This is a genomic window from Rhodococcus sp. FH8 (assembly GCF_019266085.1).
Classification (GTDB): Bacteria; Actinomycetota; Actinomycetes; order Mycobacteriales; family Mycobacteriaceae; genus Rhodococcus_F; species Rhodococcus_F qingshengii.
The window spans coordinates 629861-685417 of the sequence record NZ_LPNQ01000057.1 but is presented as its reverse complement, the minus strand read 5'-3'; the positions used below and the strand labels follow the sequence as shown (position 1 = coordinate 685417).

Below are 55557 nucleotides of genomic sequence, written 5' to 3'. Positions count from 1 at the left end.
CATGATCAGTTTGACGGCGATGTAGGCGACCGGGGTCAGGGGAGTCAGCCGAAGTTGTCGGCTCCACCCGGACGCTCGTTCGATCGAGACCATCGCGCCGCCGCTGGTGGTGGCCAGCATCGCGCCGTACAGGGCCATGCTGATCATGATGTACGCGGCGACATTGCCGTGCCCGATCCCGTGGTCGTCGTCGCCTTGACCGAGACCGAAGACGAGGAAGAAGACAACCGGCATGACGAGCGTGAAGATCATCGTGCGCCGGTTGCGAGTCAGGCGATGAAATTCCAGTCGCAGTAGCGTCGTGTTGAATCCGCCGAGAGGTACGACGGTTCGCTCGGCTCCGTAGGTATTCGCTTCGGTTGCAGTGGTCATCACTTCTGTCCTTCGGAGTTGTTCGACGTGAGTGCGATGAATGCGTCTTCGAGGCCACGCGAGACGATTTCGAGATCGCGAGCCTGGGTATTGGTCAACAGGAACCGTGCAACGGCATCGGTGTCACCCGAGTGCACGAGCAGTGACTCACCGCGCACCTCGACGGCGTCGGAGTTCGGTATGGCTCGCAGGAGTTCGTCGGTGATGCCTGGAACAGTCGCGCGCAGGGTGCGTCCGGACGCCATCGCCTTGACCTCGGCGGTGGTCCCGTCTGCGACCACGGTGCCTTGCCTGACCAGGATGATGCGGTCGGCGTAGACATCGGCCTCTTCGAGGTAGTGCGTCGCAAAAAGCACAGTGCGACCGTGATCTGCGTCGGCGCGGATGGCGGACCAAAAGTCCCGACGCCCTTCGACGTCCATGCCGGTGGTGGGCTCGTCGAGAATGAGCAATTGCGGGTTCGACAGCAACGCCATCGCAAATCGCAACCGCTGTTGTTGTCCGCCTGAGCATTTGCTGACCAGGCGATCGGAGATGTCGAGGATTCCGGCTCTCCCCAGCACTTCGTCGACCGGACGGGATTGGGAGTACAGGCTGGCGGTCAGCTGCACAGTCTCGGCAACCGTCAGCTCTTTCAGTAGTCCGCCGGTCTGCATGACTGCCGAGACGAGTCCGCGGGCAATCGCCGATCGAGGTGACATTCCGAAGACGCTCACCTCGCCTGACGTCGGCCGGGACAGGCCGAGGATCATGTCGATGGTTGTCGTCTTGCCTGCGCCGTTCGGGCCGAGGAACGCGACGATCTCGCCGGGGCGGATGCTCAGGTCGATACCTTTGACGGCGTCGACGGTTCCGAAACTCTTGCGAAGTCCGGTCAACCGGACGGCGTCGTGTGCCGATCCTTCAGTGAGTGTGTGCAGTGCCTGTGGTGAATGCCGTGCCTGTGTTGAGGTCATACATAGAATCTGCTCGCTTCGAGGTCGTGATCCCTCGTCCGTCCGTCATTCTTCTGCCATGACATTTGTCATCGGGTCGGCCGGTATCTGTTTCGGTGCAACCTGACCGAGGCGCGCGAGGACCAACCCCGCGATGATTGCTGCGCCACCTACAGCTTGGAGTGCGGTGACGGATTCCCCGACCAGGATCCACGCGGCGACGACCGCGCACAGCACTTCGGTCAGCGCTACCAGAGACCCGATTGTCGGCCCCAGCAGCGTGATCGCGGCGATGCCGGTGAGATAGGCAATGACAGTGCTGACCAGGACCAGGACCACCACCGGCAGCCACACGTTCACCGAATGGTCTGCCACGACGGCGTTCGAGGCCGAGAACTGGAGGGGGAGGACGCCTACGAGTCCGAGCGCGCCGATGACCACTGCACTGACCGTGAGCCCCGATGCCGCGAGAACAACAGGATGGAGATCACCGTCCGCACGTTCGGAAATGACGAAATAGACTGCAAGGCATGCCGCGGCGGCCAGTCCCCAGGCGACTCCGACGGCACTGATCTCTGCCGATCCGAAGACGTCGATCACCACGGCGGCGCCGATCAAGGCCACCGCCGCACCGAGAAGCGTCTGCACGCTCGGACGTGCGCCCTTGGTTATCCACACCCACCCGATGACGATGATCGGTGCAAGGTACTCGAGAAGCAATGCGACGCCGACCGAAAGATGTTGCACGGCATTGAAGAAGCACAGTTGAACGCCCGAGATCGCGAACACCCCGTACAGCAGTACCGTTCGCGTGTGGGTGCTCACCTGTCGTAGGCGAGGCCATTGGGTGGCTACGGCGATCACCATCATCACCAGTGCGCCGCCGGCAACGCGCGCGAACACTGCGCCGCCGGGGGACCACCCTGATTCGATGAGAGATTTCGCGAACGGGCCCGATACGCCGAACGTTGCCGCGGACAGCAGAGCGAAGATCAAGCCGTTGCGAGAGTTCACGTCGTCACCCGTCAGGAGTAAAAGCGATTACGATGCTGACATTAGGTTGATACGGCTCAGGAGTCAAAGTGCATTTTGCTGGTGACACGGAATCGGCGCTCGTCTTCGCCGCGTCGTTGGTCAACACGGCCCGCGGCGGGGCCGAACTGCTTCCGGATCAAGAGGAGCTGACACGGTTTCTCGACGCGGATCGCTGGACCGGCAGGCGGGACGGCACACCGGAGGAATTGACGGCGGTTCGTGCGCTGCGTCCACGACTGCGAAAGTTCTGGGAAGCCGCGGGAGTGGACGACGCCGTCGAGGTGGTGAACACACTGCTACTCGAATCGGGCGCGAGGCCGCGGCTCACCAGGCACGACGACCTCGGCTGGCACCTGCACGTCACCGCTGACGATTCGCCACTGGTGGACCGGATGGCCGCAGAAGCGGCGATGGGTGTGCTCGATCTGATCCGAACCGACGAATTCTCGAGGTTGCGATGGTGTGAGGCCCCGGACTGCGAAGCGGTCTTCGTGGATTTGTCGCGCAATCGTTCGAAGCGATACTGCGACACCGGAAACTGTGGGAACAGGGCGCACGTCGCCGCCTATCGTGCCCGTAAATCCGGGGCGTGACCAAGCGGCGTTCGGAGGGATAGAACCAGGCTGAGTGAATACCTTGTCGGGAGCCAGGATCGGTCTAGCGTTGTGAATTCGGAACAGATTTCGCGAAGCCAGGAGGATGGTCGGTGGCCGATCGTAGGCGTCCACTCAAGACGGTGACCGGTGTCAGCGGGGCGGTGAGTATCTACGACGCAGCGATCGATCCGACGACGTCGACGGTCGCGTCCGCGATCGACGTCGCAAAGACGGCCGAGGCGAACAAGATCGACGGACTGTTTGCCGCCGACCTGCTGAGTTTCGGCGCGCAGGGCGCGATCGGTGCGCAGGAGCCGTTGATCTTCCTTGCCGCGCTGAGTGCGGTCACCACCCATGTGGGGCTCATCGCCACCGTCACGACGACGTTTCATCACCCATTCAACCTGGCACGGTTGTTCGGCACCCTGGACCACGTCAGCAATGGTCGAGCCGCATGGAATGCCGTCACTTCCTCACTCGGAGAAGAGAACTACAGCGACCTGGACCTGCCGAGTCCGGAGGAGCGGTACGCCCGAGCGGCCGAATCGCTCGAGGTGGTCAACGCGCTCTTCGACAGCTGGAAGCCCGGCGCCTTGATCCGGGGAGAGGGCTCTGCGGTGCTAGATCCGTCGAGGGTGGTCCCCATCGAGCACCGAGGCAAGTACTTCACCGTACAGGGGCCGTTGAACATTCCATCCCTGCCGCAGCGTCGTCCGGTCCAATTCCAGGCAGGCCAATCTGCCGGGGGTATCGAACTGGGTGCTCGCTTCGCGGAGGTCGTATTCACTTCTCTCGCAACCTTCGAGGACGCGGTCACCTACACGAAGACGATCCGCGCCAGGGCGGCAGAGTTGGGGCGTGGGGACGAACTGCCACTGATTTTCAGCTCGTTCCACGCAACGTACGGCGCTACCGAAGCCGAAGTCGAACGATTGGTCAGAGAAGCCGAGGAATCGACGGACTTCGACGCCGGACGCACCAGGCTTGCCGATATGTTCGGCGGCGGCGTGGATTTCTCGGAATTGCCGCTGGATCGGCCGATCCCGGAGTCGTTGTTGCCGGACCCGTCGTCGGTGAATCGACGGCGGGGCCGGGTCGAGATCTTCGGCAAGCTCGCATCACAAGGAAAGACTCTGCGTGAGTTGATCATCGCGTCCAAGGACACCGGCCACTGGGCAGCGGCGGGCACCCCGGAACAGCTCGCGGACGCGATCGAGGAACGATACGACGCGGGCGTACTCGACGTCATCACGCTCGGTGACCTTGCGGATCCGCGTACACGCGATTTCGTCACGAACGGGCTGCTGCCGGAGCTGCGCAAGCGCGGAATCGTGGGATCCGACTACGTCGGCGATACCTTTCGCGAGAACCTCGAGTTGCCACCGCTGCCACCGGTTTCCGGTGTCTAGTTGTTGGAAGCGAGTGAGCGCATGAAGAACATGAGGTTGGCCGGTCTTTCCGCGAGGCGACGCATGAAGTAGCCGTACCACTGGCTGCCGTAGGGAACGTAGACCCGCAGGTGATTGCCTTCGGCTACCAATCTGCGTTGTTCGCCGTCGCGGATGCCGAAGAGCATCTGGAACTCGAAATCCGCGGCTGTCCGCTCGGTCAGTGTGGCGAGTCCGAGGGCGGCGTCGATCATGGTGGGATCGTGGGAGGCCACCATCGGGTATCCGTCACCTTCCATCAAGACCTTCAGGCAACGCACGTACGACGCGTCGACTTCGGCGGCCTTTTGGAACGCGACGCCGGCCGGTTCCTTGTATGCACCCTTGCACAGCCGAATTCGTGAACCTGATCCGGAGAAGTGCCGGCAGTCGGCCTCGGTGCGGTGTAGGTACGCCTGCAGGACCGTGCCGAGCGTCGGGAAGTCGCGGCGCAACTCTTCGACGATGGACAGTGTCGAGTCGGTGGTGGTGTGATCCTCCGCATCGACGGTGACCCACGCGCCCACTTCGTCTGCCGCTGTGACGATTCGGTGAGCGTTCGCCAGGGCGATCTTCTCGCCGTCACCGGGAAGTGACTGCCCCAACGCGGAGAGCTTGAGCGAAACCTCCAGGGAGTGTTGCGTCCCGGCAATCTCGGAAAGCGTTGCGTACGAGCGGAGAAGGGAGAGATAGGCGTCGACGGTAGCTGTTGCCTGAGCCGGATCGGTGGTGTCCTCGCCGAGGTAGTCGACCGTCACGAACCGGCCACTGGTGAGGATGTTGCGCACCGCTGACATCGCTGCGGGTTCCGCGTCCCCGGCGACGAACCTGTCTACAAGCTTGCGGGTCAAGGTCATCCCGGAGACTGTCTTCTCCAGTCGCGACGAGCGTGCCGCCGCGAGGAGTACCGGGCGCAGTGGGTTGCTCAGCGAGACGGCACTCATCAACGGTTCTCGCTCTCGGCTGGATCGACGTCCTGGTGGGGGTAACGATGATCGGTGGGAGGAACGAAGGTTTCCTTGACGGTGCGTGTCGACGCCCAACGGAGCAGATTCTGCGGCGAACCGGCCTTGTCGTTGGTACCGGAAGCCCGCGCACCTCCGAAGGGTTGTTGTCCGACTACCGCTCCCGTCGGCTTGTCGTTGACGTAGAAGTTTCCGGCGGCGAACCGCAGACCATGATGAGCTTGATCGACGGCCGCACGGTCGGTGGCGATCACGGCGCCGGTCAGGGCGTAAGCGGATCCGCTGTCGACGCGCGCGAGGATGTCGGCGTAGGCATTCGGTGCGGAGTCGTCGTAGACGTGAAGCGAAAGGATGGGACCGAAGTACTCGGTGCTGAAGGCTTCGTCGCTCGGGTCGTCACCGAGTAGGACCGTCGGTGAGATGAAGAATCCTTCACGGTCGTCGTAGTCGCCGCCTGCTGCGATGGTGAGGCTGCTGGTCGACTTGGCGCGGACGATCGCGGCGGCGTTTCGGTCGAACGAACGTTGGTCGATGACGGCGCCGCCGAAGTTCGTCAGGTCGGTGACGTCTCCGTACTTCAGCGACGACACAGTGTCGATGAACGTGTCGCCCATCTTGGCCCACACCGACTTCGGGATGAACGCCCGTGATGCGGCCGAACATTTCTGGCCCTGGTAGTCGAAGGCCCCGCGAATCAATGCCGTCGTGAGTACGTCCGGGTCAGCGGAACTGTGTGCGAGTACAAAATCCTTGCCGCCGGTTTCGCCGACGAGACGCGGATACGTCCGGTAGTTCGAGATGTTGGCTCCGACCTCACGCCACAAACGCTGGAACGTTGCGGTGGATCCGGTGAAGTGGATACCCGCCAGTCGGGGGTCGGCAAGCGCGACCTCGGACACCAAGGGGCCGTCGCCGAGAACAAGATTGATCACCCCGGGCGGGAGGCCGGCAGCTTCGAGTAGTTGCATTGTCAGGTACGCCGCGACGGCCTGCGTGGGTGACGGCTTCCAGATCACGGTGTTGCCCATCAGGGCCGGTGCTGTGGGGAGATTTCCGGCGATGGCGGTGAAATTGAAGGGAGTGATCGCGTAGACGAAACCTTCGAGTGGACGATATTCGACGCGATTCCACACTCCCGGAGCGGAAACGGGTTGGTCGGCGAGTATCTGACGTGCGAACGCGACGTTGAAACGCCAGAAGTCGATCAGTTCGCAGGGCGCGTCGATCTCGGCCTGGTATGCGGTCTTCGACTGGCCGAGCATTGTTGCGGCGGCGATGGTTTCGCGCCACGGGCCGGAAAGTAGATCGGCGGCGCGGAGGAAGACCGCAGCGCGGTCGTCGAACGAGAGGTCGCGCCAGGCCGGGGCGGCGAGTGCGGCGGCGTCGATGGCATCACGAACGTCCGAGTGGGTTGCGCCCGCATACGATCCGAGCACCGAACTGTGACGGTGTGGTTGAACAACGCTCTCTCGCTTACCTTCCGCAGTTCGGTGGATGCCGCCGATGACCTGCCTGATGTCGGTCGGCGATTCGGCCAGTTCGGTCAGTTTCGTACGGAGGCGCGATCGTTCCGGGCTTCCCGGCGCGTAATTGTTCACCGGTTCGTTGGCTGGGTGGGGGACATTGGTAACGGCGTCCATGACGATCCTTCGGCAGACTCAGGAGTGGGCAGTTGTCGTGTCGTGAACCAGTCAAGTCGAAAGACGTCGGCGAGTAATCCGCTGAGCGGCCAAACATCGGTGTCCGTGTTTGTCCGATCGGCTGAACCGTTTTCGCAGGAAAATGCACTATTCTCGAAGTTGAGGCGTTGCGACGGTCCGGGGAGTGGGTGGTACGTGTCTATCCGTGGGGTCAGGCTCGACGCGGTCCTTCGGGCGCTGGGCGGAGCTTTTGTCGAGCTCGTCCTCGCGCCGTCGGGTGATGACGTCTTCGTCGACTCCGTGGTGTTCGCAGAGGTCGGGGACCTCACGCGCCCCAGAACCGCGGCCGTCGAATCCTCTGAGTTCTGGCTCGCTGTCGGTATCGGCGCAGCCGAATTGGCGGCCTGGCTGAACCGCCTCGATCAGAAGGGATCAGCGCCTCGGGCCGTCATGTCGAAGGAGGCCTCGGACACGTCGGTGCGTGCGGCGGCACAGCGCGCCGGGATCGCCTTGATAGCGGTCCATCCGGATGCTCGTTGGGATCGATTGTTCACGACCATCCGGGGCGTGCTCGATCATTCGGTGTCCCGACAGGATTCGGACGACATCGTATTCGGTAGTGACACAGACTTGTTCGAGCTGGCGCAGAACGTCGCCGCAATCACGCGGGGGATGGTCAGCATCGAGGACGAGCATTCCCACGTCTTGGCCTATTCGGCATCGGGAGATGCTGCGGACGAGCTACGTCGGCAATCAATCCTCGGCCGCGAAGGACCTCGCGAATACCTCAGAAAGCTACAGGAGTGGGGCGTCTTCGAGAGCCTGCGGCGAAGCGACGACGTAGTGGAGGTGCCCGCTCACGACGACCTTGCGATCAGGCGACGGTTGGTGGTTCCGATTCGGAGAATATCCGACAATGTCAAGGGGGAGAGCGGTTTCAGCTCTGATCTTCTCGGCACGATCTGGGTGCAGGAAGGCCCGGTTCCCATTGCCGGCGATGCCGACAGCGTGCTCCGCGGTGCCGCGGCCGTTGCTGCTCGGCTGATTTCGCGCTTCCGAGACGCGCCGAGTAACGAGGCGATACAGATTCAGCGGTTGCTCGGGGTTCGCGGCGGCGGTGTCGACGTTCCTTCGCTCGCGGCCTCGTTGACCATCCCGATGTCCGGACCGGCGATGGTGGTCGGAGTGGCGAGTATCGGAAACGGTGGGCTGCCGTCTTCGGGCGAACTCGTGTCGTCTTTGCGACTGCACGCCAGCGCCTTTCAGCGTGAATCGCTGGTGAGTGCCGTCGGCACCCGGATCTATGTGCTGTTTCCGCGAACCCAATCCGTGAAATCCACAGTCTCGTGGACCCGCGAAGTTGTCGCGCGTTTGGACAAGGTGTCGCCTTCGGGGCTACGGGCCGCGGTCTCGTCGCCGGTTTCGACGCTTGCGGAGGTGGCCCAGGCTCGGGCCGAAGTGGATCGGGTCTTGGACGGAACGTCGGGGGATGTTCGTGTGACCACCCTCGCGGACTCGCGCACACCGGTGCTGCTGGGCGAAATCATGGACACCATTGCGGCCGACGAGCAACTGCACGATCCGAGAGTCGACGCCCTGGACGTCTACGACAGACGCAACGGGTCGAACATGCGCGAAAGCATCTCCGTTTACCTCGCACATTCGGGCGATGTCCGACGTGCATCCGAGCAGCTTCGGATTCACCCGAACACCCTCAGGTATCGGATCAAGAGGGTCGAGGAGATCACGGATACCGACCTCTCCGAGCCGTCGGCCAGGCTGTTGATGGAGATTCAGTTGGCGGCGTCTGCTCGGGCAGTGAGTTCGCCGAACCTGTCGGACCCCAGCAGTACTCTTCGCGAATGATCGACTCAGCGAAGGTGCCAGGCGCAGCGCGCGCGTATTTCGACGGCGGCGACGTCCGCGGCGTTTTCACCGAAGACGCAGTGGTTCGTGACGACGGCCGGACGTATGTCGGGATCGAAGAAATCGTGGCGTGGAAGTCCGCCGTGTCGACGGCGTTCACCTTCACCCAGAAGATCGAGTCGGTCAACACCCCAGGCTCGGCCGTTGTCGTGTCGGTGAAGGTCGAGGGTGATTTTCCCGGAAGCCCCGTCCAGTTACATCACCATTTCACTCTCGACGGTGATCGGATTTCCGCTCTCACGGTGTGCCCCTGATGCCCACCGCTGACGAACTGCTCGGGAAATCCGTCGTCGCCGATCTGGCAGGCTGTCTAGAGCGAGCCTCCGGTCACACACGCCTCGCCCTCGTTCGGGGTAGTACATCCGAATTCGACGGTATGAGTCTCGGCGAACGTACGCGCGTTGTGCGGGACGCGATGACTGCCGAACTGCCTCAGGATCTTCCGGCCTTCGCCGAGATCATCCGCCGTGCGCTTTCAGAAGAGACCTTCACCGGTTGGATGATCTGGCCGGTGACCGAAGCCGTCGCCGTCACGGCGACACGAAGTGGCTCCGAGTCGGATTTCGACGAGGGAATGGCTCTGCTTGCCGAGTTGACGTCGCGTCTGACGGCCGAATTCGCAATTCGCTCATTTCTCGAAACGAACCTTGACCGTTCGCTGGCGATCGCACTCACCTGGACCGGCCATGAAGACGAACACGTCCGGCGCTTGGCGACCGAAGGCACTCGTACTCGTTTGCCCTGGGGAAGACGAGTGAAAGAATTGACGGCGCGTCCCGAGTCGACAATCGTCATTCTCGACGAGCTGTATCGGGATGATTCGGAATATGTACGACGTTCGGTCGCAAACCATCTCAACGATCTCAGTCGTGCTGACGCTGCGCTCGCAGTATCGACTGCGAAGCGTTGGCTGCAGACACCGGATGCCAACACACTGAAAATCGTCAAACATGCATTGCGGACGTTGATCAAGGCCGGCGATCCAGATGCTCTGTCCCTCTTGGGGTTCTCGCCGCCCACCGACGTCGTGGTCGAGGGGTTCGTCATCGACCGCGAAACAGTTGATGCGGGTGGAGAACTCACCTTCGACTTCGCCGTCACGAACAATGGCAGCGAGTCCGTCACCGTCGTGATCGATTACATCGTCCACCACGTGAAGGCCAACGGGCAGACGACGCCCAAGGTCTTCAAACTGACAACACGAACGCTGGATCCCGGGGTGCCGGCCCGTATCGCGAAGAGGCATTCCTTCAAACCGATCAGCACCCGGAAGTACTACGCCGGCGAACATGCCGTCGAGGTGCAGATCAACGGCGTACGCCAGGTGCGAGGTGTATTCCGTTTGGACGCGTGAGGAGATCCGGCCTAGATGCGGAGACTGGCAAATATCGGGATCGGGGCTATGCGGACCGTCGTCCAGATCAACACGAGTGTCAAGATCACAGCCGGTGACCAGCGCAACTGATGCCAGAGCACGACGGGTCTTCCACGGGTGCGGGCGGTCGTCCACGAGACGTACGTGAACGCCAGTGCAAGCAGCATCACGAGGCCAAACGCATTGAAACGCATCGCTGCACCGAAATCGCCGTGGATGAGGCTGTACACCATCCGAGTGCTACCGCAACCGGGACAATTGACGTTGAACAGCGCTTTGGTCGGACAAACGGGAATGACCCCACCAGGTGTGGTGGGGTCACTCCAGGAGATGAAGGCGCACAGCGCAATTGCCGTGAACGCAACTGCCGCTGGCGCCTTCAGTGCGGCGAGTCGTGATATGTCATCGTTCTCGGTGTCACCACAATTCGGTGTCATTGCAGTTCGGTGTTTGGCCGCTAATCAGTGTCGCCGGTCGGCGTCGGCGGTCACAGGGAACTCGATCCGGCAAGGACGACGACAAAAAGGAAGTACAGAACAGCGACGGCAACACCTGCGCCGACTGACCACAAGGCGAACTTCTTGGCATCGTCAGCTGATTTTTGCGCAGCGTCGAACTGACCTTGCGCCCACAAAGTGTTGACCTGGCTTGATTTGACGATCGAGACGATGCCGAGCGGGAGGCAGCAGAACCCTGTCACGAGAATCGCCCAGACCAGATTGTTGTCCGGCGGAGGGCCGACCGGTTGTTGCTGGCCGTAGTACGGGTTCTGCGTCATTGGTCACCTAGCGTTCGGAGAAACAGGGCGTTCGGAGAAACACCCTCTGACGTGCGAAGAGCACGGGCAGGTGACAAGATAATCCGTTTCCGAGTGAGTCAGTATCGACTGTTCGTATGACAGAGAATCCGGTTGATTTCTGATTCGGAAGGCGATCCCGAAGACGTCAGCGCATGACCTGTACCTGCTCGGCGATGTCAGCGGCCAGGGCCATCGCAGTCAGAGCGAGGCCGTTGTTGAGGTCGTATCGCAGATGCCCGACATGGCCGTCCTGGACAGCGCGGACTCGTTTCCACGTGGGCGACTCGGCTTCCACAGCGTCGGGGTTCTGTAGCAAGACGAAGTCGGCCTGGTCGAAGATCGCAAGCTCCTCGAGGCTGTAGAAAGTCGAATCCTTCCGATCAGGTGCGGCATGGGCAGCGTCGGTCAAGACGTTCAAGCCGAGGTCCTGCGCAACCGAGACGGCGAACGTGTTGTTCTGCAGCCAGATCTGACCGCTGTCTGCGCCGGCGATCGCAATCGACTTGCCTTCGAGGAGACCACCGATCTTGGCCCGCGCTTGTGCAAGTTCGGCGTTGTATCGGGCGATGACGCGTTCGGCGACTTCGCGGCGATCGAGAGCCGTGAGCTGCGCGGTCATGGCCTGCGTCCACGACGAGCCCGTCGTGCCCTCGTCGACGACGAGCACCGGTGCGATGTCAGTGCCGAGCAGGCCCTTGTCCTGGTAGTAATTCCACCAGCCTTTCCCGACGACCAAAAGATCGGGGTCGTGGCTCAGTATCGATTCGGCATTCGGTTCGTTGTTCGTCCCACCGAGGCGAGCCGCGCCGGCGGGTACCTGGCGCATGAGTTGAGACTTCGGATCCCAATTGGTCGCGACGATCGGGTACTCGGCAAGTAGTGCAAAATCGAGGGCGCCTCGAGCTTCGAGCACCACGACGCGCTTGGGGTCCCGCGGGAGGCGGTAGGCCTGGTCCGCGACGACGATGTCGACCCACTCGTCGGAGGCTTCGGTGCCGCTGGATTCGCCCGAACATGCAGAGAGTGCGCCTAGTGTACCGAGCGCCGCCGCACCGGCCAGGAATCCGCGTCGTGTCAAGGAATCGATCAGACGGGTGAACTCGCCGTCCACATCTCTTGTCGACTGCAAGGGGGTATCGGTCGCAAAAGGGGACACCGTCGGGTGGAAGGTTTCGGTCGATTCGATCACAGGCATGAGAAGGCGCAGCTCCATCTGATGTTCCGGGCATTGGCAGGTGCCTGACCAACGTATTCGAATTCCGTAGCCGCAGCCTTGCTCGAAAGCGCCAATCGCTCAGCGGATTTGGCCATTCGTCACGGGCTCGTGCCACGGGACTCTCCCCTCGGATTCGGCTCGTTGTGGAGGGGCGCGCCCATCTGATCCGAACTCGAGGTATCGTGGCCGACATGCAGCGCGTCTATTTCTGGTTTAGCAGGCCGGCCCCGGGTGGGCCTGCCGGCGTAACCACGCGCTGACAACCTCCACCCAAGAGCCGGACTACAGACCGGCTCGCTGGAGTTTCTCTTCATCTCTGGGGTCGGCCTGAGAACAGGAAACCGAAAACCCCATGACTGTCACCATCGACACCACCGCAGCTTCGGACAGCCTCGACGATCAGCGCACTGTGAGTATCAGCCCGCTCGTGTCACCGGCGACTGTTCGTGCTCAGCACGCTCCGGACGAGGTCGCCGCCGCCACTGTGCGCACCGGTCGGGCCGACACCATCAACATCCTCAACGGTGACGACGATCGTTTGATCGTCGTAGTCGGTCCGTGCTCTGTGCACGATCCGGAAGCGGCGATGGACTACGCCCGCCGGTTGGCCGCCAAGGCCGACGAACTGCGGGACGATCTGCACATCGTCATGCGCGTCTACTTCGAAAAGCCGCGCACCACACTCGGGTGGAAGGGCCTGCTCAACGACCCCCACCTCGACGGCACGTTCGACATCAACACCGGGCTCGGTATCGGCCGCAAGTTGCTTCTCGACGTGTCGAGCCTGGGCCTGCCTGTCGGCTGCGAGTTCCTTGATCCGATCATGCCTCAGTACATTGCCGACCTGGTCAGCTACGGTGCGATCGGCGCCCGGACCGCCGCCAGTCAGGTTCACCGTCAGCTGTGCAGCGCGCTGTCCATGCCCGTCGGTATCAAGAACTCCACCGAAGGCGACGTACAGGTAGCCGTCGACGGCACCCGCGCCGCGGCAGCGAGCCACGTGTTCCCCGGAACGGACCTCGACGGCCAGGCTGCCTTGATCCGTACCGCGGGCAACCCTGACTGCCATGTCATTCTTCGTGGCGGTAGCGACGGACCGAACTACGATGCCGAGACCGTCGCGGACACCCTTGCCCGCCTGCGTAAGTCGAACCTGCCCGAGCGCGTGGTCATCGACGCGAGCCACGGTAACAGCAGCAAGGACCATGAGCGTCAGGTCATCGTGCTCGACGACATTGCCCGACGTCTGACCGAGGGCGAGCAGGGAATCGCGGGCGTCATGTTGGAGAGTTTCATCGAGGCCGGCCGTCAGGACCTGACCTTGGGCAAGGCGGACGAGCTCACCTACGGCCAGTCGATCACCGACGCGTGCATCGACTGGTCCACCACCGCAGCGCAGTTGGACCGTCTGGCGCAGGCCGTTGCGGCTCGGAGGGGCTGACGCCCCCGTGCGCCTTTTTGGTAGCGCCAACTACCAAAAAGGCGCACAGGGCCGCTAGGCCAACACTTCTCGCGTGGCCTCGACCAGGCGCTCCAGCCAGGCGTCGGTGCCGACGGCGCGGCGCAGTGGCTCGTTGGGCAATTCGATGCTGACCGGCAGTCCGGCAGGCAAAGCCGACCAGATGTCGGCCAGGGCTATGCCGCCGGTGCCGGGCACCAGACGCTCCTCGCGGGCCTGACGGATCAGCTCTGCGTCCCCAGTGGGAGCGGGGGTCGAACCGTCGCACATCTGGGCGTAGTGCAACCACTCGCGCGGGATGGACGCAAGATCCTCGAGCGTTGTCGCCGAGCGGTCGGTGTGCAATGCGTCGACGAGGACACTGCGAGCCGGACCGTCTGCCGCCGAGACGATCTCGATGGCCGCACGCGCATCGGGCACCGCAGTCCACGGCATGAATTCGAGCGAGGCGACGATGCCGTAGTTCGCGCACAGTTCAGCGAGGCGGGCATAGGAGTCCGTGAGCCGAGCGCGGTCGCGGTCGTCGCCGCCCACCAGAACGGCTTTGGCTCCGAGCTGTGCTCCGGCTTCGAGCAGCGGAACGTAGTCGGTGGGGTCGAAGTCGGCTGCAAGACGGATGATTTCGAGGTCGAATACCTCGACCGGTGAATCGCCCAGTCGACGCACCAGTTCGTCCAACGACTGCTTGTCCTCGTGCAGAGGGTAGGCCGTCGTACCTGGTGCCGCGGGCATCAGACGGATACCGATGGTGTCGAAGCCGTGCTTTTCAGCCAAGGCGACGTGCTGCATCGGTGCGGTGTCGAGCACTGTGAGGGCTGCCAGTCCGAGTGAGAGTGTCATGCGTGCGCTCCAACTGTCTTGGCTCCGGCCAGTTCCCGGCCGGCCAGGTAACCGAATGTCATGGCCGGTCCGAGGTTGATGCCCCCGGACGGGTAGTGCCCGCCCATCACGCTCGCCTGATCGACGCCGACGGCGAGCAACCCCTCGATGGGGCGGTCGTTGTCATCGAGAACCTGCGACGACGAGTCCGTGACCAGTCCGGCGAAGGTGCCGAAACTCCCTGGCACGACTTTCACCGCGTAGTACGGACCCTTCTGCAAGGGCGCGAGCGACGGGTTCGGCCACGGATTGGAAGCATCTCCGGAACCTCGGTTGAACGGTGTTGTACCGCGACCGAACTCGGGGTCTTCACCGGCCACGGCCCCGATATTGAAAGCTGCGACGGTTTTCTCCAACTGCACGGGGTCGACGCCGATCTTCTCGGCCAAGTCCCGAAGAGTGCGCCCACGCGTGAGGTACCCCGAGCGCAGGTACGGCTGGATCGGGATCGGCAAGGGCTTCGCCATGCCCAGCGGGAGGTATCGCACATACTGTTGATCGGCAATCAACCACGAGCACACCTCTTCACCCTCGGGAACCTGCTCGACCATCGCGAGTGTGTAGTCGTGATAGCCGAGTGCTTCGTTGACAAACCGCTTGCCGTTCGCGAGAACTCCGATGACACCGGGCTTTCCGCGATCGAGGATGTGCGGGAACACACCTTCCTTGCCGTTGCGGTAGCGAACGATGGAGACGGGGCAGTACGCGACGGGGGAGGCGAGGGTGCGGTCGAGTCGGCCGCCCACGGATTCGCCGAGGGTGATGCCGTCGCCGGTGGTTGTCTTCGGAGTGAGTGACCAGTGCTCGTTTCCGGTGGGGGTACGGGGGAACAGTTCACGTCGGCGGTCGATGTCCTGGGCGAAGCCGCCGGTGGCTAGTACGACGCCGCGCGTGGCAGTTACCGAGTACGCGCCATCCGGACCTTCGAGGCGGACGCCGACAACGCGGCCGTCGTCATCGGTCTGCAACGCGGTCGCGGACGTCTTCACCCGAAACTCGACGCCCAGATCGAGTGCCGAGCGCAGCATCATGCCGACAAGCGCGGTGCCGTTGACGAGTTGCTGGCCACGACGCTTGGTGGCGAGATCGAACATGTGCTTAGTCACCCGAACACCACAGTGCACAAAGGCTTTTGGTGAGCGGGTCGAGTGCAGGAAAGCCTGCAGGTCGGGCCCGGCCATGATGCCCATACCGAGGAACGACGTTTCGTACAGCTGCCGACGCAGTAGCGCCGCGACATCTGGTCCGAGCTTTCGCAGACTCACCGGTTTCGGTCCGACGGAACGGTGACCCGTGCCGGCGCCCGGTGTGTCACCGTGAATATCGGCGATCTTGGCTCCGGGCACGAACTTCAGAGCAGTCGTGCGTTCGAAGAACTCGACCATCTCCGGGGCGCCGTCGAGGAGTGCATCGACCTTGGCGGCGTCGAAGTTGTCGCCGAGTCGGTTTTCCAGATACGTCCGCGGCGCCGAACGATCCTCGACAACCCCGTCGGCGATGGCAAACATGTTGCGTGGGGTCCACATCCACCCGCCCGACCAGGCCGTTGCGCCGCCGCAGGTGTCGGCCTTCTCGACAACGAGTACCGACGCGCCGCCATGTGCTGCGGCAATTGCTGTGGAAAGCCCGCCTGCGCCGGAGCCCACGACAACCACGTCGTAGGTGAGGGGGGTACTGCTACTCATTTCTGCTCCTTGGCAGTTGTTGCGAGGGTCGGTGTCGATGTCAGCTCGACAACCTTGCCCGTTCGTGACGATTCGTAGATTGCGGCGATGATGGCAAGTGACGCGCGCGCGTCTCGACCGGTGACGGCGGGTTCGCGCCCGGTCAGGACCGCGTCGGCGAAGTCCTGAACCTGCAGGGTGTGGAAGTCGGTCAGTGCCGCATTGACCGCTCCCACATCGAGATTGGCGTCGATGTCGGCGGAGTACGGCGACCGGAACTCGACTTCGCCCGGCACGGTCCAGATTTCGTTGACACCCTCGTGCCCTTCAGGAAATTCGAGGACGCTGGCAATGGCGCCGGTGCGCCCGATCACCGTCACGCGGTTACCCAGATTGTGATTGGCACCGGTAGTCGCGGTGACGGTGGCGGTGCCGCCCGAGGCAAAGGAGATCACAGCTGACGCGCTGTCTTCGGTCTCGATGTGCTCACCGTGGGTGTGGGTGCGGATGAAGCCGCTGACCGAGACGGCCTCGCCCATGAACCAGGCCAGCATGTCGATCTGGTGCACGGCCTGTGTCATGAGCACGCCACCGCCGTCGGTGTCCCAGCGTCCGCGCCACGCATCGGCCGAGTAGTAACTAGACGGGCGGTGCAGGATCACCGACGCCTCACCGAGCATGGGTAGTCCGATCCGCCCGTCGTCGATGGCGTCGCGGATCCGACGTGCTGCCGGCCAGAATCGGCGTTGGAAGAGCACCCCGAACGTGATACCGGCGCGGTCGGCGGCCTCGATCATGCGGTCGGCGGCAGCAACATCGACTGCGATGGGCTTCTCGCACAAAACATGTACACCCGCTTCGGCAGCGGCCACGACTACCTCTTCATGTACCGGGTGCGGCGTGCAAACGGTGCAGGCGTCGAGTCCGAGGGCGAGAAGTTGCTCCACTGAACTCACGGCTGCGGGAATGCCGTGCGCTGCCGCGAACTCCTGGGCGCGTCCGAGATCGGGATCGCAGCAGCCGATCACCTCGACACCGGGGACTTGTTGCAGCGCGCGGGCATGGTTGCCGGCGATCTTGCCGCAGCCGACGATTCCGACTTTCAACGTCATCAGAAATGTTCCTCTGCTTCGACGTCCCGCGCTGCAGACTCGCCGCGGTCGAGACTGTTCAGTGCTTCGATGTCCTCGCCGGATAGGGTGACGTCGAGTGCTGCCAGGTTCTCGGCCTGACGCGTCGGGTTCGCTGATCGCGCGACCGGAACCACACCCTGCGCGACGTGCCAAGCGAGGACCACTTGAGCTGGTGTGCAACCGATTCGACCGGCGATCTCGCTCACAACGGCGTTGTCGAGCACGTCACCCCGGCCGAGCGGACTCCACGACTGCGTGAAGATGCCAAGTTCGTCGTTGGCGCGGCGAACCGGGATCCGAGCGAGCGACGGGTCCATCTGAATCTGGTTGACTGCCGGTGCCTCGCCGGTTTCGGCGACGACGCGGCGCAGGTGGAGCTCCAGGAAGTTCGACACACCCACGTACCGAACCAGTCCGGCGTCGCGGCAGGCCAGCATCGACTCGAACGACGCGACATAGCGATCGATTCGCGGGAGTGGCCAGTGGATCAGGAACAGATCCAGCTGGTCGAGTCCCAGTAGTTCCAGACTCTGCTCGAGGGCGCCCCGAATGTCGCCGGAAACCTGGTCGTTGCCACGAAGTTTGGTGGTGACGAACAGTTCTTCTCGCGGCACACCTGATTCCGCCAGCGCCACACCGACGGCGCCCTCGTTGCCGTAGATCGCGGCGGTGTCGACGAGCCGGTATCCGGCCTCGATGCCGGAGAGAACCGAGTTCGTGGCGTCGGCACCGACCAGGGGCCAGGTTCCGAGTCCAATGGGTGGCAATGCAGTTGCCACGGGTGTGGCTGCCTGTGTGGTCATGCGTGAACCTCCTGACGTGCCGCAGCGGCGGCGGTGATCGCGACGGCAACGTCGGCTGCGGTCACGAGTGCGGCATGGATGGACCCGCCGTCACCGCTCGCGTCGCCGACGGTATGTACTCCGAGTCGTGGTGCCAGTGAACGGAGTTCGGCAAGAAGTTCCGAACGCGGCTCGACGCCTTGCGAGATCAGCAGTTCGCCGGGAGCATCGACCTCGCTCAGCACACCGGCCGTCGAAATCGTGACGCGGTCAGCGGCGACTGTGGTGACGATCGAGCTGAGGTAGGTCGTGAGGTTCTCACTTGCGGCCAGGCGCGGCAGCAGCACGATCTTTCCGCGGCGTCCGACGTCGTGCGCGATGGTTTCCTGCGGGCCGATCATCACGACCTGGGTGCCCTTCTGAAGGAGATCGTCGGCGACGGCCGCAGCTTCACGGTCGGCGCCGAAGATGGTGACAGCGGCAGGAGTCGGATCGCTGGAGACGAGGAATTCGCGGACGTCGCGAACGGTACGGGTAGCTGCTCCGGGGAGATCGACCACGGGGCCGACGCCGCCGGCGGCAAGAACTATGGCGTCGAAATCGACACCGGAGAGCAAAGCAGCATCTACCCGGGTCGAGGTGTGGCAGTGGACCCCGAGTTCAGCCAGTTCCGCGGCGTACCAGTCCACGATCCGTCCATATTCGGGATACTCGTGAAGCTTCGATGCCAGAGCGAAGTCGCCACCGAGGCTGGGTCGCTCGTCGTACAGGTCGACGCGGTGACCGGCAAGTGCGAGGTCGCGGGCAGCGGCCATTCCCGACGGCCCGGCACCGATGACGGCGACCCGCACGGTGGCATCAGCCGGCTTTGTAGGCTGATCCAATTCGCGGCCGACCCACGGGTTGACGGAGCAGGGAATGGGGCCGGCGGCCAGGCTGTCGATGCAGTAGTTGCAGGCAATGCAAGGGCGGTACCGGCCACCGTCGATGGCACGATTCGGGAAGTCCGGATCTGCGTGCAGCGTACGAGCCATGCTGACGAAGTTCGCCTGCCCGGATTCGATGATCCGCGCAGCGATCTCCGGCGACGTGATGCGTCCGGCCACTCCCACCGGGATGTCGAAGTCGCGCTGGTACTGCTCGGAGTACGGCGCGAGGAGACCGCGCGACCATTCACCGGGCTGGATGATCCACTGTCCCGCTTCGTAGTTGCCGGCCGAGACGTCGAGGAAATCGAGTCGGTCGGTGTCGATGGCGCCGATGCGAGCGCGAGTCATCTCGGCGTCGAGTCCGCCGTCGATGCCTTCGAAGGCTGAGAATCGGAGTCCCAGAGTGATTCCCGGTGCGTGCTCGTGGACGGAGGCGATGACCTTGTTGACGAACAAGGTGGGGTCGGCCCACTCGTCGTCGCGGTGATTGTAAGCAGGGGAGAGGAACTGGTGGATCAGATACCCGTGGCCACCGTGCAGGGAGATGACGTCGACGCCGGCCTGCTGGCAGCGTGCCGCGGCTTCACCGAAACATTCGATGATGTGCTCGATGTCGTCGCCGTCGAGTTGTTCTGGCATCTCGCCGCCGACAACCAAACACGGAATCGGTGTCGGGGCAACGGGAACAAACCCGCTGACAGAACCTTGCGCCGTACGTCCACCGTGGTTGAGTTCGACTCCGACGAGGGCGCCGTGAGCGTGGATCGCGTCGGCCATCTTCTTGATGCCGGGAATCCGTTCGTCGACGTCGACGCCCATCTGCCGGATGCGTCCCTTGCCGTCGGCACGCACGTAGCTCGCTTCGGTGAAGATCAGTGCAGCACCACCTTCGGCGCGGCGGGCGAGGTACGCGATGTACTCGTCCGTCATGGTGCCGTCGACTTCGCAGTAGTTGCGTTCCATCGGGGCCGACACGAACCGGTTCCGGAGGCGGACGCTGCCCATGTCGAGAGGTTCGGCGAACGGCGCAGTCACGTTCATCAGTGCTCCTGGTACTTCGCGAGAAAGTAGGTGTTCGGTTGTGCTCATGCGCGTGCCGTCTCGGAGAGCAGCTCGCTCAGATGGCTGCGCATGCGATCCGTATCGGCTTCGACACCCGTCAGGAGTGTGAAGGTGTCAGAGGCTTGAGCCACCAGCATCTGGCCGCCGTCGAGGACTCGACATCCGAGAGTAATTGCAGCGTCGAGCAATTCGGTGCGCATCGGCCGATAGACGATGTCCGCAACCCACAAGCCCGCGTGGAGCGCCGCGGGGTCGAACGGAGTTCCGGGATGGCCGACCATCCCGATCGGAGATGCGTTGACGACGCCGTCGCACGTAGTCAGGTTGACGGCGATCTCATCGATCGCCAAAGCCGTTGTGCGCGTGCCAGGGAAGGCCGAGGCGACGCGAGAACACACATCGGCAGCGCGAGCGGGATCAATATCTGCGATGCGAAGATCCGTGGTGCCGGCGGCGGCGAGTGCGTATGCCACAGCGGAACCCGCCCCTCCTGCCCCGGCAAGCACCACTCGGTCCAAGGCGGCGTCGGGCAAACCGCGCTGCAGTGCTGTGAGGAATCCGCTGTGGTCGGTGTTGTGGCCGATCAAACGGCCGTTGTCGACCACAACCGTGTTGACGGCACCGAGCAACCGCGCGTTGTCGGACAGCTCGTCGAGCGCGTCCACGACAACCTGCTTGCACGGGTGGGTGATGTTCAGTCCGGTGAAATCGCCCGCGACGGCGCCACGCACCACCTCACCGGTTTTCTCGACCGAGATGTTCAGGTTCTCGAGATCTACCAGTTCGTAGCTGTAATCGTCGAGTCCCAGTGCTGCTGCTTCGTGTGCGTGCAACGCGGGCGAGAGTGAGGTGGCGATACCCGACCCGACAAGGCCGATACGGTGACGTGTGTATTCGGTGGTCATGACATTCTCCTGCATAAGTGGGGACGGCCCCTCGCGGCAATTCAGCGCGAGGGGCCGGTCCGGTCAAGCGTTATTGCTGGTGAGCTCTGAGTCCTGCTTGATCGGCAGGCTCGGCTTCGGTTGGCCCAGTTCTGCTGTGGGCGTGCGGTACGTTTCCGGTCCGGTCATTGCCGCGATGGCGGAGACGACGGCGAAGCCCAGGCACATCCAGGCAACCGGTGTCCAGTTGCTCTTGTCTCCGGCTGAAATCGCCTGAGCGATAGCCGGTGTGAAGCCGGCAACAAGGAGTCCGAGCATGAGGCTGACGGCCATTCCGGTGTATCGGACCTTCGCGGGGAACTGCTCCGGGAAGTACGCCGGGTACGTGCCGTTGGGCATGGCGTAGAAGATGCCGATCATGACGATTCCCGAAGCGAAGACCATGGGGACGCTTTGGGTTCCGATCGAATGGAAGAAGACGAAGATCATCAGGCCGGCTCCGATCGCGCCGACGACGAAGATGGGCTTGCGTCCGTAGCGATCCGAGAGGATGCCGAACAGCGGCTGAGTCAGTACGGCAACAAAATTGGCGGTCGCGATTGCCCACAGCATCGTGGAGCGCTCGAAGCCGGATTCGACGGCGTACGCCAGGGCGAAGACGTTGACGATGGTGTTGATCATCGCGAAGGTCGAGCTCATGCTGATACGGATCACGGTGCGCCAGTGCGAGCGGAACATCTCGACGACGGGAATTCCGGCCGTCTCGTCCTGTTCCTTGAGTTCCTCGAATACCTCCGGCTCATCCAGGGCGCGACGTAGCCACAGCGCGACGACGGTCACGATGATGCTGAGCCAGAAGGGAACTCGCCAACCCCACGAGTAGAGGTCTTCGTCGGGCAGGCTCGCCACTGGGATGAATACCAGGCTGGAGACGACGATGCCGAACATGATCCCGCTCATGGTGAACGAGGTGAAGAACGAACGACGGTGATCAGGTGCGTGTTCGAGCGTCAGTGCCGAAGAGCCGGGTGATTCACCGCCCGCAGAGAGCCCTTGAAGAAGGCGAAGCAAGACGAGAATGATCGGCGCGGCGATGCCGATCTGGTCGTAGGTCGGCAGGCAACCGACGATGACCGTCGCAACACCCATGAGGAGCAGGCAGGCGAGAAGCGCGTTCTTGCGTCCGTACCGATCGCCGAGGTGTCCCCAAAGCACCGCGCCGAGCGGGCGGGCGACGTAGGCGACACCTAAGGTGCTGATCGAGAGCAGGGTTGCCGTTGATCCGCCGCCGGGGAAGAAGATCTTGGGGAACACCAGCGCGGCCGCGGAGCCGTAGATGAAGAAGTCGTAGTACTCGAGGGTGCTGCCGAGGAAGCCCGAAACGGCGGCGCGGCGCGCATTCGAATTCGGGTGCTCCGCAGTGGAGTGCGTGGAACCGGTGGAGGTGATCGGTGGTGCCATGTGAAGTCCTTTCGTCCCGATGGGCCGGCCGTGGCGGCACGTTTGGTGATGCACCACGCATCGGTGACGTCCCTCACCTTTCGGCGGCTGAGACGACAGTGCCACGAAGGACTATGGCGCGTCCAACACTAAATGAGTCTCAGATAATGACGTTTTTGGTCTCAATCTCCGGCGTCGGCAGAATTTCCTCGGATGTCTCCAATGCGACGGCGAGCGCATCGGTCATGTGCCGCGGTGACCAGGCAATTCCGTGATTCATGAACGTCGGCTCGCCGGTGAGTGGGACGAACACACTGCCAGGTGGGGTGATAGCAGCCATACCGGACGTCATCAGCGCTACACCGACGCCGGCGGCAACGAGCATCAGGATCATGTACGGATCGGTGATCTCCTGAACCACGCGAGGCCTGAAGTCTGCGTTGATGCAGGCGCGCATCGCGGTTTCCTGGAGGGCCGAGCCGGCCGAGAGCGGGGTGGTCACGAATCCGTCGTCGGCCAATTCGCGGAGGTCGATCGCGTCCCTCTCTGCGAGGGGATGGTCGATCGGAAGCACAGCGCCGAATGCCTCCCGTCGGATCAGCCGGGTAGACAGTGATGCGGATTCCACGGGTAGTCCGACGAAGGCGAGATCGAGGGCGCCGCTCTCGAGTTGGATGACCGCGTCGCGCGTCATGATCCGGCCGAGGAGTGTCAGTTCGACTTCCGGATAACGCTGACGCAACGCGCGTGTCAGTGGCGGAAGTGCTTGATAGTTGAGCACTCCGGTGAACCCGATTGTGACTCGTCCGTAGACGCCTCCCGACGACGCGCGCGTAGCGTGTCGTGCCGTCTCCATGTTCTCGATGACGCGATAGGCGTGGGGGAGAAAGGCATGTCCGCCGGATGTGAGTGCGACGCTGCGAGTGCTTCGTTCGAACAACTTGACGCCGATGTCCTTTTCGAGCTTTCGGATCATCTGGCTGAGCGGCGACTGGGCCATCTGGAGCCGTGATGCGGCCCGCCCGAAGTGAAGTTCTTCCGCAACCGCGACAAACGCGTGCAACCAGCGGGTTTCCATCGGCAAGGCCTCCAGGTATTTGACGTTGACAACAAACGCCATATATTCAGAATTTCTACACAGTGTGACGGCAATTATGCCTGTTTGCAACATAAATTGAGTGCGTAGCGCACAGAAACTCAGGAGTGAATGCGATGCAGGGTTACCCAGAGGGTGTCACAGCGCTCGTTACCGGCGGTGCGAGCGGAATCGGCGCCGCCAGTGCAAAGCTGTTGACGGAGAGGGGAGTTCGGGTGGTAACGGCAGATCTTGCCGAAGGCGCGGACGAACAACTCGACGTGAGTGATCCGACAGCAGTCGATGCGCTTCGAACCAGGCTCCGCAGAGTCGACATCTTGATCAACAGTGCGGGAATCGTAGGACCATCAGCGCCACTCGTCGACGTCGACCTCGCGGCTTGGCAGCGTACGTTCCGCATCAACGTCGAAGGGACATTCCTGATGTGCCGGGCGTTCGTGCCGGGGATGGTTGCGTCGGGGTGGGGGAGGGTCGTCAACCTCGCAAGTATTGCGGCCAAGGACGGAAACCCGAATCAGAGTGCATATTCCGCGTCCAAAGCGGCCGTCGTCGCGCTGACGAAATCACTCGGCAAAGAGGTCGCCACCACCGGTGTGCTGGTCAACGCGATAGCTCCGGCGGCCGTGGAAAGTCCTATGAATGCCGGCACCGATCCGGCCATCCTCGCCCGTTCGCAGTCTTTGACGCCGATGGCGCGAATGGGGAGGGCCGACGAGATTGCCGAACTGATCTCCTGGCTGTCGTCGTCGGCGGTAAGTTACTCGACCGGCGCCGTGTACGACGCCAGCGGCGGCCGTGCAACATACTGAATTACCTTCTGGGAGAAATCGATCAGAACCGGAGCAGTGACTGCCACAGTTCGCGAGATGCGTCCTGGTACTCGAGCATGTGCGAGATCAGTTCGCGCAGTGGCTGTGTCGGTTCGAGTTCTTCCGGAAGGAGCGGATTGCGCACGATGACCGCGATCACCGCGCTGCCCAGAGCAAGTGATTCGCGGGCCGCCTCCTCGCGACTGATTGTCGCCAGGCGTGTTTGCGCCTGTGTGAGTGCTTCACGGGCCTCGGCGATGTCGGCCAACAGTGCTTCCGAGTTCCAGAGTGTGCGGATTGTCGAATCATCCTCGGGGGCAAGGTGAGCGATTTCCATGACGGCCGATTCGGGGGCGGCGCCGAGTCGGCGGAGAGTGCGGCGGGCGCTGTCCGTGCCGCCGAGGAGATTGTTCGGACGGACTGCGAGTGTGGGCTTCCACTCCTCGTAACCCGCCAGTCGCAGCGCTTGATCGTGCCGGCGGGCGGCAGTGCGGTCGCTTCGTTTGAGCCCCGAGTGCTCGACGGCGATCCAGGTACCGTCCCAGGGGCGTATGCGATCGGTACGAGTTCGCCACCCCTCGACCTCGCTGTAGGTGGGGATGCCGTCCGGGTTGAGGACGTACGTTCCACGAGCGGTACGACGCAGTTTGTTCTCGCGGCACAGTCGGCCCGCTGCCACGCGAATGCTTGATGCGCTGACGCCGACGATCTCGCCGGCCCGGGTCAGCACAGCGGTGCTGAACTCGGTGTCCGGGCTCGCTGTTGCGAGGTCCAGCACAACTCGGGTTGCGGACATTCCTCGATCAGTTTGTAACAACTTTTGAACAACTCCTGACAAATTCTGTTACAAGTGGCATGGTGGGTACCGGGAAACCTTATCCGCGAGCAGTGAGGAAATATCGTGACCGACTCCGATCGACCAGGTGGCGATGTCTATGTGGAGCGTGACGGTGGCGTCACTGTCATCGTGATGAATCGCCCTGATCGCAAGAATGCGGTGGACGGGCCGATGGCGGCGCAGTTGCGTGATGCCTTCCTGGAATTCGAGTCGGACGAGAGTCAGAAGGTGGCAATTCTGTGGGGTGCGGGCGGCACATTTTGTGCCGGTGCGGATTTGACCGCAGTCTCCGACCCCGCGCGCGTGCACGAGTTGCATCCGGAAGGCGGCGGCACCGGCCCGATGGGGCCGAGTCGGTTGGTGTTGTCCAAACCATTGATCGCCGCCGTCAGTGGATACGCAGTGGCCGGAGGGCTCGAGCTTTCATTGCTCGCGGACCTGAGGATCTGCGAGGAGGATTCCGTGTTCGGAGTCTTCTGCCGGCGCTGGGGAGTTCCTCTCATCGACGGCGGGACCGTGCGACTGCCGCGAATCGTCGGGCAGGGGCGAGCGCTCGACATGATCTTGACCGGTCGCCCGGTCGACGCTTCGGAGGCGTTGGCCTTCGGACTGGCCAATCGTGTTGTTCCAGTGGGGCAGTCACTCCAGGTAGCCAAGGAGCTTGCGCACCAGTTGTCCGCTTTCCCACAACTCTGCATGCTCGCGGATCGCGCATCGGCCTACCGATCTTTTGATCTACCACTTGCCGAAGCACTGCGCGCCGAGGGTGTCGCAGGAAATCCCATTGTCATCGCCGAAGGTGTGCGCGGCGCTGCTGCGTTCGCCGCGGGCGCCGGCCGGCACGGCCGATTCGAGAACAACCCGAATTCGAACGAGGAAACTGAACCATGATGCCCGTAACCCGAGATCTGATCGCCCGTGGTGCGCGACAGCACGGACCGCGAACAGCCGTCGTCTTCGGCGATCGATCGATGACGTTCACGGAAGTGGACGAACTCAGCAGCCGATTGGCGCATACATTCATCGCGCTCGGTATCGGGCGTGGCGCACGGGTTGCGTTGCTGGTCAACAACTCTCTTGCCAGCGTGCCTGTCGATTTTGCGTGTGTCAAAGCCGGCATCAACAGGGTTCCGCTCAACTCGCGACTCTCGCTCGACGAGCACGCACGAATGCTCGAGGACACCGACACCTCGCACGTCGTTTTCGGTACTGACCTTGCCGGCCGAGCTGCTGAACTGTCCGCCAGGTTCCCGGATCGGACGTTCGTCGGGCTGGAAACAGGTGCGGAGGGGCAGCTTTCGCTGTTGGATCGAGCACAGGGCATGTCTTCGGCCACTCCGGACGTCGAGGTAGATCCCGACGACGTGATCCTGACGCTGTTCACTTCCGGGACCACGGGAACGCTGAAGGCCGCGCAGCACACTCAGCGCAGCTACGCCGGAATCTGCCGCAATGTTCTGCTCAATCTGCTTCCGGCGACTCAGGACGACACGATGTTGCACGCAGCATCACTGATTCACGCCAGCGGTGTCTTCGTGCTTCCATTCTGGCTCCGTGGCGGTAAGACCGTCATCCTCCCCGGTTTCGACCCGTCGACCTTCTTGGACTCGATAACCGAGCATCGGGCTACGGCAATCAATCTGGTGCCGACGATGATTCAGATGCTCCTCGAACGCCCTGATTTTGCGAGCGCAGACATCTCGAGTCTGAAATCCGTGATCTACGGTGCGTCGCCGATGCCGCTGGCCACCATCGAACGTGCAATGCAGGCGTGGGGGCAACACCGTTTTCTCCAGTACTACGGGCAGACCGAGGCACCGCTGTGTATTGCAGTCTTACGGCCCGAAGATCACACGGAAGATCGCCTGCTGTCCTGTGGTCAGCCGGCCATCGACGTCGAGATCAGGCTGCTCGACGGCGAGGGAAACGAAGTGCCCCAGGGAGAACCGGGTGAAATCGTGATCCGCTCGCCATCGGCGATCGCCGGATACTTCAATGCACCGGAACTGAATGCGGACACCTTCACCGAAGACGGCTGGGTTCACACCCGTGACATCGGTCAGTTCGACGCCGAAGGATTCTTGTTCTTGAAGGACCGAGCTTCGGACATGAGCATCAGCGGCGGATACAACGTCTACCCCCGTGAAGTCGAGGATGCACTCCTGACGCATCCGTCTGTCCGTGAGGTCGCCGTGGTGGGTACCGCCGACGCCAAGTGGGTGGAGGCGGTCACGGCTGTGGTGGTGCTCGAGGACGGGACCGTCGAAAACGACGTACTGCAAGCATCATTGGTCGCGCACGTCGGCGAGCGACTGGCGTCGTACAAGAAGCCGCGTCGGGTTGTTTTCGCAGAATCCATACCGAAGACGGCCGTCGGCAAGCTCAATCGGAAGGCGCTGCGAGACGAACTCCGCGACGCTATCTAACTCCGCGAGTGCGGAATTGAACGCTGATTCTCGGCCCGAGGGCCCGCGCACTCTTCGGGACACAGTGTTCCCACGTGCGTTGGCAGGATCCGCCCATGACGAGTAGATCTACGTGTCCGAGATTGAAGCGGATGGATTCGCCGCCCCCACGAGGGCGCAATAGGAGCGGGCGAGCCGCACCGAGAGACAGGATGGCCACCATCGTGTCCTCGGTGCGACTTCGTCCCGTATCGTCCCCGTGCCAGGCAACGCTGTCGGAACCGTCGCGATAGAAACAGAGACCCGACGTGGCGAATGGTTCGCCGAGTTCGTCGAAGTAGTGACTGCTCAGCGCGTCTTTGGCTTCGGTGAGAAGTGCGTCCGGCAGTGGTTGATTCTCTGCGTAGAAACACACCAGACGAGGGACGTCGACAACGCGGTCGTACATCTGACGCCGTTCGGAACGCCACGGCACCGTAGCTTCCAGATTGTCGAACACGGCCTCCGATCCGGTCAGCCAGGCCGGGCGATGGTCGACCCATGCGCCGGCGGTGAGGATACGTCTCTGCACCGTGCCCTCGAGATCGCCCAAAGAGACGCCCAGGTCACCGTTGTCGAACAGAGACGGTTGCATCGTGGCGGTCATAGACTCCACCGTACACCGAAATCGAACATATGTTCCCATGAAATTTGATTGCAGTGCTGGACGGCTGTTCATCCTTGCTGGGTGATGTCCGGCGGCGTGAACCTTTGAATACTGTTCTCACGCTATTTCGCCGAAGAAGGGGATGTCATGACTGCTCCGCACCAATCTCATGCGAACCATCCTGTCCGACAAGGCTTTGCCATCGGGACCACGGTGGCGGCAGCATGCCTGCTCTTCGTCGCGGGAATCGTCGCGTTGCTGCAGGGCATCGCGGCTCTCGCGGACAACGATCTGCTGATCGTCGGAGTCAATTACACCTTCGAATTCGATGTCACGACATGGGGTTGGATCCACATCGTGCTCGGAATCATCGGCATCGCGGTGTCGCTGGGATTGTTCGTCGGCATGGCGTGGGCCCGCGGGATGGCATTCGTCATCGCGGCACTTTCGATCGTGGCGAATTTCCTGTGGATGCCGTACTACCCGCTGTGGTCGATCGTGATCATCGCCCTCGACGTCGCTGTGATCTGGGCCGTCGCGACCTGGCGACCTGACGAGGTGTGATCCTCTGACCGAAGTGAGTGGTTCACCTGCGGTAGGTGAACCACTCACTTCGCTGTGTCCGGGCCTCCACGGTTGGCCTCATCCCTACGCGACGTCAGCGCCGTTTCGGTGACTCGCGATCCTGGTTCTCGCGCGGACGCATGTCCTTCGTCGATCGGTGTGGGAAGCCGTGGATCATCGAGCAAGAGATCCAGCAGATCACTACCGTTGCGATTCCGAGTCCGATCGACGCGAATGGTTCCTGCGTGGCCAGCCAGACGCTCAGTCCGATTGCCGTCCCGACGATCAGAATCAGGATGGTGTCGAGTCGTGTCGTTTGCATCGAAATCATCGCCTGGCACAGATTGTTTTCGGCGGCCCGCTGGTTTTGGCGGCCCGCCACCCGGCGAGTGACAGCCGGGGGCAGACCTTGCGCGGCTGACCCCTCGCTCTGGAAATCGCCGCCGCAAGTGATCAATACCCGCGAAATTCGTCTGCGAAACTCCTCACAGGAAGAACAGGACCTTATGCCTCAAGGCCCGACATGCCGGGCCTTGACTATGACGTAGCGTCATAGTTAATGCTGTTCGTATGCGAATCAGCGACGTGGCCAGTGCGGCAGGCACCACTCCGCGGACCGTTCGGCACTATCACCGACTGGGGTTGCTGGCCGAGCCGAGACGACTGTCCAACGGTTACAGAACTTACGAACTTCCCGATCTGGTCAGGCTGATGCGCATTCGTTGGCTCACCGCCGCCGGCATTCCACTCGGATCCATTGCCGCGATGATCGAACCGACGCCGATCGATGCACGAGAACCGGACGACTTCGCCGAAGATCTTTCCTCCTTGATCGCGGAGATAGACCGGAAACAACGAGTCCTCGCAGACCAGCGAGTGCGCCTCCAGGAAATGCTCTCGGCGCGAGGCGCCGGCCGGGTGGTCTCGCCGCTTCCGGTGGAGTTGCTGTCTGCGTTCGACGAGTTGATCGCGTCGTCCCCGACGGATTCGGTTCGGCGTCTGTTCGAGCGTGAACGCGACATGTGGGAATTGGTGGCGATCTCGGGAGCAGCGCCACACGAACTGTTCTCCACGGCTGCGCGATTGCTGTCCGACGAGGGCGACCGGAAGAGAATTGTCGATCTGTACCGTCGTTTCGCCGCTCTGGCTGGGCGCGAGGTAGCCGAGGTTGCAGACGAGATCGCGTACTTGTCGGACGAACTGGAGGAATCACTGGACGGGGTGCTCGGCGATGTGTACGCAGACGGAGACTCTGCAGGTGTCGGCTTTTCGGTCGCGATCGCGGATCTGGTGCCTGATCCAGCGCAACGTGAAGTGGTCGCGCGCGTCGCAACACGTCTCATGTCAGGCGGTACGGCGTGATCCGATCACTGTGGTTGCTCTCGACGGGCAGGAGAGACGGAGGTTCCAGTGATACAGCGACTTTCGGATACGCGAAGGGAACCATGTCGATACCGGTGGCATTTGTCGCGGCGAGTGTGATCGAGGCCGTGGCGATTCACTTCCTGGTGCCGTGGCAGTGGCTTCGCGTCATGCTGCTCGTTGCAACGGTGTTGTCGCTGATTGCGATTGGCGGTTGGCTTGCCGGACGCGTCGTGCACCCACATCTCGTGTCCGCTCGAACGGTGGTGTTTCGTTGCGGCACGGGCGTTCGTGTCGAGGTGGACCGATCACGGATTTCGCGGGTGAGCATGGTCCGAAGATTCGGTGAGACCGCAAACGCGATTGTCGACGACTGCCTGGTTCTACCGGGGCCCGACGGCACTGCCGTGGACGTCGGGTTCGACCGACCCGTCTCGGTCACGCTCCCGAAACGGCTGTCGAAGGCCACTCCCACCACGATCGGTGGGCTGCGGTTGCATGTCGACCAACCCGGCGAATTCTGTGCAGCGTTGTCGCGGGACTGAACTCGCAAAGATCGTCTGGAGTCGGTCAGAGCGGAGACCTAGATGGAAGACCTTCAGGGAATCGGCTCGACAACCAGCCACTGCACCGTGCCACCGACATTCCATAGTGCGTCGGGGTTGTCGAGCGAGGCCGCGTACGTTGTCGCGGCTTGGTCGCCGGCGATCTCACCGCTCTCGCCCGACGGCGGGTTGGGCTCGAGGAATTCGGAGGGGTGCGGGCCTGGCCATGCAGGCACGTCGAACGGGGAAATGCTGGTGTCGATGAGGCCAGGTCGATGCACGGTCACCCGGTCGGGAACTTGCTTGGTTTCCGCCGCCACGGCGATGCCTGGTCCTTCGGCAGCTTCGCCGTCGCCGCCACCGCAGCCTGCCACTGCAAGAACAAGTCCCGTGATTGCCACACCCACTACCGCATGACGTATCCGCACCGTTTTCTCCTAGCCGGGGCTCACCCCGTTCGAACTCCACTATTGCATCTCGCCAACTCCGCGGGATGCGTCTTTCGATAAATGTGGGAAACGCACTGAATGTGCTCGACAGGAGAATTGGATTGTACTGTGAGCCATGCCGACCCTGCTTCGACGTGCAATCAAGATCGGCGCGGTAGCGCTGGCAACGATTGTGGTGGCGGCCTACCTGTATCTGGCCTTCACTTATCGCAGCGCTGATGTCTTTGCGCCGCCAGGGCGCATCGAGTCTCTCGGCCGGACCTACCTGATCAGCAATTTCCCGCCGCGCACTCGTGAAGATCTCGAACAGCGATTCGCGCAGGGCCATCGTGAGCAGTACACCTTGGAACAAGTGAGTTCCGTATTTCCGTGGCGCGCTGTCTACCAGTGGCAGAACGACCAGATCCGCGGCCAGGCGACGTCGAGCGCGTACCTGAAATGGGGCGAGACGTACATCAGCTATTCGCTTTCGGGTGGCCCATGATTCTGCGTAGACCGAGTCGAACTCACATCGCTTCGTCTGCTGTCGCTCGTCGGGCTACTGCTGCACCGGACTGAGCCTGCCACCGTTCTTCGATGCGGCCGTACCGCCACACGAGGAGGGCGATCAGCCAGGTGACAACAAAGAGTCCGACGATGATGAAGCCCATCGCGCCGAGATCCAAGTTCCCGATTGCGCCGAGAATCCCGTCGTGGATGTCGAGTTTGTCGGTGAAGATCGAGATGATTTCCTGGGACCCGATCAGCAGGGCGACTGCCACCGAGAGTCCGGTGATCACCATGTTGTAGTAGATCTTTCGGACCGGCTGAGCAAATGCCCAACCGTAGGCGAAATTCATGAACGATCCGTCGATCGAGTCGAAAAGCGACATCCCGGCGCAGAAGAGGATCGGCAGAACGAGGATCGAATACCACGGGAGCCCTGTCGCCGCCGCGCCGCCGGCGATCACCAACAGCCCGACTTCGGTGACGGTGTCGAATCCCAATCCGAACAGTAGGCCGACCGGGTACATGTGCCAGGGCTTGCGAACCATCTTCATCACCGGGCCCAGAATCTTGTTCAGGGCGCCACGGCTGTCGAGTTCCTTCTCGAGTTGTTCCTCGTCGAAGGTTCCGGCCTTGTACTTCGTGTACACCCGATGAATCCCGATGAGAGAGACAAGGTTCAAGATTCCGATCAAAATCAGGAACGTGCCGGAAATGGTGGTGCCGAACAAGCCGGTCCACTTCTCCAGATCGGAGTTGTCGTCGGAAAGGCTGGTGGCCAGTTGCCGCACACCCAAAGCCAAGAGGGCGACGAGTACGAAGACGATGGTCGAGTGTCCGAGCGAAAACCAGAACCCGACGGACATCGGTTTCTTGCCGTCCGCCACCAACTTCCGAGTGGTGTTGTCGATAGCGGCGATGTGATCGGCGTCGAAAGCATGGCGCATGCCGAGCGTGTACGCCGTTACGCCGAGTCCGACGCCGAAGACACTGCCTTCGATCGTGTAGTGGCCGGGGACAACCAGGCCGAGAAGAACTGCCCACCCGACGACGTTGAGCGCTACGACGGTGACGGTCATCCCGATGATGCTTCGACGCTGGCCTCGATCCAGACTGTGCCAAGCACCGGCGATTCGAGTGCCCGTCGTGGTCATTGTCGTGGACATCGAACCTCACCGATCCTTCAGTCGCGGCCGGCGGCCACGCTACTGAAATCGTATAAGTGTTCAACTGTTCAGATAAGCGCCTGGAGGTTACAAATCACCCATCCGGGGGTAAAACTGCTTTGCTCCCGGATGGGAAATGCTCAGGCGAACACGGTATTGACCAGCGCGACGTAGATCGTCGTTCCGACGACGATGCTCAGGACGGCATTCTTTCGCCAGAGGTGCGCGGCGATCGTGGCGCACACTGCAATCAGTTCGGGTAGGCCATGAGAAGGGGCGGTGATCGACACCCCTTTGAGTGAATACATGACGAGAATCAACATGACGCCTGCCGGCATGTAGATGCCGAGGTAGCCGACCAGGGCGGAGGAGCGCAGCGGCATGAGCGCGGCGAAGGGGATTGCGCGCAGCGCGAAGGTGACCACGGCCATGACTGCGACCGCCGCAAAGATGTACGAGGTGTCAGGCATCGATCTTCGCCTTTCGTGAGTCGTAGACAAAGCGCCCGATCAGGAAGAGCACGAAGGCGCCCATCGCAATTGGCAGCATGTGGTCCGGCGCTGCGAGCCGGGCGACCAGAGCGCAGGTGACCGCGGCGACCGGCACCGCGAATCCGTTTTGTGCGCGAATCGCTTCGATCGAGAGGACGACGAACAACGCCGTCAGGGCGAAGTCGAGGCCGACGATCGAGTCCGGAATCCACTGTCCTGCTGTCGCGCCCAGAATCGCGCCACCGATCCAGTAGCCGTGCAGGTACAGCTGGGAGTAGACGATGACGCGTCCGGTGAGTGCCTTGGGATCGGCAGTTACCGACATCGCATAGGCCTCGTCGGTCAGCGCGAACATGCTGTAGAAGCGGGCGAAGGGGTTGCGAATCTTTTCCAGCGGAAAACTCAAGGCGTAGAACACATGTCGAAAGTTGACCAGCAGTGCGGTCAGAGCGACGTACGGCAGCGGTGTCATGGCCGCGACCATTCCGACCGCGAGAAACTCCAGCGATCCTGCGTAGATCAGCGAGGTGAAAGCGACTGCCCACCAAGGGCTGAGCCCTTGTTGGACCACAAGAACGCCAAGTGCGATCCCAAGTGGGAGCAGGCCGAATCCAACCGGTAGCGACAGCTGGAAGGCGTGCCGCCACGCCGGGGTTCGCGGTGGGAGTTCGACGGCCGGTGCGGCCGTCGACGATGCTGGTTCGATCACGACGCAAATCTATAACAAAGATCGAGGTGATCGATTGCTCAGAATGCCCACATATTGAACAGTGCGCAATAATAGTGCGATGGATGCCATGGATGACGCAATTTTGTTTCACCTACGCCAGGACTCGAGTTTGACCAATACCGAGTTGGCGGATCTGGTGGGTCTGACACCGTCCCCTTGCCTGCGCCGCGTGAAAAAGCTCGAAGCCGACGGAATCATCACCGGGTACCGCGCGATCGTCAGTCAGGAAGCGCTTGGCCGAGGATTTCAAGTGATCGTCACCGCCGAGATCGGAGTCAACGACCAGGCCACCATCGAGGACTTCGAATCCCAGGTCGCCGCCTTCGACGAAGTGATCGAATGTCGGAGATTGTTCGGAATTCCCGACTACTTCATTCGCGTCGCGGTGAAAGATCTCGCGACGTACGAGAACTTCATGGTCACCAAGCTCAGCGGGCTTCCGGCTGTCTCGCGGGTGACATCGTTGATCACCATGAAGACCATCAAGAGTGTCGACTGATGCCCGGGCTCGGCTGAACCTTCACTAGGTGTCGGTGGTCGGCGTTAACGTCGGAACATGGGATACGAATTTCAAGTCACAGTAGATTCGGCACATCCGCACGAACAGGCGAAGTGGTGGGCCGCAGCACTCGGGTGGGCAGCGGAGCCCAGCGACGAAGACTTCATCAGGGGCCTCGTCGCCGCTGGTCACGCCAAGGAATCCGACACCACGACATTCGAGGGAGTCCTCGTCTGGCCCGAAGGTGCGGCCATCAGCGATCCGGAGCATCCCGAACGTCCCCGCGTTCTGTTCCAACTGGTTCCGGAATCGAAGACGGTGAAGAACCGGCTCCATTTCGACATACGAGTGGGCGACAAGCGCGAGGATGTCGCAGCGCACCTCGAGACGGTGGGGGCGACGATCCTGCACCGAGGAGCGCAGGGGCCGAGCGTGTGGATCACGATGACCGATCCCGAAGGAAACGAGTTCTGCGTCAGCTAGCGGTACGAACTCGGAGTGTCGCCGGTCCATCGTTTGAAGGCCCGACGGAAGGCGCTGGGCTCGGAGAACCCCAATCGCGCCGAGAGTACTTCGACGGATTCTCCGCGCCGCAAACCAGCGATGGCTACGTCGCGGAGCACTTCCTCGCGTAGTTGATTCAGTGATGTTCCGTCACGCCGCAGCAGTCGACGCAGATGGGGAACGCTGATCGAGAGCATCTCCGCGATCTCCTCGGCCGTGGAGGTTCGCCCCTTCACCCCGAGTTCCAGGACCCGTCGTACCTGCGCCGACGCAGTGCTGTCGTAATCACGTTCGGACATGAGCTGAATCGGAGATTCTCGGAGGTACTCCTCCAACGTCTCCTCGGTTTGGATGATCGGTGCACGCATGGCCGAGTTGTCGAACTCCAGTGCCGCGCGCTGCGCGCCGAAGGTGACCGGCGCTCCGAAGATGTAGTCGTAGTCCTGCGCCAACCGTGCATCCGGTGCCGAGTACGGAAACTCGACCGCCCGAAGTCGGACGCGCTTTCCGATCAACCATGCGGAAAATCGGTGCAGCAAGATCAGGACGAAATCGGTTGTGACACGTTCTGCGACATCAGGTTCGGCGACGCCTTCGCGAGCTCGGACAGCGAAACTCACCCGAGTGCTTTCCTCGCCCTTTTCGATCGACAGTGGGGCCAGAGCCGGTAGCGCACGGATCACGTCGGACATTCGAGCGAAGGCCGATCCGAGATCAGGGCAATGGATCAACGTCAGGCAGATCAATCGGAAAGTGCCACGGGGGACCGGGGCGGATCCGAGGCCGAACAATTCGTCGTCGGTGATCTGCCACGTGGATTGGATGAACGTGGTGACCTGAGTCGGGGTCAGTCGGGCGCGCGGGTCGGACAGTGTCTCGAGGTCGATCCCGGCAGCGCGCAATGCACCCGACAAATCGACGTCGTTGTCCGGCGAGAACGCGAGATAGCGGTGGACGAATGCGGTCGGGATGGTCCGCGCTGTCATGGGTGCGCTGCTCCTTGGAGCAGGTGGAGACGGCGTGCAGCTTCGGACAGAATGTGGTCCTGCTTGCAGAAGGCGAAGCGCACCAGGTGCTTCCAATCGTCGCGGTTGTCCGCGAACACGTCGACCGGAACGGCCGCGACGCCGATCCGCTCGGGCAGTGCGCGGCAGAAATCTCCCGCATCGGTTTCGCCCAACGGTCTGATGTCGGCAAGGAGGAAGTACGTGCCGCCACCGGAATGCACCGTGAAACCGGCCTCGGTCAGAGCTTTACCGAGCACGTCGCGTTTGCCTTGCAAGCTCTGTCGAAGTTCGACGACCCACGGCTGTTCGTTGGTGAGCGCGTAGGCAACGGCCGGTTGGAACGGTGCACCGGCAACAAATGACATGAACTGCTTGGCGGCACGGACTCCGTCGATGAGTTCGCTCGGGCCGATCGCCCAGCCGGTTTTCCAGCCGGTGACATTGAAAGTCTTTGCGGCACTGGACACCGTGACGGTGCGCTCACGCATGCCCGGGAGCGACGCCATCGGTGTGTGGGTGAGGCCGTCGAAGACCAAGTGCTCGTAGACCTCGTCGCTCAACACGATCAGGTCGCGTTCGCACGCGAGTTCGGCGATCGCTCGAAGTTCGTGATCGGTGAATACGGTGCCGGTGGGGTTGTGAGGACTGTTGACGATCAGCATCTTCGTCTTGGCGGTGATCGCGCCGCGCAATGCATCGAGATCGACCGCAAATCCGTCTCCCGCGGTTACCAACGGAACTGTGCGACGTACAGCGCCTGCCAACGCGACGGATGCAGCGTAGGAGTCGTAGTACGGCTCGATCAGCACTACTTCTTCGCCGGGTTCGACCAGTCCGAGAATCGCAGCACTGATCGCCTCGGTGGCGCCGACGGTGACCAGAACTTCGGAGTCGGGATCACTGTCGAGTCCGTAGCGGATGCGCCGATCCTCCGCGATGGCCTGACGCAAGACGGGCATGCCCGGACCGGGCGGGTATTGATTGACGCCCTCGGCGATGGCTCGGCGCGCTACCTCGAGCATGGCCGCAGGACCGTCGGTATCCGGAAAGCCCTGACCGAGGTTGACCGCGTCGTGAAGTGTGGCCAACGCTGTCATCTCGGCGAAGATCGTGGATGCGAACGGCTGCAGACGCGAGACGGTGCGGTTGCGGGGCGTCGAAGGCATCTTTGCAGCTTAGTCGGCTGACACCGCATCCTCACATCCGCTCGGACGCGGTTCTTGTCACGTTTGAATCGCCGCCATCGTCCAACTCTGTAGAGAGCATCGAATCCGGTGCCCCAGAACATACGGAGGCTTGCCATGACTCGCATTCCCGCAGTGACACCGTCAGAAGCCAGTCCGTTGATCAAAGTGGCATACAAATTCGCCGCCAGGCAGTACGACGAAGTCCCCGAGCCCTTTGCCGTCCTGGCCAACCATCGGAAATTGTTCGTAGCGGCTGCCCGCCACGAAATGGCTGTGCAGAAGGCGTCGAAGGTGCTGCCGTCGAACATTCGTGAACTGGCCGTCTATCGCGTCGCCTGGACTGTCGGCTGCTCGTGGTGTGTCGACTTTGGGACGATGCTCTCGCGCTTGGACGGTTTGGACATCGACAAGTTGAAAGAGATCGCGAACTACCGGGATTCATCGAAGTACAGCGAAGACGAGCGGGCCGCGATCGCCTACGCCGACGCCATGACCGGTGACCCCCATGGGGAGAACGGGGTGACGGACGAACAGGTCGCGGATCTCGAGCGCAGGTTCGGGCGAGCGGGCGTCGTGGAACTGACCTATCAGATCGGGCTCGAAAACATGCGCGCCCGGATGTATTCGGCGTTGGGGATTACCGAGCAGGGGTTCAGCACCGACTCCTGCCGTGTGCCCTGGGCAGAAGAATGATGCGCTGATTCGTCTACGGCAACTATCGACAATGCTCCGCAGATACGTGATCATGATTGACTAGTTCACGCATCTGCGGAGCATTTCGGCTTGTTAGGTCCGCACTTGCGACCTACGATCACCTGGTGCCCAACATTCGAATCCGCGAAGCTGCCGGCCTGCTCGGTGTCAGTGACGACACCGTCCGGCGGTGGGTCGACGGTGGGCTTCTCACCGCGACGACGGACGACTCCGGCCGCAAGGTCATCGACGGTGCCGAGTTGGCGGGCTTCGCCCGGTCCAACGCCGGACCCGCACCGGCCGATCCGCTCACGGGTGCGAGTTCGGCCCGCAACCGGTTCGCCGGCCTCGTCACCAAGGTCGTCACCGACAAGGTGATGGCTCAGGTCGAAATGCAGTGTGGGCCCTTCACTGTCGTCTCGTTGATGAGTACCGACGCGGTTCGGGAGCTCGGACTCGAGGTCGGGAGTATCGGAGTCGCAATCGTGAAGGCCACCACGGTCATCGTGGAAACGCCGTAGTTTTTGAACATACTGGAGGAAATTCGTGAAGCGTGTAGTCGGACTTGTTGCAGCAGGTGCCTTTTCGCTTGCCCTGGTGACCGGTTGTAGTTCCTCCGACAATTCTTCGTCGGAGACGTCGTCGGCCGCTCCGACCACAACCACTTCCAGTGATAGTGCCACGGGAAGCATCACCGTCTTCGCAGCGGCGTCACTCAAGAACAGCTTCACCGAACTCGGCAAGGAATTCGAGTCCGAGAACCCCGGTTCATCGGTCACATTCAGCTTTGCCGGGTCCTCGGACCTCTTCGCTCAGATCACCCAGGGCGCACCGGCTGACGTGTTCGCCTCGGCTGACGCCGCCAACATGACCAAGGCCACCGACGCCGGCGTCGTCGCGGGGTCGCCCTCGGACTTCGCGAGCAACACCTTGACGATTGTTGTGCCGCCGGGCAATCCGAAGGGCATCGCGTCGTTCGCCGATCTGGCAAAGGAGGGGACGCAACTGGTGATCTGCGCTCCGCAGGTCCCTTGTGGCGCGGCTACGAAGAAGGTCGAGACGGCCACAGGCGAGACCCTCTCGCCCGTCAGCGAAGAATCGTCGGTGACCGACGTTCTCAACAAGGTGACGTCCGGGCAGGCCGATGCCGGCATCGTTTACGTCACCGACGCGAAGTCCGCTGGTGACAAGGTTCAGACCGTCGCGTTCCCGGAAGCCACCACGGTGGTCAACCTGTACCAGATTGCGGTGCTGAAGGATTCGAAGAATTCGGGAACGGCAACCAAATTCGTCGATCTCGTGAAGGGGCCCAAGGGCCTTGCAGTTCTGAGTGACGCGGGATTCGCTGCCCCGTGACACACCTAAGACCGGCGGTCCGGGCTCCGCTCGGGTTGCCGGTATGGATTTACCTTCCGGCGCTGATCGGCGGAGCGTTTGTCATCGCGCCCTTGGCGGCGATGCTGGCCACCGTGCAGTGGTCGCAGTTCTGGGAACTCGTGACTTCCGAATCGTCGGTTGCCGCGTTGAAACTGAGTTTGAAGACAGCGGCAATGAGCACGCTGCTGTGCATCCTGTTCGGGGTACCGATGGCCGCGGTGTTGGCGCGCAGTCATTTTCGGGGACTGTCCGTTCTTCGATCCTTGATTCTGCTCCCGCTGGTTCTGCCGCCAGTGGTGGGCGGTATCGCGTTGCTGTACACGTTCGGGCGCAAAGGGTTGATCGGTGAGCAGTTGGAAGTGCTCGGCATCCAGATAGCATTCTCGACAACCGCGGTGGTCCTGGCGCAGACGTTTGTCGCGCTACCGTTCCTCGTCGTCAGCCTCGAAGGTGCGCTACGCACTGCGGGCACACGATACGAGGCCGTAGCCTCGACGCTCGGAGCCCGCCCGACCACCGTGCTTCGCCGGGTGACTTTGCCGCTGGTGCTTCCCGGTCTGGTGTCAGGGGCAGTGCTGGCTTTCGCTCGCGCACTGGGGGAGTTCGGTGCAACGCTGACGTTCGCGGGAAGTCTGCAAGGGGTCACGCGTACCCTGCCGTTGGAAATCTATCTCCAGCGTGAGACCGATCCGGATGCAGCGGTAGCGCTTTCGCTGGTGTTGGTCGTAGTCGCGGTGGTCATCGTGGTTGCGGTGCGTGGACGCGGATCGGCGGGTTCGTTGTGAGTGGCCTCCACGTCGACATCGAGATTCCGGAGCGCGATGTCGTTGCGACGTTCGACGTCGCGGCCGGTGAGGTGACCGCTGTCCTCGGACCGAACGGCGCAGGCAAGTCGACGGTACTGGCGGCGGTTGCCGGACTACATCACCCGCGGCGTGGGTTGATCGAACTGAATTCTCGCGTTCTCACCGATACCGGTAGGGGAGTCGCGTTGGCGCCGCATCGGCGCGGCACTGCTCTACTCGCGCAAGAGGCACTTCTCTTTCCCCACCTCAGTGCGGCCGCGAACGTGGCGTTCGCGCCGCGCAGTGCAGGGCGGTCGCGTCGCGATTCCGCCGATTCCGCGCGCCACTGGCTCGACGCAGTCGACGCCGCCGAATTGGCTGACCGCAAGCCGTCACAGCTCTCCGGCGGTCAAGCGCAACGAGTCGCAGTGGCGAGGGCATTGGCTGCTGAACCCGAACTACTCCTGCTCGACGAACCGATGTCTGCGCTCGACGTCGCCTCCGCCCCGGCATTGCGGTCGTTGCTGCGTAGAGTGCTCCGAACAGGAGATCGCACGGCCGTGCTCGTCACGCACGACGCTCTGGATGCGCTGGCCCTTGCCGACACCGTTGTCGTGCTGGACGGCGGCCGGGTCGTCGAACGTGGTGACGTACGAACAGTTCTGACTCGCCCGCGTAGTGCATTTGCAGCACGCATCGCAGGGATCAACTTGCGCAGCGGCACGATGGCCGGAGACGGAATGCTCAGAAGTCCGGTCGGGGTGGATATCGCGGGCCAGACGGAGACCGACTTACCGGCCGGCAGTGCCGCCGTGGCAGTCTTCGAGCCGCGAGCAGTGTCGGTCTACCTGGATCCGCCTCACGGGAGCCCACGAAACGCGTTTGCGGTCACGATCGCGGAGATCGAAAATCGAGGCGATGTCGTCCGAGTCCGAGCCGAGGACGAAGCCGGCCAGCCGGGCTTGTCTGCCGACATCACGGCGAGCGCAGCGGCCGAGCTCGATCTGGTTCCGGGATCGGCCGCTACGTTTGTGGTCAAGGCCACCGAGACGCTGATCTATGCGCAGGGCGCAGGCTCGTAGACGTCCTCTACGACCGAATCCGCATAGAGGGCTGCAATTTCGGACGCGTACTTCTCGGCTATCGGCTTGCGCCTGAGCTTCATCGTCGGTGTCAGCTCGTCGCCGCCTGGCTCCCAGAACGTGGTGAGTACGTGAAACCGCTTGATCTGCTCGGCCCTCGACAGACGCGAGTTTCCCTCGGCGACAGCAGTTGCAACGATGTCGACGATCCGAGCGTCCTTGGCGAGTACCGCGGCCTCGGCCGCAAGTCCCAGTGAGCGTGCCGCTCCGACCGCGGCGTCGGCGCTGAGAGTGATCAACGCTGTGTTGAACTTTCGGCCGTCTCCGATCGCCACGACCTCACCGATCAACGACGACGACGTCTTCACTGCGGTCTCGATGGCAGCGGGGGACATGTTCTTTCCCGACGCATTGATGATCAGCTCCTTCTTGCGATCGATCACCGTGAGGTATCCGTCTGCGTCGGCCGTGACGATGTCTCCGGTCGAAAGCCAACCGTCTGCACTGATCGCTTCGGCCGTTTTTGCCGGTTCGCCGCGGTACCCCTTCATGACCAACGGTCCTCGAACCAGTAGCTCGCCGTCCGCCTCGATGCGCATTTCCATGCCTGGAAGCAACTTTCCGACCGTTCCCAGCTTGGTCGGCTCGGCCGGTGCGGTGCTCGCAATGCATGTCAGCTCGGACATTCCCCAGATCTCCGAGATCGGAACTCCCAGGGCTGCAAAGAATGCCAAGGTGTCCGGCGGAATCGGTGCGGCGCCAGAGATGGCCCACTTCAGTTCGGCAAAACCGAGTTTCGCACGCAGAGCGGAGAGGACCATTGCATCGGCTCGGGCGTAGTCCGCTTCCAGTTCGGCGGGGACTGTTTCACCGGCTCGCAAGTGTGCGAGCCGAGTGCGACCGACGTCGAGTGCCCACTGCAATGCCGCTCGCCGCGCGTCGTCCGGTTCGTTGGCGACGGCCGATTCGACTGCAACCTTCAGCTTTTCCCACACACGGGGGACGCTGCCCCAGATCGTGGGGCGACAGTCCGGAAGCGCAGCCGCTACCTGGCTCGGATCCGGCACGACAGTGATCTGGGTGCCGAACACCATTTGCATGTACAGGCAGGTGAGCCGATCGGCGATGTGCGCCGACGGCATGTACGAGGTGATGCGGTCACCGAACTCGACGGGGAGTACAGCACTGACGGCGGTGGTTTCGAACAACAGACAGGCATGAGTCGTCTCGACGCCCTTGGGGTTGCCGGTCGTGCCGGAGGTGTAGATCAACGTGGCTACGTCGTTCGGTTTCACCGCACGCCAGGTGCTCTCGAAATCGAAATCGGCGGCAGCAGAGGACTTGATCTGCTCCAGCGTCAGGGTGCCGGACTGCTGGGCAGACGGTTGCGCGTCGACGACCACGATCGTGTCGAGTGTGGCACCGGATCGGCGAACGGTATCCACGTACTGGGCCTCGCAGACGAGCACTCGCGCACCGGAATTGGCGAGGATGTACTGGATGGCTTCGGGTGCCGACGTGTTGTAGATGGAGAAGGACGTCGCGCCGAGGTGTTGGGCGCCGACGTCGATCGGGTAGAACTCGATGCGGTTACTCATCATCAATGCAACCGTATCGCCATGTCCCACGCCGATTCCGGCCAATCCCGCGGCAACATCGCGAACCTGTTCGCCGTACGCGCGCCACGTCAGTGTTCGCGCATCGCCGATGTCTCGCAAAGCCACCGCGTCGGGCGCCACCGCCGACACTCGCTGGAAGGCTGCACACAACGTAGTCATGATGTTCTCCTGGATGCCTTTGTCAGGGCTGACGCACTCGTCGGGGCCGCAGCGGTGGTTCTGTCTTCGAGTTCGCGGATCAGGTCGTGTGCCTGTTTGTCTTTTGCCAGGTAACCGTCGGCAAGGACATTGATGAATCCGCGTCCCCACGCCCAGGGTTCCCAGGCAGCGGGGGCAAGGGTCCGGGCGGCGCGGCGCGCGATCGCATCGGCGATCACGGTGGCGGCACGGTCCGGGGAGATTCGATGACGGAGGGGACCAGGTAGTCGAGCGTCGAGTTTGCGCCCGATCTCGTCGTCGTCGAGTGTTGCGCGTGCAAGTTGTGTATCCACCATCCCGAAGTACGCGATGCCGGCAGTAGCGCCGTAGCCGGCAACCTCGAGACGCAGCGCCCGGCCGAGCGCTTCGACCCCAGCCTTGCTGATCATGTACGAAGCGCCGCCCAAACCGGGGGCGAACGACGCCGCCGATGACACGACGACGATGTGCCCACTGTTGCGGATCACCTCGTCGATGGTCGGATGCACGGTGTTGAAGACGCCGGTGAGATTGACGTCGAGCACACGATCGAAGGCGTCGGGATCGATCTGGCGCAATGTTGCCGGGGGAGGGGTGATTCCGGCGTTGGCCACCACGACGTCGATTCTGCCCAGCTGCTCGATGATCGTTTGCACGGCTGCGGTCATGCCGTCCCGATCTCGGACATCGGCCGTCACCGTCACGACTCGCTGTGACTCGAATGAGCGCTCGGCCGTTGCCAATGAACTCTCGTTGACGTCGACCAGTGCCACGGTGGCCCCACTCCGGTGGAGAGTGCGCGCCAGCGCTGCACCGATACCGTCGCCTCCACCGGTGATCAGTACGACCTTCCCGGCGACGTCGTAGTCGAGTCGGCGTCCGGGCAGTGGAATGCCCAGATCGCGGACTGTTCCCGCAATTGCGGACAAGCGTCCCGTCATTGCTTCAGTGCCTTCCGTGTAGTGCGCGGATGAGAACCTTGACCAGCCAGTCGATTCGGGCGGTCCTTCGAAACGTCGTCAGTGGTAGGGGCGAACGGAATCGTTGCCGAGTCGTCGAACGAGCGTAGGTGAACTCCTTCAGACCATCTGGGCCGTGAACGCGTCCGAAACCAGATGCTCCGACCCCACCCAGTGGCAGGTTGGGAACCGCGGCATACATCACGTAAGAGTTCACCGACGCTCCTCCGGATCGGAGCCGATCGGCAACAGCCGCTCCGTCCTTGCCGAACACGCTTGCTCCCAATGCGTATGGCGACGCATTGACCAACTCCACCGCCTCGTCCATCGAGGCGACCTTGGTGATCGTCATCGTCGGGCCGAAAGTTTCCTCCGTGACGGCGAGGCTGTCTTCGGGGACGTCGACCATGATGGTCGGTTGCACGTACTGGCCGGAGATCGAGCCGAGCCCTCCGAGAACGACACGTCCACCCCGCGACATCGCGTCGTCGATGTGGCGCCGGATTACAGCCACTTGCGAGGGCATGGTGATCGGACCGATCTTGTCTTCGGCACCCGGACCCGCATGAACTCGGGCAGCCAAAGTGATTGTCTTGTCGATAAACTCGCCGTAGACATGTTCGTGCACGTATACACGCTCGACGCCCAGACAGGTTTGACCGGAGTTGGACAATGCTCCCCACACCGCAGCATCCGCGGCGGCACCGACATTTCCGTCGGCATCAAGGATGAGCGCGTCCTTACCACCACATTCCATCAACACCGGTGTGAGGGTCTCGGCGCACGCTGCCATGACTTTCTTGCCCGTCGCGGTCGATCCGGTGAACCCGATCTTGTCGACACCGGCCAGGCACAGTGCCGCGCCGACCGAACCATCGCCCGTGACGACCTGCAGCACAGGATGTTCAGGGACGACCTCGGCGAAGGCGCGGCCCAACCATTGCCCGACTGCCGGTGCGAACTCACTCGGCTTGTAGACCACGGCGTTGCCTGCAGCCAGCGAGAACGAGAGCGAACCGAGTGGGGTGACGACCGGATAGTTCCACGGACCGATCACACCGATCACCCCGAGAGGTCGATACTCCACCGAGGCGGCCTGATTGACCGTCAACAAACTGGAGCGGACGCTGCACCTGCCCAATACCTTTCGGGCATTCTTCGACGCCCACGCGAGATGTTCTAGTGCCATGGCGATTTCGAGCATCGCGTCAGGGTGCGGCTTGCCCATGTCCCGGTGCACGACGTCGGCGAGTTCGGATGCGCGACGAGCGATGATTCCTCGCCACCGATCCAGTCGACGAGCACGTTGCTCGAATGTCAGTTCTGCCCACCACTCGGAAGCAGTACGGGCGTCGCGCACTGCCTGTGTCACCGTGTCGTCGGACGCCTGTGTGGTCGTGTCGATCTCGGTCGCCGTCATCGTGGAGTTCCTTGAAGTGTGTGGTGGACGGCGCCGTCGGCCCAGCCGCGGGTGACGCGTTGGAGGATCGGTCGGGACAGAGTCAGAATGGGGGCGAACCACGGCTGCGCTTGCACAGCGAACGTCCAGGTGAGGCGGCTGCCAGTCGAAGTCGGTTCCAACACCAGATCTTCAGCGAAGCGTTTGAACCCCGGAAGTGACGCCGACTCCACGTAGAACGACATCCGGCGCCCCTCGTCCCAGCGGAAGAATCGCTCGTTCAGTGCAGCAAAAGCGCCGGCTCGCACGGTTCGCGTAGTCCCGACGCCGAATGGTCTGTCCGAGGTCCAGTCGGCTCCGGTGATCCCGTGCGCCCACGACGTGAGCGCTCCGTCCGAGGTCAACGTCTGCCACAAGCTTTCACATGTCGCTTCGGATTCGATCCGGTGAGTGATCACCAGCGGAGCGGAGCGGATGAAGGCTGCGTCGGCCGCAGAAAGAGAGAATTTTCCCTTCACAGGTCCACCACCAAAGACCCACCGGTGGAACGTGATCGACAGGTCAACATCGAACCAGTACGTTCGGATTCGGTGAGGAGGGTGTCTCGATGCTCGACGGTCCCGGAGAGCACCCGGACCTTGCATGTACCGCAGAAGCCCTGTTGGCATGAATACGCTACTCCGGGAAGTACGCGTCGTATTGCAGCCAAGGCGCTTTCGGACTCGCCCACATCGACGGTGAGACCGGTGCGCGCCAGATGCACCGTGAACTCCTTGCCGTCGACTACCGGGAGTGGGGAGAACCTCTCGCTGTGCACCGATCCGGTCGGGTTGGCGGCGAAAGTTGCCGCACGCACCGTGTTCATCAGCGGAACCGGTCCGCACGTGTACACCGCGGCACCGGGATCCGCAGCAGCGACGAGTGTTCCGATATCCGTCGGACCCAGCTCGTCGTCGGGTCGGATGGTTACCCGGCCGCTGGAATACTCCTCGATCTCGTTCAGGAATGGCATAGCTGCCCGAGTTCGTCCGAGATAGTCCAATCGCCACGGGACTCCGCGGCGGTGACAGCGTTGCACCATGGGAAGTATCGGAGTGATCCCGATTCCGCCCGCAACAAAGAGGTACGACGGAGCAGTGACAAAAGGAAATGCATTCCGCGGCCCTCGTACGTCGACAACCATTCCGGGTTTCAGCGACTCGTGTATCTCGCGGGAGCCGCCCCCGCCTTCGTCGATCCGCCGGACGGCGATCCGATACGAGGTCAAGTCGTCGGGGTCTCCGCACAACGAATACTGTCGTTGCCTTCCCGAGGGGAGAATGACGTCTAGGTGAGCGCCGGGAATCCACGACGGCAGGGTGATTCCTTCCCTCGGGGTCAAGGTGACACTCAGGACGTCTGCGCACTCGAACCGGACGGACTTCACGTCCAGCGTCATGTCGAATCCGCTGTAGCGGACCGGGTTGGGACGCGAAAGTATCTGCGCTGCAGGACTTGACGCAAAGATTCGACGGTATGCGCTCGTCGCCTGTGCGGCAATCCTCAACGACCGGGTCGGTGTGAAGTCTTGTGCGTCGTGAGGACGGTCGGCAGTCGTCTTGTTCATCCTTCACTCTTTTCGGAAGAACGATTGGCGGCAGGTGAGCGAGCGAGGTAGCGCATGGCTACGTCCATGTCCCCGATCTGGGACGGATGGAAGCTCGGCCGCAGATACGGAGGAATCTCGGTGATCAGGAATTTCATGTTCGGGACCAGGCCGCGGCGAGTGGCGCTGATCAGTTGCAGAGGCCACAGGCGGCCCTTCGCCTTCGACGGGTCCTGCCGGAAGAGGTAGTTCATCGAGGCGATGAACAACACGAACAACGTGAAGCTGGCGAGCAGCGCCGTGCGAACGCGGCGGGCGTAGCTACCGTCCACGTACATGTAGGCGTCGAAGGCCACGTTGCGGTGCTCGACTTCCTCGGCGCCGTGCCACTTGACCATGTCGAGCATCGTCGGGTGCATGCCGGCATCTTCGAGGGCGGGATCGGTGAGCAGCCATTCCCCGACCACCGCCGTGTAGTGCTCCATCGCGGCAAACAAGCCGAGACGTTCACAGAGCCAGGCGTGCTTGGCTTTTCCGGTCAATCCTTTGTCGCCCAATATCTTGTCCACGAGCCAGTCCATCCGGCGTGACATCGGTTTCATGTCCATGCCGAGGTCCGCAAGATGCTCGCGTGCACCTTTGTGCGACGACGCGTGTGTTGCTTCCTGGCCGACGAATCCCACCACCTCTTCGTGCAGGCGGGGGTCCTCGATGAGCGGGAGCGCTTCGGCGAGCGTTGCGGACATGGCCCGCTCTCCCTCGGGCAACACGAGATGCATGAAGTTGATGACGTGGGTGACCATCGGTTCGTTCGGCACGTAATGCAGTGGTACGCCGTCCCAGTCGAATTCGACGTCACGGGCGGCGATCGCATGTGCTTCGTCGGTGTAGCGGCGCGCGCCGGACGGTGCGACGACGGGTGTGCCTCGGAAGGCGTTGATGCCGAGCATTATCGGCTCCTCACGGTTTCTCGGGCAGTGGTGAGTGATTCGGACGAGACGGGTTGTACTTGCGCGTAGTGAGCGAGGTCGGCTCGTTTGGTCCTGGTGCGGAAGGATCGGTTGAATCCGGGATAGAAGGTGTAATTGCGGCCGCCGTCGACGAGGTAGTAACTACTGCACCCGCCGGCGTTCCACACGCTGGTGGCGAGTCGGCGGTCGGTCGCGCGCACGAACTCTCTCTGCACGTCTGCCCGGACGTCGATACTGCCGATGCCGCCCTCGTCCATTTGAAGAATGCAGCTCACGATGTACTCGACCTGCGCTTCGATCGTGACGACCTGCGAGGTGTAGACCACGGAATTGGGGCCGAGGATCATGAAGAAGTTCGGAAACCCGCTGATGGTGGTGCCGAGGAAGGCCTCGGCACTGCCGTTCCACGTCTGCGCGAGGCTGCGGCCGTCCTTGCCCCGGATGATGTCGAACGACGGGTTGTCTCCCATACGAAAGCCGGTTCCCATGACTATGGTGTCGACTTCCCGGAAGGCGCCGTCCGCGGTGAGGACTCCGCGCTCCTGCACCTCGACGATTCCGTCCGTCACCACCTCCACATTGGGTGACGCCAGCGCGGGATAGTAGGTGTTCGAGAACGTCGGACGCTTGCATCCGAATGCGTAGTGGGGGAGCAGCTTTGCGCGAAGCTCCGGGTCCCGCACCTGCCGGCGAAGGTGTGCTCGGCCGAGTGCGGCCAGCCCTTTGAGCAGTGACGGCTTGTACACGAATCCGGGTACCAGGGCTTCTTGGAGCAGGTCAAGTCCCTTGCGTGCCAGTCGTTGGGTGAGCGGCACCCGCTCGAAGAGAGCGCTCGGCCAGCCGGTCATCGGCTGATCCGGGTGCGGCAGGATCCACGTCGGTGTCCGCTGGAACACGGTCAACGTGTCCGCGAGCGGTTGCAGTCTGGGGATGATCTGCACCGCAGAGGCGCCGGTGCCGACCACGGCTATCCGCTCACCGCGAAGGTCGTGGTCGTGGTTCCAGTCCGCGGTGTGGAACATCTGACCACGAAACGATTCGAGCCCGGGAAGGTCGGGTGTGGCGGGGGCACTGAACGGGCCGGTGGCCGCGACCAGGAACTGTGCCTCCCACATGGTTTCCGCAGTGTGTACCCGCCAGATCTGGGCTTGCTCGTCCCACGAAGCTTCTGTCACGTCCTGGTTGCAGTGGAAATGACCGGCCAGTCCGAAGCGATGGACGCAATCCCGGAGATAGTCGTAGATCTCGGGCTGTAGCGGATACAGCCGCGTCCAGTTCGGATTTGGCGCAAACGAGAACGAGTACAGAATCGACGGGATGTCGCACTGTGCACCGGGGTAGGTATTGACCTGCCAGGTTCCCCCGGGCTCCGCGGCACGTTCCAGAACGACGAAGTCGTCGATCCCGGACTGCTTCAAGCGGACAGCCGTTCCGATGCCGCCGAAACCGGCTCCGATGACGACGACTCGTGTTCGGCGAGTTCGAGTTTCCTCGTCACCGGCCGATGGCCCCGAGGTTGGGTCGATGTCGACCATGTGTGACGCCTCCTGATTGGTGCGTGAACAACTGAACGAAGAGTAAGTCTGACATCAAGTGATGTCAACAGCGGTTGATGTCAGAATTCAACTGATTGACATCGGGCGATGTCAGTTCGCTTGCGGAGGTCGCCGCGATAACCTGAGGTCGAGAGCGCTGCCGGTCAGTGAGAACATGGGGACATGACGGATACCGAGGCTCGGCGCACCGGCCCGCGCAGGTGGCGTGGGCAGGAACCGGAAGATCGCCGCGCCGCGCGCCGGACACAGCTGATCGAAGCCGGGTTGCAGATCATGGGTACCGAGGGAGCGGCCGCCGCGACCATGCGTGCGACCTGCCGCGAGGCCGCGCTGACCGAACGGTACTTCTACGAGAGCTTCGCCAACCGTGACGAACTGCTGGTCGCCGTGCTCGACGAGGTCGTTCTCGGTGCGCGTGACACTATTCTGGACGCTCTCGAGGCGGCGCCTTCCGAACCGTCGGCCCTGATCCGCCACGTGGTGAAGGCCTTCACCAACTACGTATTCAAAGATCCTCGACGTGGACGCATCATGTTCGTCGAATCCCAGGCGGAACCTGCGCTGTGGGATCGAGGGCGAGAATTGATGGCGGAGTTCACGAATCCGATTTCCGCGTCGCTCGAGCTGATGTACGGCGGCGAGGCAACCGACTCCGCGAACTCCGAACTCAATTCGGTGGGGCTGTTCGGTGCCCTCGCGTTCATCTATCAGGCGCACACCCCGTCCTCCAAGATCTCTCGAAAGCGTTTGGTGGAGCACATTTCGCTCATGGTCGAGGCGCAGGCGACGGTCAACAGCACGCCCGCGAGAAAAGAATGACGTCCGCGTCGGCCACAGGCGGAAGGCGTCTCGGTCCCGAAGACCGGCGTGAGCAGATCATTGTCAGCGCGGCAAAGGTTTTCGAGGAGAAGTCTTTTGCCGACGTCTCGATGACCGAGTTGGCCAAGGCGGCTGGGGTCGGACGTCCGCTGCTCAATCATTACTTCGGCTCCAAGCGGGAGTTGTATCTCGACGTCGTGCGGCGGTTCGTCTTCATTCCCGAAGTGGCGGTGGACCGCATTCCGCGATCGGCGAGCCAGGAGAAGCGGATCGGCGCCGTGATCGATCGGTGGCTCGACGTCGCATGGCGTCATCGCGACATGTGGATCTCGACAGTCATGTCCGACGACCTCCGCCGTGATCCCGAGATGGATCGGATCCTGCAGGATGCTGACGACGTTGCTGCGCGACGCATGATGGATGCGCTCGAGATTCGACCGAGTGAAGGCAGCGAGGCTGCTGTTCATTCGATGATCGTGGCGTACGGAGGCTTGGCGAAGGCTGCCAGTAAGCAGTGGTTGGTGACGGGAGCGCTCGACCGCGAACAGGTGCACCTTCTGCTGGTACGCAGTTTGCTCGCCATCGTGCGTGACGTTCTGCCGGCGTGCGAGGCGGATTCCTGATTGCTCAGAGTGATCTCGCCACGAGGTCCTTCATGACTTCGTTCGATCCGGCGTAGATTCGCTGAATACGAGCGTCGGCATACATCTGAGCGATGGGATATTCGAGTATGTAGCCGTACCCGCCGTGTAGTTGCACGCAGCGGTCGATCACGGCGCACTGCTGATCGGTGAGCCAGTACTTGGCCATCGCGGCGGTAGTCGCATCGAGCTGCCCGGCAAGGTATTTGACGATGCAGTCGTCGATGAACGTTCGTGAGATACGAGCGATGGACGCGCACTCGGCAAGTTCGAAGCGCGTGTTCTGCAGATCGAAGAGCTTTTGCCCGAACATGTTTCGGGATTTGGTGTACTCGACGGTGAGGGCGACTGCACGCTCCATTGCCGCAGTGGCTGCAACTCCGCAGATCAATCGTTCGGGCAGTAGCTGCTGCATCAGCTGGGCAAACCCTGTGCCTTCGCGGTCCCCGAGCAGGTTTGTTGCAGGCACCCGCAAGCGGTCGAAGAACAGCTCGGTGGTGTCCTGGCCCTTCTGTCCGACCTTCTCGAGTATTCGCCCGCGCTCGAAACCCGGTGTGTTGTCATCGACCTCGGCCACGATGAGCGACACTCCACGCGCTCCGAGGCTGGGATCGGTCTTGGCGGCAATGATCACCAGATCACAATTGCGACCGTTGGAGATGAAGGTCTTTGCGCCGCTGATCAGATAGTCGTCACCGTCGCGGACGGCTCGGGTGGTGATGTTCTGCAAGTCGGATCCGGTGCCGGGCTCGGTCATGGCGATTGCGCCCACCCACTCGCCACTCACCAGCTTCGGTAGCCAGCGCAGTTTGTGCTCGTGATCGGCGTAGGCATTGAGGTAGTGCGGCACGATTCCCGAGTGCACGCCGAGTTGGAGTGAATGATCACCCGCCATGACCTGCTCGTGGAACAGCACGGCGTCGTGCGCGAAAGTTCCTCCTCCGCCGCCGTACTCGGTGGGGATCGACATGCCGGCGAGCCCGAGCGCCCCGAGTTCTCGATATGCGGATTTGTCGGGAAAACCTTGGGACGCGAAGCGTTTCTGATGCGGTGTGACGTGTTTGGCGAAGAAGTTCCTTGCCAGGTCGGCCACGGCCTCCAATTCGTCGTCCATCCACGGGGACCGTCGTTCTGCGGTCCGGGTTGCGGTAGATCCTTGCGTCATCGTGATTCTCCCGATCGATGAAGTGCGACCCGCGAGCGGATCCGACTCCACCTATCATCCACACTGTTGACATAGTGTCAATAAAGGGGTGGTCGAATCGACCTCCGGACCCGCCTCGAATTCCACGTCGGCCGCCCGCAAGAATGGGAGGACACAGACACGAACAGGCCGGCGCGAAGGATGGGCAGTGGACCCCGAAGAAACATCAGCGGGTCACGAGTCCAACCTCCCGGCTCCGCGGCCGGCGCGCAGCGTCCTGTTCGGATTGCCGCCGGTGGGAAACAGGTACCCCGGAGCGGTTCGCGTCGCCCTAGCCCTGGCGATTCCGGCGGCCATCGCCACACTGCTCGGATTCGGGTCTGCTTCGCTCCTGGTCGGCCTCGGTGCATTTGCATCGATCTACGGTGAGGGTCGTCCGTACCGGAGCAGGTGGAAGGCAGTCGGTATCGCTGCGACGGCGCTGACGATCCTGTCCTTCGTCGGGGCATCGGTGGGTGAGCCCGTCCACCGAGCCATCGCTGAGGGAGCGCCGACGGTGCTGCTGGTCTTTGTCGTGCTGATCATGGCCGTCGTGGTGTCGACCTGCGCCTTCACCGTCGACGCGCTTCGATTGGGTCCACCGGGCGCGTTCTTTCTGTTGCTCACCACCGAGATCAGTTCCGTGATCGCCACTCCCGGTCAGCCGCCGGTCGAGGTCGCGATGTGGACGGCAATCGGTGGGATCAGCGCGGTGGTCGTCTCGATGACGGGAATCCTGTGGGCACCGAGAGCTGTCGAACGCAGCGCTGTACAGGCAGCCGTCTCGGCCGTTGCGGAGTACACGGACGCTCAGGCGAGGTACGCCCCACCCGAACTCACGCGAGACAAACGCCACGCTGCAGCACTTCGGCTGCACGACGCGTGGCAGTGCCTTTACCGCGGCGCAATCGTCGGGAAAGACCACCCGTTGACCCGTGAACTCGAACGAGCGCAGATCTCGATGGCCAGAGCGATCTCCGACGACCACGATCCGGAGCTCATGGCGGACCCCGCGTTCGACGTCGACGAGGTCGGGGCCCACCCGCCTCTGCCCGACCCGACGATCCGATATCGGTTCCTCCGCGCCTGCAATCCGTCCAGCCGAGCGTCGGTGACGGCACTTCGGCTGTCCATTGCCTGTATGGCGGCGGGAACCCTCACCGTCCTGCTCGGCATCGATCGCCCGGACTGGGCGGTGATCGCCGCGGCGATGGTCCTTCATCAAGGACCGGATCGAATACTGGGCACCTATCGCGGAATCCACCGCATCGGCGGAACCGTCCTCGGGTTGATTCTGTTGGGTGCCATCTACTCCTGGAGTCCGACCGGTCTGTGGTTGGTGGCGGTACTTGCAGTCCTGATGGCGGGGATCGAGCTGTTCCTGGTGCGGAATTACGGGATAGCCGTCATCTTCATCACCGCCCTCGCGATTCTCCTCGGCGCGGCCGGTGGTGCGCACGGGACCGTCCGACATCTGATCCTCAGCCGCATGCTCGAGACGGCAATCGGCGTCGTCGTGGCGTTGGTGGTCCTGTGGACGGTGGGGCGCGGTGCGCATCGACGCACTCTGATCTGGGTCGACGAACGGGCGGGTAGCGTCCTGTTCAAGCTGCTGACCGAAATTCGCGCGAGGCACTATGCACCACAGGCGAATTGGTCGGAGCTTTCGGAGCTTCGTCGGGACCTGGACTTCGAACTGCGAGGTAGCGCGATGGCCGGGATCGACGCCGCCCACAACGAACCCGAGTGGGCGTCGCAGCAGTGGAGGACGCACACCGAATTGCATCATCTGGGATCGGATGTACTGCACCGACTGTGGTTCGGCACGCAGGTGTCCAGATCACACCTCGAGGAATGGGAGTCTCGCTACTTGCGTTCGGGTTCGGTGTGATCGAGCATCGGCACAGCGCTGAACTTGGCTGGATTCGCAATGTCGTAGGCTGCGCACACAACTCCGTCGCGGACAGTGAAGCCGGCAACGCGAGCGGCGAACTGCGGGTACTGGTCGTCCCCCGGTGAGCCGGCGAATACACCGCCGAGCTGTCCGTTGACGAGAACCGGTGACATCGAGAACACCGCTGCCGGTCCGTACTTGCGGGCCAATCCCAGATAGAACCGCGCGACACGATCGCTGCCGCGCACAATGTTGACAGCCGTGCGGGTAGTTCCGCCTGCGTCACCGATCAGGACGGCATCGGGATCGAGTGCACCTATCACGGCGTTCAGATCTCCACTCGCGATAGCCGTCACCAATCGCTCGACGGCAGCAGCATGCTCCTCGCTACTGACCGGGACCGGCGCCGACGCTGCGGCTTTACGGGCCCGCGAGGCCAACTGACGGGCAGTGGCTACTTCGATGTCGAGGATGCGCGCAACCTCGGCGAAGGGCACGTCGAAGCCGTCATGCAGGACGAAGGCAACGCGTTGAGCGGGAGTAAGGGTGTCCAGGACGACGAGGGCAGCAAAACGATTCTGTTCCTGCGTCACGACGTACTCCAGCGGATCGGGTGTCGCTGAGGGTGTGCCCGAGGTGGCGTCGACGGGCGTGACGATCGGCTCCGGAAGCCACTGTCCGACATAGCTTTCTCTTCTGACCGCGGCCGATTTGAGATGATCGAGGCAGATCCGACCGACAACAGTGGTGAGCCATCCGCGCAGCTCGCGGATCTCGAGGTCGCTTCCTTGTCTCGATTGTGCGACTTGCAAGCGTATCCATGCCTCCTGCACCGCATCCTGAGCGTCGCTGAAACTTCCGGTGAGACGGTAGGCCACCGACGTCAGGTGGCCACGGTGTTGCTCGAAGTCCTGCGCAGTCGTCGGCGAAAGCATGCCCTCATGATACGGACCTCACACATTAAATCCGGCATGAATGTAACCGTTGACCCAGGTAGTGGGTGCCGACGTATGGTTTCGGCACTGCTCACGGCTCGATCCTGTCTGCACATTCATTGGAGTCTCACGTGTTTCGGTCTTTCCCGCTCATGTCGCTCAACTGTTGTCATTGAACTGACATTCCCACACCTGCCTGTGCCGAGCGCCGCACACGGCGCTCCGGACAGGTGTAGCCGAGAACTGAACCAATCATCTTCTACAGGAAGCAACTTCATGATTCGCCCTCGTTTCGCGCGCTCGGTAGCCGCGGTCGTCGCTCTTGTCACTCTGTCCAGTTTTGCCGTTGCCTGCTCGGGCTCCTCCGACGAAGTGGTCAAGACCGCCGACGGCAAGACCGTCCTGCGGTACGAGGGCAGCACCGGACAGGTCATCTACCCCGAACTGGCCGCTGACCTCGGCTACTTCAACGACGTGGAGCTCAACTGGATCGGCGATACGACCAGCGGCCCTCAGAGCATTCAGAACGCAGCGACCGGTCAAACCGAGTTCGGCGGAGCGTTCAACGGGGCGGTGGTGA

At 62.4% G+C, this 55557-nt stretch carries 58 protein-coding genes (2 of these 58 only partly in view); 24 read left to right on the top strand and 34 right to left on the bottom strand.

The features are described from left to right. The 3 genes in view from ATN38_RS05930 to ATN38_RS05920 are tightly spaced (at most 45 nt apart) and all read right to left on the bottom strand, a layout consistent with a single transcriptional unit that may run on beyond the window. Positions 1-372, bottom strand: partial view of an ABC transporter permease gene (locus ATN38_RS05930; protein ID WP_007733595.1) — the 5' end (the start) only. 423 nt of this gene lie to the left of the window's left edge; only the first 372 of its 795 coding nucleotides appear in the window; its start codon is at positions 370-372; its stop codon lies beyond the left edge, outside the window. Further along, on the bottom strand, positions 372-1328 hold the full coding sequence (locus ATN38_RS05925; protein ID WP_003940598.1) for an ABC transporter ATP-binding protein: 957 nt from the start codon (positions 1326-1328) through the stop codon (positions 372-374). Before ATN38_RS05925 ends, ATN38_RS05930 begins: the two co-directional genes overlap by 1 nt. A 45-nt stretch (positions 1329-1373) precedes the next feature. Beyond that, on the bottom strand, positions 1374-2321 hold the full coding sequence (locus ATN38_RS05920; protein ID WP_003940332.1) for a DMT family transporter: 948 nt from the start codon (positions 2319-2321) through the stop codon (positions 1374-1376). 68 nt (positions 2322-2389) lie between these two features. Between ATN38_RS05920 and ATN38_RS05915 the strand changes: the two genes are divergently transcribed. Further along, a complete protein-coding gene (locus tag ATN38_RS05915) occupies positions 2390-2935 on the top strand; it encodes a CGNR zinc finger domain-containing protein (RefSeq protein WP_003939872.1) in 546 nt (181 codons plus the stop codon). A gap of 113 nt (positions 2936-3048) precedes the next feature. Continuing rightward, positions 3049-4347 carry an NtaA/DmoA family FMN-dependent monooxygenase gene (locus ATN38_RS05910; RefSeq protein WP_050654749.1) on the top strand — a complete coding sequence of 433 codons (1299 nt, stop codon included), beginning with the start codon at positions 3049-3051 and terminating at the stop codon, positions 4345-4347. Here the strand turns inward: ATN38_RS05910 and ATN38_RS05905 are convergent. Further along, positions 4344-5309, bottom strand: coding sequence for a proline dehydrogenase family protein (locus ATN38_RS05905; protein ID WP_030535313.1), 966 nt, complete (start codon positions 5307-5309; stop codon positions 4344-4346). The two genes, ATN38_RS05910 and ATN38_RS05905, sit on opposite strands and share 4 nt — an antisense overlap. Further along, positions 5309-6970 (bottom strand): L-glutamate gamma-semialdehyde dehydrogenase, encoded by a 1662-nt coding sequence (gene pruA, locus ATN38_RS05900; protein WP_054188899.1) that lies wholly within the window; start codon positions 6968-6970, stop codon positions 5309-5311. Before pruA ends, ATN38_RS05905 begins: the two co-directional genes overlap by 1 nt. Positions 6971-7165: 195 nt before the next feature. On the opposite strand from pruA, the gene ATN38_RS05895 reads away from it, so the two are divergent. From ATN38_RS05895 to ATN38_RS05885, 3 genes are read left to right on the top strand one after another with little or no spacing between them, the layout of a single operon-like run. Further along, on the top strand, positions 7166-8836 hold the full coding sequence (locus tag ATN38_RS05895) for a CdaR family transcriptional regulator (RefSeq protein ID WP_054188898.1): 1671 nt from the start codon (positions 7166-7168) through the stop codon (positions 8834-8836). Further along, positions 8833-9150, top strand: a complete 318-nt coding sequence (locus ATN38_RS05890; RefSeq protein WP_007733586.1) for a nuclear transport factor 2 family protein — start codon at positions 8833-8835, stop codon at positions 9148-9150. The genes ATN38_RS05895 and ATN38_RS05890 overlap by 4 nt, the downstream gene beginning before the upstream one ends. Next, entirely contained in the window at positions 9150-10250 is a 1101-nt protein-coding gene (locus ATN38_RS05885) for a DNA alkylation repair protein (protein ID WP_073512790.1), read from the top strand. Before ATN38_RS05890 ends, ATN38_RS05885 begins: the two co-directional genes overlap by 1 nt. Before the next feature lie 11 nt (positions 10251-10261). Here the strand turns inward: ATN38_RS05885 and ATN38_RS05880 are convergent, their stop codons facing one another. From ATN38_RS05880 to ATN38_RS05870, 3 genes are all read right to left on the bottom strand, one after another. Continuing rightward, positions 10262-10708 carry a DUF2752 domain-containing protein gene (locus tag ATN38_RS05880; RefSeq protein WP_209909677.1) on the bottom strand — a complete coding sequence of 149 codons (447 nt, stop codon included), beginning with the start codon at positions 10706-10708 and terminating at the stop codon, positions 10262-10264. 50 nt (positions 10709-10758) lie between these two features. Then, positions 10759-11049 carry a CD225/dispanin family protein gene (locus tag ATN38_RS05875; RefSeq protein ID WP_209909674.1) on the bottom strand — a complete coding sequence of 97 codons (291 nt, stop codon included), beginning with the start codon at positions 11047-11049 and terminating at the stop codon, positions 10759-10761. A gap of 166 nt (positions 11050-11215) precedes the next feature. After that, entirely contained in the window at positions 11216-12265 is a 1050-nt protein-coding gene (locus tag ATN38_RS05870; RefSeq protein ID WP_256931577.1) for an ABC transporter substrate-binding protein, read from the bottom strand. Between the two features lie 373 nt (positions 12266-12638). On the opposite strand from ATN38_RS05870, the gene ATN38_RS05865 reads away from it, so the two are divergent. After that, positions 12639-13727: a 3-deoxy-7-phosphoheptulonate synthase gene (locus ATN38_RS05865; RefSeq protein WP_063315883.1), complete on the top strand. Its 1089-nt coding sequence runs from the start codon at positions 12639-12641 to the stop codon at positions 13725-13727. A 54-nt stretch (positions 13728-13781) separates the two neighbouring features. Here ATN38_RS05865 and ATN38_RS05860 read toward each other — a convergent pair whose 3' ends face one another. From ATN38_RS05860 to ATN38_RS05825, 8 genes are all read right to left on the bottom strand, one after another. After that, a complete protein-coding gene (locus tag ATN38_RS05860) occupies positions 13782-14585 on the bottom strand; it encodes a sugar phosphate isomerase/epimerase (protein WP_042451280.1) in 804 nt (267 codons plus the stop codon). Then, on the bottom strand, positions 14582-16309 hold the full coding sequence (locus tag ATN38_RS05855; protein WP_064443834.1) for an FAD-dependent oxidoreductase: 1728 nt from the start codon (positions 16307-16309) through the stop codon (positions 14582-14584). The genes ATN38_RS05860 and ATN38_RS05855 overlap by 4 nt, the downstream gene beginning before the upstream one ends. Continuing rightward, entirely contained in the window at positions 16306-17400 is a 1095-nt protein-coding gene (locus tag ATN38_RS05850; protein ID WP_007733574.1) for a Gfo/Idh/MocA family protein, read from the bottom strand. Before ATN38_RS05850 ends, ATN38_RS05855 begins: the two co-directional genes overlap by 4 nt. Further along, positions 17400-18224 carry an aldo/keto reductase gene (locus ATN38_RS05845; protein WP_064443835.1) on the bottom strand — a complete coding sequence of 275 codons (825 nt, stop codon included), beginning with the start codon at positions 18222-18224 and terminating at the stop codon, positions 17400-17402. Before ATN38_RS05845 ends, ATN38_RS05850 begins: the two co-directional genes overlap by 1 nt. Continuing rightward, entirely contained in the window at positions 18221-20173 is a 1953-nt protein-coding gene (locus ATN38_RS05840; RefSeq protein ID WP_007733572.1) for an FAD-dependent oxidoreductase, read from the bottom strand. Before ATN38_RS05840 ends, ATN38_RS05845 begins: the two co-directional genes overlap by 4 nt. Before the next feature lie 44 nt (positions 20174-20217). Further along, complete coding sequence (locus ATN38_RS05835) at positions 20218-21099, bottom strand: shikimate dehydrogenase (RefSeq protein WP_007733571.1); 882 nt, start codon at positions 21097-21099, stop codon at positions 20218-20220. Positions 21100-21162: 63 nt separating this feature from the next. Beyond that, positions 21163-22539: an MFS transporter gene (locus ATN38_RS05830; protein ID WP_007733570.1), complete on the bottom strand. Its 1377-nt coding sequence runs from the start codon at positions 22537-22539 to the stop codon at positions 21163-21165. 139 nt (positions 22540-22678) lie between these two features. Beyond that, a complete protein-coding gene (locus tag ATN38_RS05825; RefSeq protein WP_039973351.1) occupies positions 22679-23596 on the bottom strand; it encodes a LysR family transcriptional regulator in 918 nt (305 codons plus the stop codon). A 134-nt stretch (positions 23597-23730) separates the two neighbouring features. Here ATN38_RS05825 and ATN38_RS05820 point away from each other — a divergent pair, with 134 nt between their 5' ends. Then, on the top strand, positions 23731-24423 hold the full coding sequence (locus tag ATN38_RS05820; protein ID WP_064444223.1) for an SDR family NAD(P)-dependent oxidoreductase: 693 nt from the start codon (positions 23731-23733) through the stop codon (positions 24421-24423). Positions 24424-24445: 22 nt separating this feature from the next. On the opposite strand, the gene ATN38_RS05815 is transcribed toward ATN38_RS05820, so the two are convergent. Then, positions 24446-25219 carry a hypothetical protein gene (locus ATN38_RS05815; protein ID WP_064443837.1) on the bottom strand — a complete coding sequence of 258 codons (774 nt, stop codon included), beginning with the start codon at positions 25217-25219 and terminating at the stop codon, positions 24446-24448. A 105-nt stretch (positions 25220-25324) separates the two neighbouring features. On the opposite strand from ATN38_RS05815, the gene ATN38_RS05810 reads away from it, so the two are divergent. Both ATN38_RS05810 and ATN38_RS05805 read left to right on the top strand, forming a co-directional pair. After that, positions 25325-26152, top strand: coding sequence for a crotonase/enoyl-CoA hydratase family protein (locus ATN38_RS05810; RefSeq protein ID WP_003939849.1), 828 nt, complete (start codon positions 25325-25327; stop codon positions 26150-26152). Continuing rightward, the gene (locus ATN38_RS05805; RefSeq protein WP_218747714.1) at positions 26149-27687 is read left to right on the top strand and encodes an AMP-binding protein; all 1539 of its coding nucleotides are present in this window, start codon (positions 26149-26151) and stop codon (positions 27685-27687) included. Before ATN38_RS05810 ends, ATN38_RS05805 begins: the two co-directional genes overlap by 4 nt. Here ATN38_RS05805 and ATN38_RS05800 read toward each other — a convergent pair. Then, positions 27680-28312, bottom strand: coding sequence for an alpha-ketoglutarate-dependent dioxygenase AlkB (locus tag ATN38_RS05800; RefSeq protein WP_218747713.1), 633 nt, complete (start codon positions 28310-28312; stop codon positions 27680-27682). The genes ATN38_RS05805 and ATN38_RS05800 overlap by 8 nt on opposite strands. A gap of 147 nt (positions 28313-28459) precedes the next feature. On the opposite strand from ATN38_RS05800, the gene ATN38_RS05795 reads away from it, so the two are divergent. Beyond that, complete coding sequence (locus tag ATN38_RS05795) at positions 28460-28876, top strand: hypothetical protein (RefSeq protein WP_007733561.1); 417 nt, start codon at positions 28460-28462, stop codon at positions 28874-28876. A gap of 94 nt (positions 28877-28970) precedes the next feature. On the opposite strand, the gene ATN38_RS05790 is transcribed toward ATN38_RS05795, so the two are convergent. After that, on the bottom strand, positions 28971-29198 hold the full coding sequence (locus ATN38_RS05790) for a hypothetical protein (protein ID WP_020970523.1): 228 nt from the start codon (positions 29196-29198) through the stop codon (positions 28971-28973). 248 nt (positions 29199-29446) lie between these two features. On the opposite strand from ATN38_RS05790, the gene ATN38_RS05785 reads away from it, so the two are divergent. Then, positions 29447-30238, top strand: a complete 792-nt coding sequence (locus ATN38_RS05785; protein WP_073512651.1) for a MerR family transcriptional regulator — start codon at positions 29447-29449, stop codon at positions 30236-30238. A gap of 83 nt (positions 30239-30321) precedes the next feature. Then, a complete protein-coding gene (locus tag ATN38_RS05780) occupies positions 30322-30783 on the top strand; it encodes a hypothetical protein (RefSeq protein WP_218747712.1) in 462 nt (153 codons plus the stop codon). A gap of 53 nt (positions 30784-30836) precedes the next feature. On the opposite strand, the gene ATN38_RS05775 is transcribed toward ATN38_RS05780, so the two are convergent. Continuing rightward, the gene (locus tag ATN38_RS05775; protein ID WP_003940551.1) at positions 30837-31211 is read right to left on the bottom strand and encodes a hypothetical protein; all 375 of its coding nucleotides are present in this window, start codon (positions 31209-31211) and stop codon (positions 30837-30839) included. Between the two features lie 136 nt (positions 31212-31347). Here ATN38_RS05775 and ATN38_RS05770 point away from each other — a divergent pair, with 136 nt between their 5' ends. After that, positions 31348-31716 carry a hypothetical protein gene (locus ATN38_RS05770; protein WP_054825539.1) on the top strand — a complete coding sequence of 123 codons (369 nt, stop codon included), beginning with the start codon at positions 31348-31350 and terminating at the stop codon, positions 31714-31716. A 22-nt stretch (positions 31717-31738) separates the two neighbouring features. Here the strand turns inward: ATN38_RS05770 and ATN38_RS05765 are convergent, their stop codons facing one another. From ATN38_RS05765 to ATN38_RS05755, 3 genes are all read right to left on the bottom strand, one after another. Next, positions 31739-32884, bottom strand: coding sequence for a HoxN/HupN/NixA family nickel/cobalt transporter (locus tag ATN38_RS05765; protein WP_165639076.1), 1146 nt, complete (start codon positions 32882-32884; stop codon positions 31739-31741). 140 nt (positions 32885-33024) lie between these two features. Then, complete coding sequence (locus ATN38_RS05760; RefSeq protein ID WP_003940007.1) at positions 33025-33354, bottom strand: branched-chain amino acid transporter permease; 330 nt, start codon at positions 33352-33354, stop codon at positions 33025-33027. Continuing rightward, on the bottom strand, positions 33347-34084 hold the full coding sequence (locus ATN38_RS05755) for an AzlC family ABC transporter permease (protein ID WP_003940360.1): 738 nt from the start codon (positions 34082-34084) through the stop codon (positions 33347-33349). Before ATN38_RS05755 ends, ATN38_RS05760 begins: the two co-directional genes overlap by 8 nt. Before the next feature lie 79 nt (positions 34085-34163). Here ATN38_RS05755 and ATN38_RS05750 point away from each other — a divergent pair, with 79 nt between their 5' ends. Further along, positions 34164-34604, top strand: a complete 441-nt coding sequence (locus ATN38_RS05750) for an Lrp/AsnC family transcriptional regulator (RefSeq protein WP_020970517.1) — start codon at positions 34164-34166, stop codon at positions 34602-34604. A gap of 57 nt (positions 34605-34661) precedes the next feature. Then, positions 34662-35087 carry a VOC family protein gene (locus ATN38_RS05745; protein ID WP_218747711.1) on the top strand — a complete coding sequence of 142 codons (426 nt, stop codon included), beginning with the start codon at positions 34662-34664 and terminating at the stop codon, positions 35085-35087. On the opposite strand, the gene ATN38_RS05740 is transcribed toward ATN38_RS05745, so the two are convergent. Continuing rightward, entirely contained in the window at positions 35084-36094 is a 1011-nt protein-coding gene (locus ATN38_RS05740) for an AraC family transcriptional regulator (protein ID WP_030535335.1), read from the bottom strand. The genes ATN38_RS05745 and ATN38_RS05740 overlap by 4 nt on opposite strands. Next, entirely contained in the window at positions 36091-37281 is a 1191-nt protein-coding gene (locus tag ATN38_RS05735) for a pyridoxal phosphate-dependent aminotransferase (RefSeq protein ID WP_209920524.1), read from the bottom strand. The genes ATN38_RS05740 and ATN38_RS05735 overlap by 4 nt, the downstream gene beginning before the upstream one ends. A gap of 135 nt (positions 37282-37416) precedes the next feature. Between ATN38_RS05735 and ATN38_RS05730 the strand changes: the two genes are divergently transcribed. The 5 genes from ATN38_RS05730 (at position 37417) to ATN38_RS05710 (ending at position 41239) form a co-directional block, all read left to right on the top strand. Beyond that, positions 37417-37995 (top strand): carboxymuconolactone decarboxylase family protein, encoded by a 579-nt coding sequence (locus ATN38_RS05730; RefSeq protein ID WP_007733549.1) that lies wholly within the window; start codon positions 37417-37419, stop codon positions 37993-37995. A gap of 125 nt (positions 37996-38120) precedes the next feature. Further along, entirely contained in the window at positions 38121-38516 is a 396-nt protein-coding gene (locus tag ATN38_RS05725) for a molybdopterin-binding protein (protein WP_003940157.1), read from the top strand. A gap of 25 nt (positions 38517-38541) precedes the next feature. Then, positions 38542-39351 carry a molybdate ABC transporter substrate-binding protein gene (gene modA / locus ATN38_RS05720; protein WP_218747710.1) on the top strand — a complete coding sequence of 270 codons (810 nt, stop codon included), beginning with the start codon at positions 38542-38544 and terminating at the stop codon, positions 39349-39351. Continuing rightward, entirely contained in the window at positions 39348-40157 is an 810-nt protein-coding gene (locus tag ATN38_RS05715; RefSeq protein ID WP_020970514.1) for an ABC transporter permease, read from the top strand. Before modA ends, ATN38_RS05715 begins: the two co-directional genes overlap by 4 nt. Next, the gene (locus ATN38_RS05710; protein ID WP_007733546.1) at positions 40154-41239 is read left to right on the top strand and encodes a sulfate/molybdate ABC transporter ATP-binding protein; all 1086 of its coding nucleotides are present in this window, start codon (positions 40154-40156) and stop codon (positions 41237-41239) included. The genes ATN38_RS05715 and ATN38_RS05710 overlap by 4 nt, the downstream gene beginning before the upstream one ends. On the opposite strand, the gene fadD11 is transcribed toward ATN38_RS05710, so the two are convergent. Genes fadD11 through ATN38_RS05675 form a run of 7 tightly spaced genes read right to left on the bottom strand, consistent with a single transcriptional unit; the run spans position 41215 to position 49484 of the window. After that, positions 41215-43017 (bottom strand): fatty acid--CoA ligase FadD11, encoded by a 1803-nt coding sequence (gene fadD11, locus ATN38_RS05705; RefSeq protein WP_218747709.1) that lies wholly within the window; start codon positions 43015-43017, stop codon positions 41215-41217. The two genes, ATN38_RS05710 and fadD11, sit on opposite strands and share 25 nt — an antisense overlap. Continuing rightward, the gene (locus tag ATN38_RS05700; protein WP_218747708.1) at positions 43014-43976 is read right to left on the bottom strand and encodes an SDR family oxidoreductase; all 963 of its coding nucleotides are present in this window, start codon (positions 43974-43976) and stop codon (positions 43014-43016) included. Before ATN38_RS05700 ends, fadD11 begins: the two co-directional genes overlap by 4 nt. Before the next feature lie 4 nt (positions 43977-43980). Continuing rightward, positions 43981-45414 (bottom strand): aldehyde dehydrogenase family protein, encoded by a 1434-nt coding sequence (locus ATN38_RS05695; RefSeq protein ID WP_218747706.1) that lies wholly within the window; start codon positions 45412-45414, stop codon positions 43981-43983. Further along, complete coding sequence (locus tag ATN38_RS05690; RefSeq protein ID WP_007733538.1) at positions 45411-45911, bottom strand: SRPBCC family protein; 501 nt, start codon at positions 45909-45911, stop codon at positions 45411-45413. Before ATN38_RS05690 ends, ATN38_RS05695 begins: the two co-directional genes overlap by 4 nt. Next, on the bottom strand, positions 45908-46999 hold the full coding sequence (locus ATN38_RS05685) for a PDR/VanB family oxidoreductase (RefSeq protein WP_007733536.1): 1092 nt from the start codon (positions 46997-46999) through the stop codon (positions 45908-45910). Before ATN38_RS05685 ends, ATN38_RS05690 begins: the two co-directional genes overlap by 4 nt. Continuing rightward, positions 46996-47928 (bottom strand): metal-dependent hydrolase, encoded by a 933-nt coding sequence (locus ATN38_RS05680; RefSeq protein ID WP_003940129.1) that lies wholly within the window; start codon positions 47926-47928, stop codon positions 46996-46998. Before ATN38_RS05680 ends, ATN38_RS05685 begins: the two co-directional genes overlap by 4 nt. Next, positions 47928-49484: an NAD(P)/FAD-dependent oxidoreductase gene (locus ATN38_RS05675; protein ID WP_064073971.1), complete on the bottom strand. Its 1557-nt coding sequence runs from the start codon at positions 49482-49484 to the stop codon at positions 47928-47930. Before ATN38_RS05675 ends, ATN38_RS05680 begins: the two co-directional genes overlap by 1 nt. A gap of 183 nt (positions 49485-49667) precedes the next feature. Between ATN38_RS05675 and ATN38_RS05670 the strand changes: the two genes are divergently transcribed. Both ATN38_RS05670 and ATN38_RS05665 read left to right on the top strand, forming a co-directional pair. Next, positions 49668-50324, top strand: a complete 657-nt coding sequence (locus tag ATN38_RS05670; protein WP_007733534.1) for a TetR/AcrR family transcriptional regulator — start codon at positions 49668-49670, stop codon at positions 50322-50324. Further along, entirely contained in the window at positions 50321-50947 is a 627-nt protein-coding gene (locus tag ATN38_RS05665; RefSeq protein WP_030535343.1) for a TetR/AcrR family transcriptional regulator, read from the top strand. Before ATN38_RS05670 ends, ATN38_RS05665 begins: the two co-directional genes overlap by 4 nt. 4 nt (positions 50948-50951) lie before the next feature. On the opposite strand, the gene ATN38_RS05660 is transcribed toward ATN38_RS05665, so the two are convergent. Continuing rightward, a complete protein-coding gene (locus ATN38_RS05660; RefSeq protein WP_047271188.1) occupies positions 50952-52130 on the bottom strand; it encodes an acyl-CoA dehydrogenase family protein in 1179 nt (392 codons plus the stop codon). Positions 52131-52317: 187 nt separating this feature from the next. Between ATN38_RS05660 and ATN38_RS32620 the strand changes: the two genes are divergently transcribed. Next, complete coding sequence (locus ATN38_RS32620) at positions 52318-54039, top strand: FUSC family protein (RefSeq protein ID WP_064074069.1); 1722 nt, start codon at positions 52318-52320, stop codon at positions 54037-54039. On the opposite strand, the gene ATN38_RS05650 is transcribed toward ATN38_RS32620, so the two are convergent. After that, positions 54015-54977: a sigma-70 family RNA polymerase sigma factor gene (locus tag ATN38_RS05650; protein WP_030535346.1), complete on the bottom strand. Its 963-nt coding sequence runs from the start codon at positions 54975-54977 to the stop codon at positions 54015-54017. The two genes, ATN38_RS32620 and ATN38_RS05650, sit on opposite strands and share 25 nt — an antisense overlap. A gap of 276 nt (positions 54978-55253) precedes the next feature. On the opposite strand from ATN38_RS05650, the gene ATN38_RS05645 reads away from it, so the two are divergent. Continuing rightward, positions 55254-55557, top strand: the start of a protein-coding gene (locus tag ATN38_RS05645) for an ABC transporter substrate-binding protein (RefSeq protein WP_050654732.1). It continues 776 nt past the right edge of the window; 304 of the gene's 1080 nt are visible here — the first part of the coding sequence; it begins with the start codon at positions 55254-55256; its stop codon lies beyond the right edge, outside the window.

Bases quoted from the DNA above. Each gene is read 5' to 3' on its own strand.
- ATN38_RS05925 (WP_003940598.1), bottom strand. From the start codon at position 1,328: ATGACCTCAACACAGGCACGGCATTCACCACAGGCACTGCACACACTC.
- ATN38_RS05905 (WP_030535313.1), bottom strand. From the start codon at position 5,309: ATGAGTGCCGTCTCGCTGAGCAACCCACTGCGCCCGGTACTCCTCGCG.
- pruA (WP_054188899.1), bottom strand. From the start codon at position 6,970: ATGGACGCCGTTACCAATGTCCCCCACCCAGCCAACGAACCGGTGAAC.
- ATN38_RS05890 (WP_007733586.1), top strand. From the start codon at position 8,833: ATGATCGACTCAGCGAAGGTGCCAGGCGCAGCGCGCGCGTATTTCGAC.
- ATN38_RS05885 (WP_073512790.1), top strand. From the start codon at position 9,150: ATGCCCACCGCTGACGAACTGCTCGGGAAATCCGTCGTCGCCGATCTG.
- ATN38_RS05880 (WP_209909677.1), bottom strand. From the start codon at position 10,708: ATGACACCGAATTGTGGTGACACCGAGAACGATGACATATCACGACTC.
- ATN38_RS05875 (WP_209909674.1), bottom strand. From the start codon at position 11,049: ATGACGCAGAACCCGTACTACGGCCAGCAACAACCGGTCGGCCCTCCG.
- ATN38_RS05870 (WP_256931577.1), bottom strand. From the start codon at position 12,265: ATGCCTGTGATCGAATCGACCGAAACCTTCCACCCGACGGTGTCCCCT.
- ATN38_RS05865 (WP_063315883.1), top strand. From the start codon at position 12,639: ATGACTGTCACCATCGACACCACCGCAGCTTCGGACAGCCTCGACGAT.
- ATN38_RS05860 (WP_042451280.1), bottom strand. From the start codon at position 14,585: ATGACACTCTCACTCGGACTGGCAGCCCTCACAGTGCTCGACACCGCA.
- ATN38_RS05855 (WP_064443834.1), bottom strand. From the start codon at position 16,309: ATGAGTAGCAGTACCCCCCTCACCTACGACGTGGTTGTCGTGGGCTCC.
- ATN38_RS05850 (WP_007733574.1), bottom strand. From the start codon at position 17,400: ATGACGTTGAAAGTCGGAATCGTCGGCTGCGGCAAGATCGCCGGCAAC.
- ATN38_RS05845 (WP_064443835.1), bottom strand. From the start codon at position 18,224: ATGACCACACAGGCAGCCACACCCGTGGCAACTGCATTGCCACCCATT.
- ATN38_RS05840 (WP_007733572.1), bottom strand. From the start codon at position 20,173: ATGAACGTGACTGCGCCGTTCGCCGAACCTCTCGACATGGGCAGCGTC.
- ATN38_RS05835 (WP_007733571.1), bottom strand. From the start codon at position 21,099: ATGACCACCGAATACACACGTCACCGTATCGGCCTTGTCGGGTCGGGT.
- ATN38_RS05830 (WP_007733570.1), bottom strand. From the start codon at position 22,539: ATGGCACCACCGATCACCTCCACCGGTTCCACGCACTCCACTGCGGAG.
- ATN38_RS05825 (WP_039973351.1), bottom strand. From the start codon at position 23,596: ATGGAAACCCGCTGGTTGCACGCGTTTGTCGCGGTTGCGGAAGAACTT.
- ATN38_RS05820 (WP_064444223.1), top strand. From the start codon at position 23,731: ATGCAGGGTTACCCAGAGGGTGTCACAGCGCTCGTTACCGGCGGTGCG.
- ATN38_RS05815 (WP_064443837.1), bottom strand. From the start codon at position 25,219: ATGTCCGCAACCCGAGTTGTGCTGGACCTCGCAACAGCGAGCCCGGAC.
- ATN38_RS05805 (WP_218747714.1), top strand. From the start codon at position 26,149: ATGATGCCCGTAACCCGAGATCTGATCGCCCGTGGTGCGCGACAGCAC.
- ATN38_RS05800 (WP_218747713.1), bottom strand. From the start codon at position 28,312: ATGACCGCCACGATGCAACCGTCTCTGTTCGACAACGGTGACCTGGGC.
- ATN38_RS05795 (WP_007733561.1), top strand. From the start codon at position 28,460: ATGACTGCTCCGCACCAATCTCATGCGAACCATCCTGTCCGACAAGGC.
- ATN38_RS05790 (WP_020970523.1), bottom strand. From the start codon at position 29,198: ATGCAAACGACACGACTCGACACCATCCTGATTCTGATCGTCGGGACG.
- ATN38_RS05785 (WP_073512651.1), top strand. From the start codon at position 29,447: ATGCGAATCAGCGACGTGGCCAGTGCGGCAGGCACCACTCCGCGGACC.
- ATN38_RS05780 (WP_218747712.1), top strand. From the start codon at position 30,322: ATGTCGATACCGGTGGCATTTGTCGCGGCGAGTGTGATCGAGGCCGTG.
- ATN38_RS05770 (WP_054825539.1), top strand. From the start codon at position 31,348: ATGCCGACCCTGCTTCGACGTGCAATCAAGATCGGCGCGGTAGCGCTG.
- ATN38_RS05765 (WP_165639076.1), bottom strand. From the start codon at position 32,884: ATGTCCACGACAATGACCACGACGGGCACTCGAATCGCCGGTGCTTGG.
- ATN38_RS05760 (WP_003940007.1), bottom strand. From the start codon at position 33,354: ATGCCTGACACCTCGTACATCTTTGCGGCGGTCGCAGTCATGGCCGTG.
- ATN38_RS05750 (WP_020970517.1), top strand. From the start codon at position 34,164: ATGGATGCCATGGATGACGCAATTTTGTTTCACCTACGCCAGGACTCG.
- ATN38_RS05745 (WP_218747711.1), top strand. From the start codon at position 34,662: ATGGGATACGAATTTCAAGTCACAGTAGATTCGGCACATCCGCACGAA.
- ATN38_RS05740 (WP_030535335.1), bottom strand. From the start codon at position 36,094: ATGACAGCGCGGACCATCCCGACCGCATTCGTCCACCGCTATCTCGCG.
- ATN38_RS05735 (WP_209920524.1), bottom strand. From the start codon at position 37,281: ATGCCTTCGACGCCCCGCAACCGCACCGTCTCGCGTCTGCAGCCGTTC.
- ATN38_RS05730 (WP_007733549.1), top strand. From the start codon at position 37,417: ATGACTCGCATTCCCGCAGTGACACCGTCAGAAGCCAGTCCGTTGATC.
- fadD11 (WP_218747709.1), bottom strand. From the start codon at position 43,017: ATGACTACGTTGTGTGCAGCCTTCCAGCGAGTGTCGGCGGTGGCGCCC.
- ATN38_RS05700 (WP_218747708.1), bottom strand. From the start codon at position 43,976: ATGACGGGACGCTTGTCCGCAATTGCGGGAACAGTCCGCGATCTGGGC.
- ATN38_RS05695 (WP_218747706.1), bottom strand. From the start codon at position 45,414: ATGACGGCGACCGAGATCGACACGACCACACAGGCGTCCGACGACACG.
- ATN38_RS05685 (WP_007733536.1), bottom strand. From the start codon at position 46,999: ATGAACAAGACGACTGCCGACCGTCCTCACGACGCACAAGACTTCACA.
- ATN38_RS05680 (WP_003940129.1), bottom strand. From the start codon at position 47,928: ATGCTCGGCATCAACGCCTTCCGAGGCACACCCGTCGTCGCACCGTCC.
- ATN38_RS05675 (WP_064073971.1), bottom strand. From the start codon at position 49,484: ATGGTCGACATCGACCCAACCTCGGGGCCATCGGCCGGTGACGAGGAA.
- ATN38_RS05670 (WP_007733534.1), top strand. From the start codon at position 49,668: ATGACGGATACCGAGGCTCGGCGCACCGGCCCGCGCAGGTGGCGTGGG.
- ATN38_RS05665 (WP_030535343.1), top strand. From the start codon at position 50,321: ATGACGTCCGCGTCGGCCACAGGCGGAAGGCGTCTCGGTCCCGAAGAC.
- ATN38_RS05660 (WP_047271188.1), bottom strand. From the start codon at position 52,130: ATGACGCAAGGATCTACCGCAACCCGGACCGCAGAACGACGGTCCCCG.
- ATN38_RS05650 (WP_030535346.1), bottom strand. From the start codon at position 54,977: ATGCTTTCGCCGACGACTGCGCAGGACTTCGAGCAACACCGTGGCCAC.